This window comes from Vibrio sp. TRT 29B02 (assembly GCF_050113655.1).
Taxonomy (GTDB): Bacteria; Pseudomonadota; Gammaproteobacteria; order Enterobacterales; family Vibrionaceae; genus Vibrio.
Map to the genome: position 1 here is coordinate 1 of NZ_JBNJOJ010000039.1, position 42,222 is coordinate 42,222.

Sequence of the window (42,222 nt, forward strand, 5' to 3'; positions counted from 1 at the left end):
GATCACTAAGCGTCATGAATGTTCCCAATAAAATGAATTTATTAGCTTTTTCTCTCAGTTTTGTGGGGATACTTCAGTGACTGTCCTTATAAAAATAGTGCGCTCGGAAACTCGTTTATGCGCCGTTAATATTGTGGTTGAATCAATATAGCTAACACCCTCGCGCCAAATAGCATAAGATACACGGCCTTTAGCCAGTATTGAGCCACTCATTGTAATGATAGATAAAACACAGCAAACGACTTTTTCCGACCTTGGCCTGACTTCAACCCTAGTCGAGCGACTAGATGAATTAGAATATCACCAGCCAACTCCCATCCAATCGCATGCCATTCCTCATGTGCTTAATGGAAGAGATATCATTGGTGGTGCCAACACGGGATCTGGAAAAACTGCCGCGTTTTCGTTGCCAATTCTGCAAAAGATTCTTGAGCAAGATTCCTCAAATACTCGTCGTGGTAATTTTGTTTCTCACCTGATTCTAGTTCCAACTCGTGAGTTGGCGTCTCAGGTGGCCTATAGTGTAAAATCATACTCATATCATCTTAGAGATAAGATCAAAACAGTCGCTGTATTTGGTGGTGTATCAGTAAACCCACAAATGCTCGCACTTCGTGGCGGTAGTGACATTATCGTTGCGACTCCGGGTCGACTACTTGATCTGATCTCGAGTAACGCTATCAAGCTAGACCAAGTAAAAACGCTCGTGCTCGACGAAGCCGATCGTATGTTGAGCCTTGGATTTACCGACGAGCTAAATAAGATTCTTGATCTGCTGCCAAAGAACAAACAGACCTTGCTCTTCTCTGCGACTTTTCCTGAAAAAGTAACGACTTTGGCTCAGAACTTGCTCAGTGACCCAATTGAAATTCAACTTCAAAGCGCTGAAGCGAGTACTTTGGTCCAGCGTGTATTTAGCGTGAACAAGGGTCAAAAGACAGCAGTACTTGCACATCTCATTAAACAGCACCAGTGGCGACAGACATTGATTTTTGTTAATGCTAAAAATGCTTGTAACCATCTGGCTCAAAAACTATCGAAACGTGGCATCGCCGCCGAGGTTTTCCATGGTGACAAAGGACAAGGAGCGCGTACGCGTGTTCTTGACGGCTTTAAGTCAGGCGAGATTCAAGTCCTTATCGCTACCGATATTGCCGCGCGTGGTCTGGATATAGAAAAGCTACCAGTGGTCATCAACTTCGATCTTCCGCGTAGTCCTGCCGACTATATGCATCGAATTGGACGCAGTGGCCGTGCAGGTGAAGTCGGTTTAGGCTTATCTCTGATTGATTACGATGATTATCACCAATTTAAAGTGATCGAAAAGAAGAATAAGTTCCAGCTTGAACGTGAACAGGTAGAAGGTTTTGAGGTGGAAGACGACCAGAGTGAAGCGTATTTTCAACCGATGAAACCGCGTGCAAAGCCAGCCGGAACAGGAAAAAAGAGCAAAAAGCGTAAGCAGTAACTAGTAGGTAAGTGGATAATCGGACAATCAGCTCAGCTATCCACTTGCGATTTTTTAGAGCCTCATCTGAAAGGTCAAATGGGGCTCTATTGCCAATTCACGCGTTGTATTACCGGCGTGAAGGACGTCCTCTTGGGGAGCGCTGTTTAAATGCAGAGGCTGCTTTGGCCTGTGATTTAAGAATAGAATCAACCGTTAGCTGCATTGGCTCTTTAGGCTCAAGCCCATGAGGAAAAGTACGAGCTCTTGGTGGTAGGTCATATTCCTCTGCACTCGCTCTTGGCATACGCTTAAAACGATATAGGTAAAAGTTTTCTAATTTTTCTCTCGCCCATTCAGTCTTCTTTAAATACTTTACGCTACTTGCAATCGAAGGTTTGGTATTGAAGCAGTTAAAGCGCATTGCTGCATCTAGAATGTCCCATCCATAAAAATCCACCAACTCCTGCAACATAGTTTCTAGCTTTAGCCCGTGCAGTGGGTTGTTTTGTTGCAGTTCGATTCTTTCTTCGTCAGTCATCATTTAATTTTTGGGTCTCATTCTTTAAAGGGCTGAGTTTAACAAAGTATCTACCGCAGAGATATCTATAGAAAAATATTTTCAATACAAGCCATAGAAGCCCAACAATAGAAGCAATAGAACAATAGAAGGACAGGCACGAGTAAATCACTCACCGTGATTTCATTCTTTGGGGTGACTGTCCTCTTTAATCCTTTAATCAGTCCTCTTTAATCAGAGATCTCAGTCGTTTTTTGTGGATATCAGGGCATTGATTCTCGCGAGTTTGCTGTAGAATTTGAATGTCGCGCATCGTTAGGGGGCCCTATTAAATCCATTTAATCAGGTGTGTTTTTGGCTAAATTAATTAGATCAGAATGAGCAATGCGCGTCTACTCATTGTTTTATATAGAAATTATGAGGGGATTCGTAAGAATTAGGCGTTATGTGATTGGGGTTCAAATGGAAAAATTAGCGCACGAAATATGGATATTCGATGGTAGCTCAGTTCAGTTTCTAGGGTTACCTTTTTCTACTCGAATGACGATTGTTCGCCTATCTAGTGGGGAGCTTTGGGTTCACAGCCCAATCAAGTTATCAGAAGCAATTATTGAACAGATCAGCAGTTTAGGCGAAGTAAGGTATTTGATAGCACCAAATCACTTACATCATCTATTTTTATCTGATTGGCTAGCTGTTTATCCTAAGGCCGAAATTTATGGCACTAATGAAGTTATAGCAAAGCGTGGTGATCTAACTTTTAATGGTTCTTTGAACCATCAGCAAATTTGTGCTTGGGGAGCAGAAATCGATCAAGTGTTATTTTCGGGTTCGCCCTTGATGGAAGAATGTGTTTTTTTCCATAAAAGTTCAGGTGTCCTTATCGTCACAGACTTGGTTGAAAACTTTTCTGGAAACGATTTTAATTATTGGCAAAGAGCAGTAGCGAAAGGTGTAGGTATTCTAGCTCCCAACGGAAAAATGCCTTTAGATTGGCGCCTAAGTTTTATGTTCGGTAAATCGGACGCTCGCCGGCACCTTGATCGCTTGTTGTCTTGGAAACCTCAAATTTTAGTCATGTCTCATGGCGAAATTGTCAAAGAGAATGCAGGTAAGTTCTTAGAGAGTGCATTCAAATGGCTTATCTGAGCAGGTGGCAAGAAATCACATAACACGAGACTATTGGGTCATTTTGATACGTTTTTTTTGCTGTTTGATTTGGATTTATTCAACTTAAACCAGGTCTTCTTGCGACCATTATTTCTCAAAATAATTCCTCCAAAACAACACCACTTTCACCATTGGCAATTCTTTGGAGAAGACTATTAACTTGTGTTTTTTTATTGATTGAAGTTTCTGTATTTTGAATGGATTTATTTCTATTCTCATTATGAATGATTTGATTAGACATATTATGCCCCTTATAACGTTTAAAATTAATTTGCACTGAACATAGGTATTATTTTTAGGATAGCGAATTAAGGGATATTACAGAGAGAAACTTGCTAGGGATGACGCTGGAAAACTTTCTTTATATTTTATCTTGATAACAACTCTTTGTCAGAGCAATAACCACTATACAGACTTATTTGATTAAAGATACCTTTATTTTCAACTTAGTGAATCCTTGTAAGTTTAAAGTTGTTATTGTCAACCGCAGCCAGAAAAATAGAAGGACATGCACGAGTAAACCACTACATACCGTGATTTCATTCTTTGGGGGTGACTGTCCTCTTTAATTACTTTCTCGATGCGATCAGAAATGGTGAGGTTTACACAGGGCATAAGCGCAACGGAGAGAATGGCCCATGTGAATGCAGATACAACGAAGATTTACACAAGAGAGAATGATATTCGCTGGAATCAGGTTCCAGCGATTGAGGTGAAGCCAAAAGTGAGTTAGCGCAATAGTGCTCTTCATCTAAGTATATCAGAAAGGCTATATTGAAGAACAGACTAGGAAAAATGGCGGTGTAATTTTGCTAATTGTTGTCGCACTTCAAACTTGATACTAAGTTTTTTTGTCGGCTAAGCCAATAATATGGAAATCTGCTCCTGAGGACCTAATTGCATTTTCGGCACTAACCAATAACACATCTAGCTGAGTTTTTATCTTGCTACCTGAACTATTTTGGTAAACGCTTTTCTGGGTGTGGGGCTGGACGACTACAACACGAGTCTTAACATGTTTGTTGTCTTTTAACCCCAATAGAACAGTAAAGAAATCTTCAGCTTTAGCTTCTTTTCCATTGTGCCAACATCCTTTATGAGCCGCATTATCATGCCTTACTTTCAGATCTTCGACGAGGGTTTTCCTAGCAGTAAATCTTAGGTTCTTAACAGCTTGATTAAGTACAACATCATGTGCACCTACAGATATTCTTCGAGACGCATCACTAGATTTTGACGCTTTGACGTGGATTAAAGATATTAGATGCAGTGAACCATGCTGAACATAATGAATGAAATCGGCTTTTTCTCCAGCGCCATCATCACAGTATAACCAACCCTGTGGTTTTTCTGTTGTATTAAATTCATCTGATGTTAGCCAATTTCCACTCCAACATTTTTGTACCCAACAGAATAATGATTTTTCTTTACCTATATCTTTTAATGATGGTTTTTGAGCATTCGTCCCAGGCTTTTCTTTTTTAATGTCGTATTTTTCAAAGTCAGCCCACAAGAACTTGTCATACTCTACATCTCGATAGCCAGTTCTGAATACCATGCCATTTACTACAGCGTGCCCAGACTCAAACCAACACTTAACAAGTTCAGGATACAAAAACACTCGCTTGAATAAATCGAAGTGTTTTTTACTTTTGGTTACAGGTGTTTCACTTTTTACTTTAAAGGTAACTTTATAGTCGTCAACTTCAACTTCTACACATATATTTCCCACCTTCTTACCTGTGTGGAAGATATCGAGTGAAATATCACTTTCAATAAAACTGTTTACCAATTCAACATGAAAGTCATACTGTAGTTTTTTCAACAACTCTTTACGATGCTGTCCGTCCTCCTCTGGCAGAAAGTCGTAATCTACAAGAGAAAAATCATATGGTTTTTTTAAGTCATCAGGTTTAGATATTGGATAAGACAATATCCCGATAGGGCTCTCTGACTCAATACTGTTAACTGACAGTCTATCTAATATTTCTAGTACTCTGTTCTCAAAAGTACTCCAATCTTTACAAGGTCCGCGCCAAATTGACGACTTAAATGGATTAATGCCAACGGAGCTTTTTGATTTTGTCCCCCAAACTTCAGTTCGTACTGCCGACATCATATACGACTGATCAATCAGAGGGTCGAGGGTATCAGCAACACTATTACCGCCTAAAACTTTTGAGTCTGCTTTAAAGTTATCTCTACCATGTATTCCCGATAGCCACAGCATTTTGATTTCGTCTTCATTAATGAAATTACCATTCAGCTTGCTTATTGGAATTGGAAATAGATTTGGTAAGCGCTTTTTCCCAAAAAACTCTCGGATAGTGTCTTTTTTACCTTTCTCAGAGAAATAAAAAGCGAGGTGATCTCTGACGTTAAAGCTAACGAAGACGTGGTGCTCTAAGTCTTTAAGATCCAAACCTTTAGCCCAGCTAGGTTCCTTTGAAATTGTATACGATGTGATTTTTACTGTTCCTAGTTCTCCGACCTCATCATTGACCGTCGAGCCTACTGTCATTTCATCAGAGGACTCTTCTTTCAATAATTGGAGTATTACTTCATGCACTGAGCATGATTCTTCTTTTGTTGATTTAGCACCCAATAGAACAGATAAGTATGGTGCGACATTTTGTTTCTCAACAGTGATAGTATTGCTTTCCACCTAGCCTCCTTATCACAACGGCATACAGCGCGGTGCAATAGAGAATTATTATGTATTTGGCTAATACATTTACCACAAAGACCACTTTATAGTTAGGGTAATTATGCGATGCGCTCAAAGATATGAATCAAGTCACACTTAACCCACCGAGTCTGAGAACAATAGAAGGACAGGCACGAGTAAACCACTACACACCGTGATTTCATTCTTTGGGGGTGACTGTCCTCTTTAATTACTTTCTCGATGCGATCAGAAATGGTGAGAGTGTGTAAACCTCCCCTAAGTTAGTGGCTAAGTTTCAATAAGTTGAAGAGAATAGAGAGCGTTTTTGAGGGCTCAAAAACGGTGAAACCCCGATGTTGGTAGTAAGCACAATTGTAGGGTATTGATTTTTAATGTTTTCATTACTTTATAGAGCATTTCGTATCTTAAAGTGACGTCTTAAATGCGAAAATGCTCTAATTGGTAAAAGCTTATAAATCAATTGGTTGTCATTTTTCTATTACTGAATAAGTCCACCCTATAGCGACTGATATCGGCCACTTTACTTATCTCTTCTTCATTTGCTTTTGTGGCCAATTGCCGCTCAAAACAAATCTTACCGAAAATTTCATGCATAGTTTTTCTTAAGCAATTTTCATTATTTGAAATGTGAGGAGAAGAACATGGCAATCCGATACTTAAGACCGAGTCAGTACATTGAAGAATTTTATCCTGGTTCTGGTATGTGCAGCGCCACGATCATTAATTGGATAAAAATTGGGAAGTTGGGCGGTACTCGAACCCCCACAGGCCGATACTTAGTCTGCATAGATGAGGATGTTGGTAACCCAGCCGATCGAATTTCAGAATTGGTCAGATTTCTGGAGTCGTAATGGTAGGCCGAGCAAGAAGTAGAGAAACGGCTCACTACCCAGCATTTCTTGTACGAATGAGCCACAGGGGAGAGCTGCGCTTTCGCTTTACGACAGTTGAAGGCGTTAAACGACTTTTCCCTAGTGGCACAACTGAGCAAGAGGCAATTCAAGCGGCGTATGTTTATAACATGCAGAATAGGCCGGAGCTTACGCAAGACTTCGATCTCAATGAGCCAACCCAATTTCAAAGAGCTATCTCTAAAGGGCGTAGAGATAAGTTTAATAAGCCATTAAAAGATTGGCTTCCTGTCGTGTTGGCCCGTGTCAAAGCCGAAGAGAAACTCTCAAAAGACGTATTTAGAAACTTAGAACGTGACTGTGAAAGGTTAGAAGAGCACATGGGTAAGTGCTTAACAAAATCGCTGAAGTTACAGCATATCAATGAGCACATTGGTAAATACTATGCTGAGCTTAATAATCGACAGCTAAATGGAAAAATCAGCAATCTGAAAAAGATATTTTCCTATTTGGCTGATGAGAGTGCGATAGAGAGTAACTTTGTTCTTAACAAGAAACAGAGACGTTTATCAAAAGAGGATTACACCAAAGCACGCCACAACTTAGACTACGAAAGCTATCTTAAGATCTACGAAGCGGCGCCACTGTTCTTGAAAGTCGCAATGTCTTTAACCTTAGAGACAACTCACGCTGTACGTGAAATCTACCGATTGCGTTATCGAATCAAGAAGCCAAGAGAAGGCGTATGCGGCATTCTGTGGAACCTAGAGGGTAGGGTGGATTACATTGACGGCCAACCCATTTACGGGACGCTTTATATCCATCGCCAGAAAGTCCAAAAGTCTGAAACTTCCGCGGTAGCAATTCCTGTCACTCAGGCGATAAAAGACATTGTTGATCTGTCGAAAACCTCAAGGTTGCACTGCCCGTACGTGGCGCATAGAAAACCTCGCCAATTACAAAGAGGTATCTCTAAGGAAACGGATCATCTATATCAGGTTCACCACCACAATATAAGCAAAGAGTTCAGCAAAGTAAGAGACTCTTTGGGCCTATACGATCACCTCAAAAAATCTCTTCGACCAACCTACCATGAGATTCGAGGTTTATCGGCCAGAATGATTGAAGAGCAGGGCATAAGCGCAACTGAGCGAATGGCCCATGCCAATGCGGATACAACGAAGATATACACGAGAGAGAATGATATTCGCTGGAATCAGGTTCCAGCGATTGAGGTTCAGCCAAAAGTGAGTTAGTGTAATAGCGCTCTTCATCTAAGTAGATGAGAAAGACTATATTGAAGAGCAAAGTAGGAAAAATGGCGGTGTAATTTTGCCAATTTTTGTCGCACTTCAAACTTGATACTAAGCTGCGTTTTTCAGGTCTTTACAAGATTTTCAGCAACAATTCAATATGATGTTTTATCGCTAGCTTTTTCATGTAACCGAGATTAGTTGAACGTCCCTCGTTATCAATATCAATAATTTCTTTGATTGCTTCAGAGAAGCTAAAGTAATCTTTGAACTCATTAATAAATGCCACCATTTCAGGTAAGGCCTCATGGATCAAAGCTGCTTGATCTGATGTTGGGTACTCGTACACCTCAGATAAGAAGTGACGAACCCAGATATCACCAGTGTTAGTAACTTCATGTGTAAGGTGTAAAGCTGCCGTATATGGCTGAAAACCACCTGATTTGAAACGCTCAGATAACGTCGTATAGTCTCCAAAGCCCGAAAAACCATCCGTTATATAGTTTAGATGCGCATCTGTGTAAAATTCGTGGTTAGGGTCGGCATATTCAGAATTTTTGCTAACCGAACGGAAGCAATCTGAAATGTTAACTCTTGAAAAGTCGTTAAATTGCTGCTTATAAGAGCGACTTACGTTGGAGTCGATGAAAATATGATGACAAAAGTTTAGGTTCGAAGAAATACTAAACAAGAACTTAGGATCTGAAAATGAAGCATTATGAATGAAAGAAAACTTTCGCTCACCGATACTAACTAAGAAGTCATTGATTTCGCTAGCTTTTGTTGAACTATTTAATATAAACGCAAAATGTTGAGCCTGTGTTTTAGATTTTATCTCATCTACCAATGCTGTCATTTGCTTGGGAGATTTCCCTAAATCACCATTTTGAGAATTAAAAACAATAATGTGCTCAACATTCTTATCACACAATGTATTGATACATTTCAATACAGGAGAAAAACCTTTAGTTACAGGTTCAATTATCGGTACAACCTTTCCACTTTCTGAAAGTTTACCTACACACTCCCTGAGAGCAAGGAGCTCATTTTGCTTCCCTCGTAATAACGGAAAGTACATACCGACACCTCTTCATTTATTATGAAAATTGTTGCTTTAGACTATGCAACATGATGCCATAGTTTTCCTCAGAAAAATTAGATGTACATATCAAAGATAACAGAGAGTTAGGAAACTTTGATAAGGTCTCCTTATGCTTTCCATAATGCTCTCGTTGTTTTAGAGCTTTTTTGAATTCAGAATTAACAACTTCTTTAGGTAAAGCTTCGAACATTTTCTTACACTCACTTCTGACAAACGCAGGTTTTACCTGCGGCAATTCACCAAAGTGAGTTAATACAATGTCGAATATTTCATTTTTATTTAAACAATCAAAAACTAGATCATGTTTCAATAAGTCAGTATGAATACTCGATGGTTGAACTTCCTCGAATGTGTAGCGGTCTGTGAGCACGAGAATACCGATGCTATCGTCTACCTCACTCTTCAGCTTTGAAAGCTTGGATTCAGGAACAACAATATTAACTTTTTCAAAAACTTGCCTATAACTTTCCAACTGATGCTTCAATCGACAGAAAGTATCAAACTCAGTTTTGATTTCATATGCTGTAGAGCAGCCATTAACAACGACACAATCAGCAATAGTCTTCCGAACTCGAAACTCAGTGAAGTACGCTACATTTACCATTTTGTGGCGACCTTTAACTATTTTTTCAGCGATGGCATTTTTGTACACATACTCATTTCGATATTCTTTCACCAACCTTTTGTACAGATGCTCAAAAGCTTCCCACAAAGTCAAACCATCTTCGTGTAAGTGTCTAGCCATCAAGAGTTTAAGTTTATCATTACTCTCTTCGTCCATAAGTGCCATCATAGACTTTTTAGAAAAGAGATTTGTGATCGTATGCCTTTCTGAATTGTTCATTTTGACATCTGTACCATCATTAGAATAAACCTATAACTAATTAACTCGCTCACATAAGATCTTAGCATTCCATCTATGAAAAATCACTCAGATTAAGCTACAGTAGAACCCCCTCAGCAGCTTAACGTCTTGCTAAGGTGTGAGTAACGCAATACAAAAGCTACCGCACAGCGCCTTAATCACCATAAGCCACCGCAAAGTAAAAATGCCACGCGTTACGAATCACTCTTAAGCAATTTGTTAGTACATGCGCTACTTCTATTTGTGCGCTCCAAGATATTGAAAACTGGCATGATATGAAAGGCTTTGAACACTGAAGTGAGACGGGCAGCTACAAAACTTAAAATCGATAGAGAGACGAAAGTTGGCTAGAAGAAAAACGTACTGAACTCACCTACTTTTACTGACTTCAAATTAGGAAAGGATTCGATCCTCGCACTTTGATGGCAACACCAAACGAACGACAAGATTAACTCAGGAAGTACAACGAAAACGAAGAAGCGCCAAAGAAATAGGCTAAGAGTCAGAGACCGTAAATGGTGAAATCAAAGCGAACACTCCGCATATAGTGCCACCGGAAAGAACGTGAAAGGTATAAACTGAAAGTTGTAAAGACAAGCGCCAAAACAGATAAACACCAAAACCTATGACCTTTGATGTCAAACCCGTACTAACTATTATTAGTTGTCGCTTCGTAGGTTTAATCTATACATTTAGTAAGTTATGCGCCACAACGCGCGCTAACAATCAATGTGTATATAATGTCGCATAATGAAAGTTGGGAATGAAGTTCTATATAAGGTTTTGCTATCAGATTAAGTACGGAGTTTGTTCTCTAGTCCTGTCACTCCAAACATGGAGTGACAGGACGGATAGCGACCACCATTACTACCTTCCGAGCCGATTCTCAGAATTACCATCGAATGACACCGAAACAAAACTGACGCTGAGAGCGTCACCAAATTTGAATACTTAACGCTCATCGCACACAATGAAATGGAATTAAATACGCAGCCATTGCTGCATAGCCTACTTGTAAAAGAAACCAATTAATTACCAGCGCATTCTTATCTCACTAGCCCAACGGGCTTCTGGGGATTAAGCAATTGCACATGGCTTACAGTCATTCAATTGTTCGGAATTTCTGACCGCACAGTAGTCTCACTCCATTACCTAATCACTTCAAAGAAGTGATAGGCGTTCTGTCGAAATGAACGGGAGTAATAACACTAATCTGAAATCGCATTGATACCTAACTACTGCACCCGTGAAATAAGAACCTTCGAATGACAAGAGAAAGAGCCGACAACATACGGCTCTTTATTTTTCATTTAACAAGAAGAGGGTTAGCGCATGGCTACTAATTTCTATTACCAAATTACCCGTTTACTACATCGAAACCCAGACGGCTCGAAAGCCACTCAAGCAGAGAGAAAGAAAGTGCTCAAGCTGGTGGACAGTCAACTGAAAGAGCTAAATGTACGAAACTTAGAGTTAAAGAACTTTGGCCGTAGACACGCCGTAAAGCTATTAACTCATTGGCAATCGCAAGGCTTATCGGCAGGAACTATCAAAAACCGAATGTCTCACCTAAGATGGCTATCAGAAAAAATTGGTAAGCCTGGGCTTATACCAGCTAACAATGCATCTCTCGGTATTGAAAAACGCCACTACGTCACAAACATCAATCGATCCCGTCACGTATCAAATGAGCAGTTATCTAGGCTCAATAACCGCTATTTAGAAGCGAGTTTCAGATTACAGGCCGCCTTTGGTCTTCGCCGAGAGGAGTGCATGAAGATAATACTGCGCTTTTCGGATAAAGGTGATCACTTAGTCCTGACTAAAACGAAAGGCGCTAGACCCCGAACCGTACCAATCAGAACCCAAGCGCAGCGTGAACTCATCGATTCGATAAAAAAGTGGGTGGGGGATGGCTCACTAATACCAAAAGAGGACACGTATAAAACTCATTTAGGTAGATACGAACGAGCTTGTATCAAGATGGGGCTCGATCGTGCACATGGCTTGAGACATGCGTATGCGCACCAGCGATACCTTGAGTTGACGGGTAATAGCGCTCCTGCTGCGGGAGGGCCGTCAACGAAAAGGTTGAGTGGTGCAGACAAGCAGCGTGACTATGAAGCCAGAATGATCATTAGTGAAGAGCTAGGGCATGGCCGAGAGGAAGTGACTGCGGTTTATCTAGGGCGCTAATTTAATGCTAGTCAAAGTGTGCTTTGGTGGAGTACAGAGACTCCACCACAATTAGAGTACTTTAAGTGAACCATTTTACATGAACGCACAAAGAAGGCTCTACTAGATATCTTCAATTACTTCAATATATGTCGGTTCACAGCACTTGAGCTTGCTTTTTTTTGCTGAAGTACATCTTTTTACCAATGACCTATAGAAAGCGGAATGACCAACAATGAGGATTTTCTTTCCCCTATATTTGTCTATAAAATTTGCAACTCTTAATTCAAAGTCGACCAGTGATTCAACAGAAGCATCTGATTCCATTGCTTTCCTATTATCAGCAGTTTTCTCTTTACCTTCGTAATCCCCAAAATCTCTTTCCAATAACAATGGTTCATTTACCACGTCATCGAACGAAAATTTGTCTAAAAAACATTGCGAAGTTTGAACTGCTCTGAGTAATGGACTATGCACTAAGATTTTTGGCTTTAACATATCAACTAGATTGATAGCTTCGTTTATTAGTTGCTCGTCAATATCTACTACGGAAATATTCTTTCGACCCGCAAACAAGTTTTTACGACTATAAGAGGTCAAACCATGCCTTACATAAATACACTTCATATTTTAGAAGATCATAGCTGCATGGATAGGGTGACTAGGTGGGAACTTCTGATAAAAACACTTTTCCATTTCCCAATTAAAGTGTTCTGATAAGTTCTTTAAATACCTATAATCATCATTTTCATTTCTATTCTCACGTTCCACTGAATCCAATGAGTTACGGATGGATTCTTCCGATATCTTATCCAAAAACTCATAATAGAATTCCATCATTTTTGATGTCTCTGATTCGCCTAAAATTTTGATAATTCTATCGATTGGTGATAAGTCCAGTAATGAAGCTGTCTTTTCAATCTTAAGGTTGCGACTCAAGCTAGCAGTATCAGCTACCGTCAGAAGGCCAGAAAAGTAAAGAAGCTTTCTTGAAAAGCGAAGTTTTATTTTTCTAACACCCCATTTTTTACCATCTTCATAAACTTTATACTCGTAATCGGTACATATAGTTCGATAGTAACGAATGACATCATTTAAAATAAAACGATTAAGTCCGCTATCCGGAACCCCTTCCTTTATATATTTAGACAAAACCTCATTTTTAATGTATGAATAAAGTTCTTCGTTAAACAGCCACTTACTTTCAAGTAATAATAGCATTCTTCGTGTAAATTTTTGGTTGGTATCAACGTCACCACCGAAGTTTTCCAATAGTTCATCTTCAGTTACTACTCCACCAAAAGTACCTGTGTTCCCGCAGTTTTTAGGTACAAATGATGTTACAATATTATGAACTGTTTCGCGTAGTTGCTCTGTTGTTGAGCTGTCCAATTTGCTTTTTGCTACTATGAACCAGTCCATGTCAGAGACTTCAGACGCTTCATTTCTACCGAAAGAGCCGTTAACGATTACAGATATATCTAAAGAAGAAAAAGGGTCATCTTTTAGGCAGGAGTTTAATTTAGTTCGGATATTTGTAACAACTTGTTCTGAATATACTTTTCTTTTTTCCATGAATCTAACCAAATAACTTATATTGTACTTTCTTACAACTCAATGTATTTTCTAATTTTTTATCTCTTGATACTGAGTAGTAAATATGCTTTTGAGTTTTAGTCTTTTTTACTGTGTATCGTTCATTGATAAAGTCATTTAGGTTAGTCTGACTATCAATGTTAACATTGTTTTGAGTAGTGTAGTCTCGCTCAAATAACGTTATATCGAAAACGTTTGTATTTTCGATAGAAGGGTATTCTAAACATTTAATCTTTCTTATTTTTTTTGAGAAGTCCTTAAATATAGGTTTTCTGCCACCAATTAAAGATGACTCTTTCTTTAAGAAATAGCTAGCGTCTATTCGAGACAGGTTTTCTGAAAAATATTCTTTCGAAATATGGTCGGCAACAGCACCTATTCCGCTAGTAATTATTTTTTTATAGACAAAATTCTTAGCACTCCAGAAGTGATCTAACTTGGCTACTCGTTTTTCATCATGTTCACTCTCAATAAAAGCAGCCTTGGCAAGTGCATACTTATTATAAGGAGACTTTATATTTACGAATGCTAGACTCTTGTGAATGCCATCAATTGTATCTATGTTTACTTTTGAATTGAAAATATCAGAGAATTCTTCAGTAGACTTTTGCTCAATTAATTTTAAAACTAAGTCTAGACTTACATGTTTTTTTAAGATGTTAGTAATAGATGTTCTTTCAATTCCTTTCGATATCAAATTAGAACTTACTATATGATGATCAATGCCGTAGGCTTCAAAGAACGATGACTCCATACTATGTGAAAGTGGTGCGTGACCAATATCATGTAGAAGAGCAGCTGATACAACGTGATCAGTTACTTCCTGAGAATAATTTCTTTTTTCACTAATATAAAGTGCCAGCTTTGCGACATCTAAAGAATGCTGGAATCTATTGGTCTTGTTGTCTGGGTTTATATAATCAATTGCTCCCAAAAAAGAAACTTGTTTTAGGCGCTGAAAATCAACAGATTCTATAATACTGGAATAAAAGTCGTTAGAAAGTAATTTGCTATTAAGCAGGCTATCTAACGAGCTGTTACTATAGAACTCGAAAGCACATGTCTGATTTTTTTGCTGTGACATACATTCCTTCTTAATTGATTACCCAGAAACCGATGAATTTTACATACATCATGATCCACAGTCTAGCAACTATTCACATGATGTGTATAACAAGCAACACTTCTTGTGACCAGTGAAGAAGAAAATCGATGTTAGCTTTATCTCGACTTGAGGATGTGCTACGGGTTGATTATTTCAAAACTTTTTAAACTCTATACCTAATTGTAACTATCCTCTGTCTTATCAACAACGATCTTCTCTTCAACAACTAACTCATCTGCATGTGCTGTATAAGCATCTAATCCTTCGAGTAGCTCTTGCTCGGTAAAAGTCTTCTTATCCATTTCTGTAGCCTCACTAGTAAGCGATTTGATAGAAAGTATATCACTGTGTGGGATTTACTCGGAAGCTTGAGAGGGGCTCTTTGAGGCACTTTCGGATATGTTCTAGAGTTAAAGAATAAAGTAGGGGGAGTGGGGCTGTGATTTGAGTCGTGGTAAAAATGGGTCTAAGATAGTTGAGAGAGAAACTACTGTATAAGTCCACCTTTCGTCCACACTTAATCCACCCAGTAACTATGTGGTTATAGTGGGTTCAGGTAAAGTGGCTAAGTTTCAGTAAGTTGAAGAGAATTGAGAGCGTTTTTGAGGGCTCAAAAACGGTGAAACCCCGATGTTGGTAGCATCGGGGTTTCGAATTTTTAGATTTCTCGGATGGTAAGGCCGATTATCTTATATGCAAAAGGCTGGATTTAATCCAACTAATTCCTTGGTCGGGAATTAGATACGGATGAAGTCCATGTGCTCAACTTTTGGCTTGAAAGCGTGACGTTGAACGTCTTGTGGCTTAACTTTAACTTCAGCACCGTCGATTACTAGAACGATACCTTCGTAGAACTCAGGCTTGTCCATTTGGTTAACGATGTCATCGTGGTTAAGAACGATAGATACAGCTGCTTCTTCACCGCCGTATACAACTGCAGGGAATTTACCAGCGTGACGTAGGCGGCGGCTCGCACCTTTACCTAGTTCAGTACGTACTACTGCTTCAAATTTCATAGTATAACTCTCAAAAATTTAAGATATTCATAATCACACTAACAATGCGACCTTGTTATGTGTGCTAACCGCTCAAGAGGAATTGGTAGTAACTCTGTAAGCGAGCGCGGATACTATCACTCTATCTGATTTCTAGCAACTGATAATCACTGAATTGGGCCATTTCAAACGTCAATGATAATCAACTGGTTAAGTTTGATTCATTAGGTACGTTCTCTTCACTTAAACATCGTCTTGTGTGAAGACTGTGACTATGTAACAGCGAGCGAGTAAAACATGGCGCCCCTTTACTTTTTTCTCAGCCATCGGGCTACTGCTTGGTGTGGGGCAGCTTACTTAAACGTAGTCATATTCGCTGGTGGAAGTGAAATCACATTAACGTCATCTACCCGGGATATCGGGCAAATTGAATCACAATTGATACTAAAGGGGAGGATCATTTTGTTAGCTTCGATGGCTGTGGCGTATCCTCGCTTGCTGGTCTATTGCTCAATAGTAGACAAATGACATTGGGCAGTTAAATGCATTTTCTTTTGGGTTGAAGCCACCATGTACTCAAGCACCTCGTTTTACCATTCAGTCAGGTGCGAATTCTGTAACGTGAAGGTGAATTATGCTCAAGGCTTGGCTCAAAGAACAACAACCTAACAGCTTTTGGCTGGTTTGTGCACGAACTCATAATCAAGCACTAACGTCGAATGGATTTGGGTTTGATAATGCAGCTCCGCTGTTTTGGGGGAATACATTTAAAGATGTCATGGCCTTGTCACCATGGCTTATCCCAGTATCTGATGAGGTACTGGCGTTGGATGAAGGCCTGCTTAATCAGGGTTTAGGCATTGCCACAACTTGCTCAGTAACCACGATTCGACATTTACGCAGCATGCTAATGTCTGCGCTTGATGGCGAAGAAGTACTATTCCGTTTCTATGACAAGGTTGTGATAGCGCCGATGCTAAAGGCGATGATGCCATCAGAAATACAACAATTTCTCGGCAATATTGATAGCTTGGCGTTAGTTGATGACAAGTTAATTAGCTTCACACGCCACTCTCAGAGTCACTTTGAGCTAAAGAAGGAGACGTGGTGGAAACTCCAACCTCACCACCTTGCACCGATCTACAACACTAAGCATCACGCCATTGCAATAGAAAAACGTTGTTGGGAGCTGATCCCTGACATTCTCGAACAACTTGATGAACCACTACAAGTGATATCAAGCGCACTAGAGCGAGGAATTGAGTTGGGATATCCCGTTTCGGAGCTCGAGGCATGCGCGATTGTTGAGTTAGCGCAACGAAGCAATTCTCATCTATTACAGTTGTCAGAGCCATTGCGACTCACCGAGCAGGAACTAAGTCTACTTAAAGTGATTCAGGAGGGTTGGGTATGAGTATTACTGGCGCAAGCCCATATTGCTTACCCTGTGACAGGATGACTCACTGGATAGAAATCTATATTCGCGATGAGTTTAACCGTCCCTTCTCTGGAGTGCGAGGAACTCTCCTTGACTACGGAGGGAATGCATTTCCAATTTATCTTGATGATGGTCCAATTTTTGTTGATCGGATGGCGCCTGGCCCCGCAACGATTCTGTTAGAGTGCGATGCTTGGATATCCGCGGCACAAGGTGACGAGCGTATTCCTAACCGCGCAACAGACAGTGATCCAACGAAAGAGTTTGCCGACAATCATCTAGGCCATAAAGGCAGTGCAACACGCTATTTTGAAGTAACCGCCGGTGACCTTACCGAATTGAGCGAAGGGCTATCTCTACCATCTAGGCACCAAAAAGGGCAGGCAGATAAGCTTAAACTCATCACCGATAAAAGCTATGTACTGAAGGTAAGAGGCTTCAACTTTATTACTTTACGCGTAGGGATGTTCTTTGACGGAACGGCGAACAACACCTATAGCGCCCAATGGGGCAAGAACAAGCTCGATAGTTATTACTCCAAATGGTATCCGTTGTATCACCTTTACCAAGATAGGCCTCCCATAGAGTGGCCAGAGGAACTGTTTAAGTTTCCGGAACAGGATAAGTTTCGCTTTTTCTGGCAAGAAGATCATGCGGTTAAGAGCAGTGCAGCGAATGAACCAACCAATATCCAAAAGCTATATGATTTGTACTTGCGTGATGTTTACTTAGATAAAGAACGTGTTTTTGTCCATTCTGAATACATAACAGGAATTGGCACCGGCAATGAAACGGACAGCACTAAACCTGCCGATGAGTCGGTATTGATTGGGCAAGCTACTGGGCTAGGGAAGTATGGTGTTGAATCCAAAGTTGAAACATCTATCCACCAGTTTTCAAGACTTATAGAAAAAATTCGTGATAGTGACGAATATAAAAAGACGCGAGCAGATGGAGTCTCTAACATTGAATTAGATGTTTTCGGTTTTAGCCGTGGCGCAGCGGCCGCTAGACATTTTGTAAACCTAATTATTGACGGTACAGCCAGCGTGTTTGCTGCAAAAATGGCTCAAGCCTTTATGGCGAATAGCGTTGAGCTAAAAACAGGTTTTAATTGGAATAGTGATGCCTCAGTTTCAATCAAATTTGTTGGTCTATTTGATACTGTTGCAGCGATTGCTGACCTTACAAAGCAAGACTTTTCACCGCACAACAATAACAATGGTGGTGTAAGACTGTGGCTCGACCCAGACAGAGTCAAACGAGTTGTCCATCTCACTGCCCACAAAAAAACTGAATACCGACGCAACTTCAGTTTAAACCGCATCAATTCTGCCGAGCACTTTCATGAGTATGTGGTACCTGGTGCCCATTCTGATATCGGTGGTGGCTACCACTCACTTAACGCCTACACAACATTATCGCGTCAACGCAGGTTAACCATACCTTATTTATTGCCTTTATTAGAGAACAAGCCAATCAAGCGAGTCATCAAGCCGGTTGGATATTGGAACGGTGATGAAGTTAAACGGAGAATTGCGGACAAACTTCAGCCAATTATTGAGCAAGAGGTGGCGCTAGGTTGGAATAGGGACGACTACCATATTGACTATCAGATACTTAGAACCGGCAATAAAGAGCGAACACGCTTACAAGGCACGCTCTACCAAAAAAGAGTGGTAAGTGGTGATTTGTCTAGGCTTTACCTGCGAGTTATGTTTGGCCTAGCACAACATTACGGTGTGCCATTGAATGATACTGACGGTCAAGTTTGGTATGAAGCAGGAGACAGCTATTACTCCGTGCCAACGAATATTGGAAAATATCGCTTTGCTGATTTTTGCGACAAGGCACTGGCGACGGCGAAGAACGGTGAGTTATTGGAAGAATTAAATGTAAGTAATGTCGCAGAGATTGAAGATAGCCCAATTATAAACAAGCTATTTGATGCGAATTTAATCCATCATTCTTCCGATAACACCATTGCCAATAAACCTAACAAAGTGGGCAAGGGCTATCAGCGTGAAACCTATCCGTGCCTAAAGGAGTCTTGATATGAAGTGGTTTATTGCACTGCTGGGGCTTATCGTTTTCACAAATGCTCATGCATTTAGTCGGGCGCCTAGCATTCCGGAAAATATGCCAGCATGGCGTATAGGCTATGCTATGTCAACGTTATACCCAGTTAAAGTAACCAAAGCTTATGGAGAAAATAAGCAGAGAGGTTGGATTTCCTTTGTACATAATTATCTACAGTATTTTTATAGAACTGAATATGACTATATACAGAAATCGTATCCATCGTATGATGGGTATGGCATCGCTCTTGGAGCACCAATTGGTTACTCAAGCCAAGTCTCAGGTACAAATAACTTACCCGATAGCGTTACCATTTACTGGACGTCAATAAGCAACGCAAAGTCGTATGTCACTCAATTTGAGTTACCTGACCGACTAAAAGATCAAATGGTCATTAAAGATAAATACATAACATGGGACGGGGTAGAACTTGAATGTTACCGAAATGATATTGTATTTGGGTTCATACCCAACGGAAAAACCAAAATATGGATACGTGGCTGTGCCGAGTACAAGTTTGTCACAGAGATTGCGCCTGCTGAAGAGCTAGACGCTGACACCTTTGGCAACGATGCAGAAATCTATCGAATTAATTATGGCGAGCGGATGGCAGAACGAGCCAAACAACTTGGTGCGACGCTCGATCCAATTCCGTGGGATAAGGTTAACAAGGTCTATTCCACTGAAAAAATTACTAAGCTCGAACTATGATGTGTTTTGACCTTTTCCAAGATAAGTGGAGGGCAAGATGCTGCGAGTTGTCTTGATATTACTGGCAGGAGTGTTAACGACATACTGTTCATTTAACCGTGGTTCCAGCGTACCCGAAGATATGCCGGCATGGCGTGTCGGTTATGCTATGTCGACCTTGTACCCTGCCGAAGTGACTCAGGCATATGGTGTTAATGACAGCCGAGATTGGACCTCTTTTATTCATAATGATGTGCTTTTTTTTGGCAGAACTGAGCCACAGAAGGTTATTAAGTACTACCCGAATTACGATGGCTACAGTATCGCATTAGGTATACCAGTTGAGGTAAAAAGCCAAGTAGCGGCGACGAATGTTCTTCCCGATAGTGTTTATCTTTACTGGGCTTCAATCACTAATCAAAGGTTCTTTGCGACCAAATTTGATCTCACTCCTGAGATGAAGAAGGTGATGAGCACTAAAGAGCCATTCACTCGCTTTGATGGTTTTAAAACTTACTGTTACCGAAGTGATATTGTTTTTGGCTTTCTACCCAACGGAAATACAAAAGTGTGGCTAGATGGCTGCGGCGAGTACAAGTTTGTTACAGAGCTTGAACCTGTTAAGGAGTTCGAGATGGATACCTTTGGCAATGACGCGGAAGCTTATCGAACGGATTATAGTGAGGATATGGCAGAAAGAGCCAAGCAACTTGGCGCAACGCTTGACCCGATTCCGTGGGATAAGGTTAACAAGGTCTATTTCAAAAAAGAAATTACTAAGCTCGAACTATGACGTATTTTGATCTTTCTGAGACAAGTGAAGGGGAAGATGTTGTTAATTATCTTGATATTGCGGGTAAGCCTGCTCACCACATATTGAGCCTAACCAAGTGGGTGAGAGCTATCAGCGTGAAATCTATCCGTGCCTGAAGGAGTCTTGATATGAAGTGGTTTATGGCAGTAATGGGGCTTATAGCTTTTACCAATGCCAGTGCATTTAGTCGAGTGCCGAGCGTACCGGAAGATATGCCTAAATGGCGTATAGGTTATGCTATGTCGACCTTGTACCCTGCTAAAGTAACCAAAGCTTACGGTGTCAATGAGGATTATAATTGGACCTCCTTTATTCATAATGATGTGCTGTTTTTTGGCAGAACTGAGCTTAAAGAGATGAGAAAGTATGCCCCGAATTACAATGGCTACAGCATCGCATTAGGTATACCAGTTGAGGTAAAAAGCCAGGTAGCGGCGACGAATGTTCTTCCTGATAGTGTTTATCTTTACTGGGCTTCAATCACTAATCAAAGGTTCTTTGCGACCAAATTTGATCTAACGCCTAAGATGAAAACGGTGATGAGCACTAAAGAGCCATTCACTCGTTTTGATGGTTTTAAAACTCACTGTTACCGAAGTGATATTGTTTTTGGCTTTCTACCCAACGGAAATACAAAAGTGTGGCTAGATGGCTGTGGCGAGTACAAGTTTGTTACCGAGCTTGAACCCGTAGAGGAGTTCGAGATGGATACCTTTGGCAATGATGCGGAAATTATTCGAGACAATTATAGCGAGGATATGGCAGAAAGAGCCAAACAACTTGGTGCGACGCTCGATCCAATTCCGTGGGAAAAGGTTAACAAGGTCTATTCCAAAGAAGAAATTACTAAGCTCGAACTATGACGTGTTTTGACCTTTTCCAAGATAAGTAGAGGGCATGATGCTGTGAGTTGTCTTGATATAAAGTGGTTTATTGCCCTGCTAGGGCTTATCGTTTTTACAAATGCTAATGCATTTAGTCGGGTGCCTAGTGTACCGAAAGATATGCCTAAATGGCGTATTGGTTATGCAATGTCAACGTTATACCCAGCTAAAGTAACCAAAGCTTATGGAGTAAATGAGGAGCATGATTGGACATCATTTATACATAATGATCAACAGTATCTATATAGAACTAAATATGAATATGCTAAGCGGTCACATAAAGATTACAGTGGATATGGTATAGCTTTGGGAGTTCCGGTTGGATTCAGTAGTCAAATTGGCGGAACTCAGACACTTCCTGATAGTGTTTATATTTACTGGTCTTCAATCACCAATCAAAGGTTTTTTGCGACCAAATTTGATCTAACGCCTAAGATGAAAACGGTGATGAGCACCAAAGAGCCATTCACCCGCTTTGACGGCTTTAAAACTCACTGTTACCGAAGTGATATTGTTTTTGGCTTTCTACCCAACGGAAATACAAAAGTGTGGCTAGATGGCTGTGGCGAGTACAAGTTTGTTACCGAGCTTGAACCCGTAGAGGAGTTCGAGATGGATACCTTTGGCAATGATGCGGAAATTATTCGAGACAATTATAGCGAGGATATGGCAGAAAGAGCCAAACAACTTGGTGCGACGCTCGATCCAATTCCGTGGGAAAAGGTTAACAAGGTCTATTCCAAAGAAGAAATTACTAAGCTCGAACTATGACGTGTTTGACCTTTTCCAAGATAAGTAGAGGGCACGATGCTGTGAGTTGTCTTGATATAAAGTGGTTTATTGCCCTGTTAGTGCTTATCACTTTTACAAATGCTAATGCATTTAGTCGGGTGCCTAATGTACCAGAAGATATGCCTAAATGGCGTGTTGGCTATGCTATGTCGACTTTATATCCTGCAAAAGTGCTTCGAGCATATGGAAATAATGAGCAACTTGGCTGGACGTCATTTTTACATAATGATCAGCAGTATTTATATAGAAGCAAATTCGAATATATAAAAAAGTCTTACCCAAATTATGATGGGTACGGCATGGTACTGGGAGCTCCTATCGGCTATTCAAGGCAAGTCAGTGGAACTAATAACTTACCCGATAGTATTACTATTTATTGGGCATCAATAAGTAATGCCAAATCATATGTAACTCTACTGGAGTTGCCAAATAATCTAAAAAAACAAATGTCTACGAAGCGCAAATATATTACTTGGGATAATGTCGAACTGGATTGCTACAAGGTAACTATTGTTTTTGGTTTTCTACCCAACGGGAATACAAAAGTGTGGCTCTATGGTTGTGGTGAGTACAATTTCATTACTGAACTTGCGCCTGCTGAAGAGCTAGACGCTGACACCTTTGGCAACGATGCTGAAATCTATCGAATCAATTATGGCAAGCGGATGGCAGAAAGAGCCAAACAGCTTGGTGCGACGCTCGATCCAATTCCGTGGGATAAGGTGAACAAGGTCTATTGCAACGATGAGATTACTCAACTGGAATGATGACTGATTATGAAAGCTTTAATGTTAACACCGCTCTCAATCCCCCCATGGAACTGCGTGACAGGGTTAGTTTCCCTCGGTAGCTGTGTGCCATTTCACTGACGATATTTAAGCCTAAACCGGTACCTGGCGTTGTCTCATCAAGGCGTACTCCACGTTCAATTGCCTGTTTGAGTTTTTCATCGGGTATCCCAGGGCCATCGTCTTCAATGATAATGGCGATGTCATCAGCTGCTAAGGTCTCGGAATGCACACGGATGATGCTTTCTGACCATTTGTACGCATTTTCGAGCAAGTTACCGACCATTTCATCTAAGTCTGTTTTATCAACCGCCACTTGAATATCGGAATCAAGTTCGTTGATAAGCGTCACGCCACGCTCTGCATAGACTTTATCGAACGCCATCGAAATCGCATCAACTCTTTGGGAAGGATTCGCTCGAACCGAAAGAATATTCTTTGAGCCAGCCATACGAGCACGGCCAAGGTGGTAGTCAATTTGGCTTTGAATCTGCTCGACGGGGGGTTGTAGGTAGCGCTGGGTTTCTTGATCAAGCGCCGCGATTTCGTTTTTTAACACCGACAAAGGCGTTTTTAACGCATGAGATAGATTTCCAGCATGGTGTCGAGCGCGTTCAAGTAGCTCTTGGTAGTGGAACACCAGCGCATTGAGATCAGCCACAACCGGAGCGACTTCTTTGGGGTAGTCTTGATCTAGCTGAGTCTTTTCACCAGAACGTAACTGAGAGAGTTCTTTGTGCATTTTCGTCAACGGACTGAGTGACCATTGAACCTGCAAGAAAATGACCGCCAGAACGCCAAAATAGAGCAGGGCAAGAATAATCCACAATTGGCTCATAAGGCTGCCGACGGTATCTTCGATAGGTTGTTCATCGATGCCGATAATCACTTCGATTGGGCCGTCATAGTCTGGGTAGTAAAGGGTGGTTTTTATGTAAATCAGCTTCTCGTTTCGTGCGCCAAAATACTCTTTTTCTTTCTTCTCCGATGTGATTTTTTTATCCCACAGAGAGCGTGAACGAAGCAGTTCCTTGTCTGTTTTAGCTGACCAGTAAAGTCCACTATAGGGACGATTGAAACGTGGATCTGAGAGTGCGCTCGTGAGGGTAAGGTTGCCGGTTTTATCGGCTTCAAGCGATGCTGAGATCTCATCCATATAGATGGTGAGCTGTGATTTGGTGTCATCAACCATGTAGTTGAATACTTGATTGGGTACGCTGACACCAACTGCAATAATCATCGCTGTTAGCCAGACTACGGCCGCAAGGACGAGGCGGCTTTTAAGGCTCAGTCGTTTAAGCAGCGTTCGTTTGTTACTCGGCATTCAGTTGATACCCTAGGCCACGAACGGTTTTAATCACTTTTGGTGCGATTTTTTTGCGGATACGGCCAATGAAAACTTCAATGGTGTTTGAATCACGGTCAAAGTCTTGTTTGTAGATATGTTCAACCAGTTCGGTGCGCGAAATAACCTTTTCGGGATTATGCATAAAGTAGGCGACGACTTTATATTCCAGCGCAGTGAGGCTAATCGCTTGACCTTGCCACATGACTTTGGATGTACGCGTATCGAGGCTGAGGTTACCGATTTGCATCACAGGAGATGCGTTGCCTGAAGCGCGGCGCAACTGCGCACGTATGCGAGCGGTCAGTTCGACCATTTCAAAGGGTTTAGTCAGGTAGTCGTCGGCTCCGGCATTGAGTCCTTCTACGCGTTGCGTCAGGGTGTCACGCGCACTAAGAATCACCACTGGCGTGTTGATGTTCTCGTCTCGAATGCCTTTCAAAACGGTTAGACCATCTAATTTAGGTAAACCAAGGTCAAGCACGATGACATCCCACTCTTCAGAGGTCGCGCGATAGAGGGCATCAATACCATCTTGTGAAAGTTCTGGCACCCAGCCGGTTTTCTCTAATGACTCTACAATTTGTTCACCAAGGCGTGGTTCATCTTCAACAACAAGAATTTTCATATTCAGTTCTTCTTAGTTTTTTAGTGCTTGTTTAATGTTTCTGCCTTTGATTTGCAGCATTTCCAAAGTTTTGGCGTTGTACTCGACTTTAATTATATTGTTGTCGTGGTTTAATTTGAGTTCGTAGACCCAGATATCGTCGTCTTCTTCGAGTTCAACGTGAATGATTCGTCCGTTTAAGTCACGTTCAACGGCCGCGTAGAGTTCTGAAAAAGGGCGAATGTTGCCATTTTTGACCGCTTCATAGACTTCATCCTGATCCTCATCGAACTCAATTCGAGTTCCCGGCTTGTGTACGTCCTGAACCAAAGCATGGCCATCTTGCTGGTCATGTTTTTTAGCCATTGTTGGTAATGAGAATAGCACACAGGCAACGATGGCAGACGTCGTAACTATCGGACTTTTAAACATAATCATACCTTCTCGCATTTTCTATCGCTCAGTATACGGACTTGTTTATGAACACCAAGTGAATGGCATTTAGTTAGTTAACTCGTCAGCAAAAATCTTATCGCGCATCTTCCAGAAGCGTCCGGATTTTCTGGCAATAACAAACTGAGGAGGGCGGAATCGATGTTGATTGTTGACCACTTTGGTCGGTGATGACTCGTCAAAGGGGCGATGTTTGTCTGCCAGATGCGGGCGAACAAATTGATCAAGAAAACGCTGCTTTTGCGGTTTGGTAGAGAGTGACCAGAACTCACTAACTTGCGCTTGGTTGTCCCCGATATAAGCGACCTTGAGACTGCTTTTACCTTTATCGTCTTTGTGGACAGAGAGGGTCATTTCACGGCATTCGAAGACTAAGGCATCTTTTAGGTTTAACGCTTCTTTTAGTTTCTTATCTGGATCAACCAGAGTGGCGTCACATTCATGGCAAATTCGGGCGGCGATATCATTGTCTGCCCCGCATTCACCGCAGTATTTGGCGCGAAAACGATAGTTGCAGTGTTCACGCTCACCCGTTTCATCATCTTCAAAATAGCCTTGGCATTTACGGCCAAAGTGTTCGATTAAAAATCCGTTGTTGTCGAGTTTGCCCCAAAAGTTATTATTAAAACCACAGGCAGGGCAAGGGATGGTAATGATTTCACTGTCTGAGTCGGGCTTTGGATCGCCAACTTCTGGCTGATAAAGGTCGTAACTATTGCCTGCGTAATCCAGTACCAGACATTCATCTTTCCCCGGAGATAAGCGTAGTCCGCGACCAACGATTTGCTGATAGAGACTGATCGATTCTGTGGGGCGTAAAATAGCAATAAGGTCGACGTGCGGCGCGTCAAACCCCGTCGTCAATACAGACACGTTGACCAAGTACTTGATTTTTCGCTGCTTGAAGGCGCTGATAATGGCGTCACGTTCAGGTGTCGGGGTATCGCCAATGACGATGGCGGCTTCCCCTTGAGGAAGTAAGCTAAATATTTCTTGAGCATGGCGAACCGTAGCAGCAAATATCATGATGCCCTGTTTCTGGCGAGACATATGAATGATTTGGTCGACAATTTGCGGGGTGGCTCGCTTGGCTTTGTCGATGACCATATCCATTTCCGACTCTTTATAACGACCTGTACTGGCTGGTTTAAGCTGCGAGAAATCGTAACTCAGCACTGGTGCGTCCATCATTCTTGCCGGAGTGAGGAACTTTTCATCAAGTAAGTAACGAATGGGCAGTTCGAAAATGCAGTCGCGGAAGAAACGCGGTTCTTCACTTCGCACCAAACCACGAGAGTGATATTGATAAATCCAGCCCATTCCAAGTCGATAGGGTGTTGCGGTGAGCCCGAGAACCTTAATACCAGGGTTTAGGTTTCGTAAATGGGTAATGACTTTTTGATAGCTGGTGTTCTTATCGTCGGGTACTCGGTGGCACTCGTCGATGACTAAGAGTGAAAATTGATTTTCAAACTGATCGAGATTACGTACCACAGATTGAACCGATGCGAAGACCACTTGTTGGTCTGTCTCTTTACGCCCTAAACCTGCTGAATAGATTGAGCCTTTGAGTCCGTATCCTTCGTACTTCTCGTGGTTTTGTTCGACCAACTCTTTGACGTGGGCAAGTACCAAAACTCTGCCTTTTGCCAGCCTCGCTAATTCAGCGATAACTAAGCTTTTTCCGGCACCAGTAGGCAGTACCAAAACAGCCGGTGTTGAGTGTTGACGAAAGTGATGGATTACGGCTTTTACCGAATCAGACTGGTAAGGGCGGAGTGTATACATAAAATGTGTGAAATAGCTCAACTATTTAGTTTAGTCGCACTATAATACCCCACCTGACTGAGATGAGGTATTCATGCGTTTAGATAAATATCTATGTGATGCATTAGGTGCAACACGTAAAGAAGCAACAAAAATCATTAAAAGTGGCGATGTAACAGTTAACGACGTCGTGCAGAAAAGTGGTGCAGTTAAGATCACTGAAGATTGTACGGTTGAGTGGCAGGGTAGAGAAATACATAAACCCGGCCCACGTTATATCATGCTGTTCAAACCTGATGGTTTTGTTTGCTCGCATGAAGATGGATTCAATCAAACAGCATTTGTGTTGCTGGACGAAGTGAAAATTGAAGATCTTCACTTTGCAGGTCGCCTCGACGTGGATACCACAGGTCTAGTGTTGATTACTGATGATGGTCAGTGGTCGCACCGAATTACGTCTCCAAAGCATAAGTGTGCGAAAACCTATCGTGTATGGTTGGCGGATCCTGTGCAAGAGGACTACGCAGACAAGTTTGCGGCCGGTATTCAGTTGCGCAATGAGAAAGAGCTGACGCTTCCTGCCAGCCTAGAAGTGGTGAATGCGGAAGAAAATGAAGTATTACTGACGATCACGGAAGGCAAGTATCACCAAGTTAAGCGTATGTTTGCCGCTCTGGGAAATAAAGTAGAACATCTGCACCGCGAACGCATTGGTGAAATCGAGTTGTGTGACACCTTGGAACCGGGCGAATATCGTTATCTGACTGAAGAAGAAATTGATTCTGTCTGGAATTAATAGATAGTTTGGGAAATGCTTTGTTTCCGAATTGGAACTAGTCTTTTATCCGGATTTGATTGAGGATAGATCGGATCACGACATCGTAGATGTTTATACATACTGTTTGGTTGCAGCACGGAGGCTGCATCTTATACGCCGCCGAGTAGGAGACTTATGTCTGAAAAATCCTTAGCGCAATCCAATACTCCACATATCAGTTTTCTACTATTTTTAGTGCTGGGTGCGATTGGTGCTCTGACCCCTTTAGCTATTGATATGTACTTGCCTGCCATGCCAACCATCGCCCGCGATCTTGGTGTTAGTGAGGGTTCAGTACAAGTTACCTTGACTGCCTATACCGCAGGCTTCGCCATTGGTCAGTTAATTCATGGTCCATTAGCAGACAGCTATGGACGCAGACCAGTCTTGCTACTGGGTGTGCTGTTTTTCGGTTTAGCATCGGTAGTCAGTGCAACAACCCATGGCATTGATGCCTTGACTTGGGTTCGCGCCGCTCAAGGTTTTGCTGGTGCAGCGGCCGCCGTGATTATCCAAGCGGTTGTTCGAGATATGTTTGACCGAGAAGATTTCACTCGAGCGATGTCATTTGTCACATTGGTTATGACGGTTGCTCCGCTGATTGCGCCTATGATTGGCGGATATGTTGCGGTTTGGTTCGGTTGGAGAGCGATTTTCTGGATTCTTGCGGCATTTTCCTTGGTTGTTATCGCCCTTGTATTGTGGAAGATTCCTGAAACTTTAAGTGCAGAAAACAAGCAACCGCTGCGGATCAGAAATACACTTCGCAACTATTTACGTTTGTTTCAAAATCCTGTGGCGATGGGTCTCATCTTCTCGGGCGCGTTTTCTTTTGCAGGCATGTTTGCATTTTTGACCGCGGGTTCGTTTGTCTATATTGATATTTATGGAGTGAGACCGGATCAGTTTGGTTATCTGTTTGCGCTTAATATCGTTGCAATGATCATTATGACCAGCATTAACGGCAGATTAGTTAAAAAGGTCGGCTCGCACAATATGTTGCGCTTTGGCTTACTGGTTCAACTTATCGCGGGTATTGGTCTATTTGTTACATGGTTGCTCGACGCAGGTCTATGGGGCACGGTGGTGTTTGTGGTGATGTTCATCGGCACATTGTCGACCATCGGCAGTAACACCATGGGACTATTATTGAGTGGTTATCCAACGATGGCAGGCACTGCTTCTTCGTTGGCAGGGACTCTACGTTTTGGAACTGGGTCTATTATTGGTGCTGTTGTGGCATTTTTGCCCGGCGGCGTAACCTGGCCGATGATAACGGTGATGAGCTTGTGCTCGGTGATCTCGGCTACCTGTTATTGGGTATTTGGAAGAAAGGCGTAATGTCTGAATATACGGTAGAAATACAAAAATTAGTGAACGCGGCATTGGATGACATTGCTCGAGAGCACAAAGCGGGTAAGCTGGTGAATGGACCAGTCGCAAACAATCTTTATTTGGTTCGTTGGGTGACCAAAGCGCTAAAATCGCAGCAGTACCCACGTATTGTGGTCGATGACCTGACTCATTGGCAAAAAAGCGGTCGTTCGAAAGGTAATCAAGCGAGTTTGATGCAGACTTTCCAGCGAATCTCAAAGTTTTATGCGCAGTTTTTCCCACAAGGTGAAGATGAACGCGTGATTAAAGACAAAGAGATTGATGCGTTTCTTGATGCAATGGAGCAGCAAGGATGGGAGATCTCGACCTCAGAACCACTAGTTAATTGCGGTAAAGTTCAAATCTTCACTGAAGGTCCAAACTCATTGGCGCTTTGTTCCGATCAGTGTGATAACTGTTTTGATGGCGAAGAGCTAGTGAAACCAATGAGTTGGTTTGTACGTGGTCATCATGCGGATTTTGTTGAGAAAGCATCCGCAGCAGGCTTTATGGTACACAAAGTTACCGACTATAAATCAAACGTGAAATACCACGGTGAATATTTGATTTTCCCGGCCAATAGAGGCAATCAGCTTGCAGAAATACCTCTGAGTTTGACGGTATAGTTATCGAGCAGTAATCGAAAAGAGCTTCTACGAGAGTGGAAGCTCTTTTGCTTTTCGAACAATGGCTTTGACCATTCCTTTAAAAATAAACATGTGCGCTGGCATCATCGCGAACCAGTAAAGAAGCCCTCTAAAGCCTTGGGGGTGCCACCATGCCGTTACGGTTAAACGCCTGAACTGGCCTACATCCTCAATCGCAAATTCTAATCGACCAAGCCCAGGCCCTTTCATACCAAACAGTAAAGAGATGAACTGCTGTTCTTCACAGCGGATGACCTTCCATGAATCAATAAAGTCGCCTACTTGCAATTGCGGCCCCGGCGGGGAGCGTCTGATAGGGCGGCCACCACCGAAAAAAATATCAAGCCATTCTCGCGTGCGCCACAAACTGTTGGCGAAAAAGTACCCTTGTTGCCTGCTACCAATCTGTTTGACCAGTTGCCAAAGTTGCTCGGAACTTAGCTCGGTCTCAATACTGGCTCCGGTCTGTTTAGGGTAATAACCAAATCCGGGTTGCCAACGTGAGAGAACCGCAGGGTCAAATCCCCAAACATTACTACGAACGAAAGTCCCTTCACGCTCTATGCTGTTTTTGACCATGTCAGAAAAGCTCACGAGTTGCTGAGGGTAGCGCTGCCTAATAGCTGTTGAGTCAGCAATAAAATCATGTTCTAACCCAGATAGCAGTGCTGCACCGATACTTGAAGGGACAGACGTGATTATGCCAAGCCAATGTGATGCCATCTTTGGGGTCAACAAAGAGGTCGACCATATCGATATTGGTTTGTGGATTGCCTGCGCAATGACTTTAAACTGTTCGCGATAACTGAGAGTGTCGGGCCCGCCTACTTCGAACAACTGGTGTTCTGTTGGTGGCTCTAACGCGACGGCTAACAGATAGTGATTGAGATTTTCTAGTGCAATTGGGTTCGCGCGTGAATCGACCCACTTAGGGGTGATCAACAATGGCATGTTGTAGACAAAATCGCGCATGATTTCAAAAGCAGCAGAACCTGGGCCAATAATCACTCCAGCGCGTAACTCAGTGATAGGAACGCCAGAGGAACGGATAATATCCCCCGTCATTCGCCGCGCTTGCAGATGTTTTGAATTGCCAGTCTGAGGTTGAATCGCACTCAGATAGATGACGTGTTGAACCTTACTGTGGGCTAGGGCGGCTTTAAAGTTCTCCGCCAGCGAGATTTCGTAATCAAGGAAATCATGGCCGTGAGCCATACCGTGGACTAGAAAATAGACAAGATCAAAGTGAGGCACAAGCTCCATGGTTGCCGCTTGGTCGGCAAGATCAAGATAGCGCAGGGTTAGATTGGGATGAGGTGCCACGCGCGCACGAAGATACTCGATTTGTCGAGCCGCAGCTGTAACGAGATAACCACGTTGGCAGAGCTGTTCTAGGAGTTGAGAACCCACGTATCCTGACGCCCCCAATACCAGCACTTTCTTCATTTATTTTCCCTGATATTTTTATGGTTTCATATTTAAGCCGATCATATAATAACCAAGTATTTTTTTCTCTATTTTCATGCTGTTGCAGCTCAAGGTGGGCGTTTGTCTATGCTTTCTCAAATCATGCACCATACCCGTGGTGACTTTATCCGCCGTCTGATTGCTATCGCTCTACCTATCACGCTGCAAAGTATCATGTTCTCAAGCCGTAGTTTGGTCGATGTTCTGATGTTAGGCCAATTAGGCGAAGCAGAAATTGCGGCGGTCGGTGTCGCTGCTAGGGCAACGTTTGTTACCACCATTATGTTAGTCGGTGTGACCACAGGTGGGGCCTTGCTGACAGCACAATATTGGGGGGCAGGTGATCGACAAGGGGTGCGTGAAAGTACCGCTTTAACTTGGTTGGTTTGTACGCTATTTGCTGCGCTGACTGCTCTGCTATTTGTTCTTTTCCCAAGCCAGATCATGGGGCTAGCAACCAATGATCCAGAGGTCAATCAACTCGGTAGCGACTATCTGGTCATCACGTCAGTCACCATGTTCGCAGTCGCTTGTGTTGCCAGTATGTCGGTGGGCTTGCGAGCGATGCATAAGCCAGGCATCAGCACCTTTTTTAGTGGCATTGGTATTGTGTCCAACATCTTTCTCAACTGGGTACTGATTTTTGGTAAATTTGGTATGCCTGCTATGGGGATCAAAGGGGCGGCGATAGCAACGGTGATGAGCGGCGCGATAGAGGTGCTCACGCTATTTTGCTACCTGCATGTTAAGCAGCATTTGCTGGCGTTTGGAGTTGATGATATTCGGCGAGTCATTGAGTGGAATAGAGTCATCAAGTTCTTGAAACTGTCTCTGCCAACCACTTTTAACTTCTTGGCATGGGCTGGTGGTTTGTTTGCTTATCACGCCATTATGGGACAATCCGGTGTTCAAGGTTTGGCTGCGTTATCAGTGATGACGCCTGTTGAATCTATCGCCTTAGCATTGCTAATAGGAATGTCGAATGCCGCAGCGGTGTTGGTGGGTAATCAGATTGGCGCTAAGAATTATGATGCGGTTTATTATCAAGCTCTTGGTGTTACGCTACTCAGCTTGCTTGTTGGTGTTGTGGTTGCGATTTTGCTGTTCTTTGTCCAAAGCTCTGTGCTTGATGGTTTTAGTGCGTTGTCTGCCGAAACCCGCGCTTTGGCGGAAAAGTTTATGCTTGTATTGAGTGTTGGTATCGTACTTCGCTCTGTGCCGATGATGACCATCGTAGGTGTGTTGCGTGCAGGGGGTGACGTTAAGTTCTGCCTCTACCAAGATCTGGTTGCTCAATGGCTTATTGGTATTCCTCTTGCTGCGTTTGCGGCGATTGTCTTAGGCTGGCCGCCAGAGTGGATCTATTTGCTGTTTTTGACCGAAGAACTGATTAAATGGTTTGGTTCGCTGTTTAGGATGAGTACACGCAAGTGGATACGAAATTTGATCGAAAATTAGATATTGAGCGTCTATTTGATGTGTATAGATGCATATCTTGTGATCTAGTATCCAAATTACTTCCTAGATGGGTCGATTTAGTGTAGATTCACATTCCTATTTGTAAGGTTAACGAGAGAATCGATGTTACAACTGACAGACCTATGTAAGGGCTACTTAGACGGTGGTGAATTTCACCCTGTTTTACAAGGTGCTGAGTTGTCATTGAAACAAGGGGAGCAGGTTGCTCTGATGGGCGAAAGTGGTTCTGGAAAGAGCACTTTACTCAACCTGATAGCAGGCCTTGATACCGTTGATTCTGGTGAAGTTCTTTTCCCCAATTTTGCGATGAACTCTGTCGCAGAGACCAAGCGCACCGCTTATCGTCGTAATAACATTGGCCTTATCTTTCAGCAGTTTAACCTTCTTCCGACTCTGAATGTCGCGGATAACATCCGTTTCTGTCGCCAGCTAAAAGGCTTGCCTGAAGATCAGGGACTATGGCGTCAAATTCTCTCTGCTTTGGATTTAATGCCGCTATTAGGTCGCTATCCTGAAGAGGTATCAGGTGGTCAGCAACAGCGTGCTGCGATTGCTCGTGCGTTATATATGGAACCCAAGATTCTTCTTGCTGATGAACCTACGGGAAGTCTTGATGAGCGAAATGCAGAAGCGGTGATGCGTCTGTTAACGAGCTTAACCAGGCAGCTTGACTGTACTTTATTGTTAGTTACGCACAGTGAACGCGTTGCGGAACATATGGAAGGCAGGATAAGGCTCCAAGGAGGGCAGTTGCATGTTATGGCCCGTAGTTAAAGCACTACTGGGCCACTACAGGCGTTATCCTTTTCAAATCCTTCTCGTCTGGCTCGGTCTTACTCTTGGTGTATCACTCTTAGTTGGTGTGACGGCGATTAATAGCCATGCTCGTCAAAGTTATGAGCATGGTGAAAAGCTATTTTCCAACCCTCTTCCATATCGTGTTCGTCCTAAGCATGCCACAAGCAAGATCCCTCAAGGATTTTACATCCAGCTGCGTCGTGATGGATTCCATCAATGTGCACCGTTTGAAAGTTTAAGAGTTGATACCGCGAGCGGTGTTGATTTGATGCTGATTGGTATCGACCCTGTGGCAATGCTGCGTTTTCAACCTGGCGTATTGCTCGAAGATCAATCAACACTCGCTTTGATGCATCCCCCTTATCCAATCCTTGTCAGTTCGGATCTGGCTGCTCGAATGAAGTGGCAAGACAACGATGTCATTCAGTTAGATAACGGTAGTACGCTTGGTCCGATTATGGTCGACCAAGAAGGGAAGCTAAATGCGACTCGTATTCTAGCCGATATCTCGCTACTGAGAACATTAGCGCGCAGCTCTGGTATCTCCGTGATTGCTTGTGGTGATATGCCACCTGAAAAACTGGCGAAGCTAAAATCTATTCTACCTAATGGCATGGAGTTGAACCGCAGCTCGCGTGCAGAACTAGAATCGCTGACGCAAGCGTTCCACATGAATTTGAGTGCGATGGGGATGTTGGCTTTTTTAGTCGGTCTGTTTATCTTCTATCAGGCAATGTCGCTGTCTCTCACTCAGCGCCAACGACTAGTGGGTATCTTGCGCCAGACTGGCGTATCAGGCTGGCAACTTGCGCAGGCCTTGTTGCTGGAGCTGCTTGCATTGGTCTTGGTGAGTTGGTTGTGCGGCAACTTGCTGGGCATGCTGTTAGCAAACCAACTGATTCCAACAGTGTCAGCAAGTTTAAGCGATCTTTACGATGCTAACGTTGGTTTGGCGATTAGCTGGAACTGGCAAGCGAGTCTTTACAGTTTGTATCTTTCGGCCGCAGGTGCCATTGTCGCCTGTGCGTGGCCTTTGGTGCGTTTGCTGCGTTCTCAGCCTGTTCGTCTTACCACGCGATTGTCACTGGTTCGCTTTACTGGTGCAGAGTTCACTATTCAAGCATTGCTGGCATGTGCATTCTGTGTGGCCGCGATTGCGATTTATCAGGCTCCGCAGACACAAGAGTCGGGTTTTGCCATTATTGCTTTGATGCTGTTAAGTGTCGCACTGTTCACGCCTTATATTATTTGGCGAGTGTTCGAAAGCCTTTCATATTCACTTCGCTGGGTAAAAGTGCGCTGGTTCTTCGCCGATGCGGCTGCAAGTATGAGCTATCGAGGTGTCGCTACAATGGCCTTTATGCTTGCGATGGCGGCCAATATCGGTATTGAAACGATGGTCGGCAGTTTTAGGGATACCACGGATAAATGGCTAAGTCAGCGTTTAGCGGCAGATCTCTACATCTATCCGAATACCAGTACCGCGGCTCGAATGAGTGGTTGGTTAGCTAAACAGCCAGAGGTTGAGTCGGTTTGGTGGCGATGGGAAAAAGAGGTCTCTACCTCTTATGGTGCACTGCAAGTGGTGAGTTCCGGACCGTCTGAAGGTGAGTTAGGCGCTCTGACGGTCAAGCTTGGTATTCCTGACTATTGGTATCATCTCCACCACTCTAAGGGTGTCATGGTGAGTGAATCGATGGCACTTAAGCTCGGGATTCGTCCCGGAGATTACATCGATCTTGATGGAAAACTAGGGCAAGGTTGGCAAGTTGTTGGGGTCTATTATGACTATGGCAACCCGTATAACCAAGTGCTCTTGTCCCATCGAAATTGGCTTTACGCTTTTGCTGGAAGTGGTATGGTCGCTTTGGGCACTGTGCTCAAGGAGGATGTCAATCCGATTGGTTTGAAACGCCGTCTCGAGGCGGTGTTTAGGCTTGATTCTGAGCGAGTGTTTGATAATAGTGATATTCACAAACATGCACTGCGCGTGTTTGACCGTACTTTCTCCATTGCGGATACGTTGGGCAATATTACGTTGGTCATAGCGGTGTTTGGTATTTTCTTCGCGACAGTCGCGGGGGAGGTTTCTCGTCAGAAACACATAGCGTTGCTTCGCTGTGTCGGTATGTCGGGACGAGAGCTGATCTTAATGGGCAGTTTGCAGCTGTTTGTTTTCGGTGCTATCTCGATGTTGATTGCCATGCCGTTGGGGCTTGCTTTGGCACGCCTTGTGGTGGATATCATCATTAAACAGTCATTTGGTTGGACTCTGGAACTACAATTCATACCAACCGAATATCTTCAGACTGCGTCGCTTGCTATGCTCTCTTTGATGTTGGCTGGTGCGTTGCCTGTTCTACGGATGGTGAGAAATACGCCGATGAAGTCATTAAGGGATGCGTTGTAAATGAAGAGTTCGAAATTCACTCTCGTGATCATAGCAATTATCGCTATTGCGGCAGGTATAATTTCAGCACTTTATTTTCATCACTCGAACCAACTCGACAGCGTCGACAACCACAATGGAATGAACGCGATGTTCCGCTCTCAAGCGGATAAAGTGTTTGAACCAGTGCTGCCTGACAATCCTGTGGTGTTGCCTGAAGACTTCGCGTTTCACAACCAATATCAGCATGGATGGTGGCACTTCTTTGCCAATGTCGTTGATAAAAGAGGCAACCAATACGGTGTCCAATGGAGTTACTTCCGTATCGCGAACAGCGACAGTAACTTATCAGGTTGGCAAAGCCCTCAACTCTATATTTCTCATGTTGTTATTTCTGATAAGCACCGTGTCTGGCGTGAGCAGCGAGTCGCACGGGGTGGGATCGGACAAGCCGGCATGACGGTCAAACCATTCAAACTATGGATTGATAACTGGTTCTGGCGCTCTTTGGGACAGACACCTTTCCCTGGGCTATTGGACGCTCAGACGGATACTTTTGGTCTTCGCCTCACCACGTCGACGCGCGGGCCGTTTGTCATTCCCGGAGAACGTGGTTACGTTGTTAAACACGATTTGTTGCCCATCGCCTCTCACAATATAACAGCCCCTTTTTTGAACGTTAAAGGCCTGTTGGATCTTGGCGGAAACAAGGTTGTGCCAGTCGAAGGCAAAGGCTGGATGAGCAAAGAGTGGGGAAGTGGTTTGCTAGCCGAAGGGCAACAAGGCTGGGATTGGTTTGTGTTCCAGCTTGATGATGAGACTACCTTGTCGGTTAGTCGCTATCGTCATGATCAGCAGCTGCCTTATTTGTTCGGCACGCTATCAACCAATGATGGCAAAGTCGTTACGCTCACCAATGATCAAATCGATATCACGCCCGTGCTGTCCGCCGATTTCAACAATGGAAGATCGATTCCTATGCAATGGGCAATCAATGTCCCTGATTATGGAATCCGATTAAATACCCAAGTATTGAACTCCAACTTGTGGCTTCCTTTTGTTTTGCCATATTGGGAAGGGCCAATTACCACAACGGGAAGTCACAAAGCCAAGGGGTTTATGCAACTTACCGGCTACTAACCTCGACTTTGATGGGTGTACAAACTGTTGTGTTTCAATCGTACCAGAGCCACTTCTCTTATAATATGAAGTGGCTTTTGCGTTTTTATATGGAAAAGCGTTGATTTTGCCTATAATTAACTAAGGAAAATAAATGGCATTCGAACGGTTTTCATCGGAAAAACCGAATCATTTACTCTAAAGAAGCGATTTTTACTGTGTTGGCGAACTCTATAAACTCAACTGTATTCTTTGTTAATCGCTTATTAACATAATAAATATAAGGGCAATATAATGAATGACATGATTCGCGATTTCTTCAAAATGGAGTCTGCCGGGGGCATTCTGCTGGTAATTGCGGCTGCAGTTGCTATGACAATCGCAAATACATCGTTGAATGATGCATACCAAGGTTTTCTTCATACCTACGTATTTGGTATGTCTGTGTCGCATTGGATCAACGATGGCTTGATGGCTGTCTTTTTCTTGCTAATCGGTTTGGAAGTAAAACGAGAGCTACTTGAAGGCGCTCTTAAATCAAAAGAAACAGCTATCTTCCCTGCAATCGCAGCCGTTGGCGGTATGCTGGCTCCAGCTTTGGTTTACATTCTGTTTAACTATGGTGATGCACAAGCTGTTCAAGGCTGGGCGATTCCAGCCGCGACGGATATTGCGTTTGCTTTAGGTATCATGGCGCTGCTCGGCAAGCGTGTACCAGTGAGTCTGAAAGTTTTCTTGCTTGCGCTGGCTATTATTGATGACCTCGGTGTTGTTGTGATCATCGCGCTATTTTATACGGGTGATCTCTCTACTTCAGCGCTGGCGGTTGGCTTCGCAATGACAGCGGCACTGTTTATCTTGAACTCTAAGAAAGTGACTAAGCTAACACCTTATATGATTGTGGGTGCTATCTTGTGGTTTGCGGTGTTGAAGTCAGGTGTCCACGCTACGCTTGCAGGTGTTGTGCTCGGTTTTGCGATTCCTCTACAAGGTAAGAAAGGAGAGCACTCGCCACTGATACATATGGAACATGCGCTTCACCCTTACGTTGCGTTTGGTATCCTACCACTGTTTGCTTTTGCAAACGCAGGCATCTCGTTGGAAGGTGTGTCGTTAGACGGTCTGACATCCATGCTTCCTCTGGGTATCGCGCTTGGTCTATTGATTGGTAAACCTCTAGGTATCTTCTCGTTCAGCTGGTTAGCAGTGAAATCAGGTATTGCGAAACTGCCTGAAGGTATTAACTTTGTGCATATCTTCGCTGTGTCTGTGTTGTGTGGTATCGGTTTCACCATGTCGATCTTCATCTCTTCACTGGCATTTGGCTCTGTTAACGCTGAGTTTGATACCTACGCTCGCTTGGGTATCCTAATGGGCTCAACGACAGCAGCTGTATTGGGTTACTTCCTACTACACGTGTCGTTGCCAAAGAAGGCCGCTAGTGTTGAGGGTAGTGAGCAAGTGAACTCTCAGCACTAATTCAAAACAGACAGCATTAGTATTAGAAACGCCCCGTAGAGACGGGGCGTTTTTTTACCTATGGATTTTTGTTTGGGCTACTTTTCAATGATGGTGAAAATAGTCCACTCTTCAACAACTTCTTCTTTCAGGCCTACCACCGTTGCGGTTACGCGACGATTTAAAGCATGAGAGGTTTCGTCATCGCCTTCTGCTTCTAGACGCGACTCACCGTAACCGACGATGGTGACGCGCTTTGGATCCACTTCATACGAAAGTAGTTCGTCTTCAACGGCGTGAGCCCGTTTTTTTGATAGCTCAAGGTTATAGTTGGGATCACCCACTTTACTGGCATAGCCTTGAATCTGAATTGACGCAGATTGGTAGCTATCAAGAAATTCCGCCATAGTCTGGATCTGATCGGAGAAGATAGGGTTGATTTCATAAGAGTCGTTGGCGAACAAAATTCTGAGTTGTCGCTGTTCTTGTTCTACAATCGCTGCGCCACAGCCATCATTATCTACCATGGCGCCAACGGGTGTGCCAGGGCATATATCACGTGCATTCACCACACCATCTTTATCATCGTCAGTCAGGTCTGATATTTGATTGGCGATAGGCGTTTCGATGTAGTCGTATTCGTCCTCTGCATTGGCTGCACTGAATGGAACGATAAACAGTAAAGTGAGAGGGATTAGGTGTTTGTTCATCATACTTAGTACTCCACTCGCTTAGTCCAAGCCTCAGGGGTATCGACCAATAACGCATCTAACAGATTGCCAGTTGCATTCATAACGCGGTACTTGGCGTATTGTTCTGCATAGTGTGCATCAAGGTAGTCCTTACGCGCTTCAAACAGTTCATTTTCTGTGTTGAGTAGGTCAAGTAAGGTTCGTTGGCCAATCTGATACTGCTTTTTATAGGCAATAACAGTCTCTGATGCAGAATCAACGTGGTCGGCTAAGAAGTTTTTCTGTTGCAGTGTTAAATCTAGTGCACTCCAAGATAGGCGAAGGCTTTCCTCAACTTGGCGATATGCATTATCGCGCAAATCTTTAGCTTGGTTGAGTTGGAATGCTGCTCGTTCCGACAAATCACGGTCAGATCCGCCGTTATAAAGGTTGTAACGCATGCGGAGCATCGCAAGTGTTTCATCACTGCTGCCTCGATCACCGCCGGCATCGTCTCGCCATGTTTGGCTTGCTTCAATCGAAAGTGTGGGGAAGTAGTTACCTTTAGACTGCTTGTATTGGAAACGAGCAGAATCGACGTCAACTTGAGACACTTTGATAACTGGGTGTTTATCAAAGGCTTCGACAAGAGCGTCCGTTAACGACAATGGCAGCTTGGATTCGTCAGCTCGCGGGTAAATCAGACCTAATGGCTCTTGTCCAACTATGCGACGGAATTGAGTGTGTGTGTCGATGAGGTTGTTTTGTGCTGCCAATAGATTGCCGTGTGCTTTGGCGAGCCGAGCTTCTACTTGTGAAACATCGGCTGTAGAGCCGATCCCTGAACTCGCGCGGCGTGATATGTCACGATAGATCTCTTTATGAACCGCAAGGTTACTTTCGGATAGGGCAAGCACCTCTGTTGCCTTTACTGCATCCAGATAAACTTGTGTCACCCGAAGTGCTATATCGGAAGCATCAGCAATAAGTTGATAGCGGATAGATTCAGCGTCTGCTGCAGTTCTATCCATATCATTTAAAGTTGCATTACCGTCCCATAGCAATTGGGTCAGACTAATACTTGCTTCTTTTCTTGTCAGATCGGTGTCCGATCGTCCGGTCGACTCAGCGGGATTAATGCCTTCATAACCAATGCCAGCGTCCAAATCTAAGCTTGGCAGATAGGCACCTGTTGATGCATCTGCTTGCTTGACTGCACTTTGGAACTCGTTGAAGGTGCTTTTTATTTCAGGGTTGGTTGCAAGAGTAATTGCGACCGCTTGCTCAAGTGTCTGTGCTTGTACCGATAGGCAAGCTAGCAGTACACCACTTGCAATGAGTGACTTTTTCCAGTTCAAGGTAGCCTCCTTAATCAGTGCTATGTTTGCGGCACTTTTTAAGCGTGTGTTTAGCCTGTGGCGAGTATCAAAAGCTTAGTTGATATATCTCTTATTTGAGAATTTTTGCGTCATAAAAATGAGACCTAATATTAATGACTTAGTAACTTTCGTTAGTACTTTGTTGCTATTAACTAGAATGTCAGTAGCTTCGGAGCTAGTTTTTAAGGTGTAGAGGTATGCGTAATTTGTATCTTCACAATGGTGGAGAGGTGGGGATCGCATACCGTTTGTATGGGGAACCTGCTTATGAATGCGAAGAGCTTAGCGCCGTTTATACTTGCCAGCACAACTGTTGTGATTGACGTAAATGGTGATATCCGAGAGTTGTTACCAGGCGAAGTTCCGGCACCCGGTGAAGTGATAGTAGTCTTGGGACAAGACGCTACAGCCAATGCTGATTCACCGACTGGGATTGAGGCACAGTTAATCGGAGAAGGGGGAAACCTCGAACTCAACCTAGATAATGAAATCGCTTCGATTATTGAGCAGATTGAGCAAGGTGTCGATCCAACTCAGAACGACGATTTCGCGACCGCCGCCGGAGGACAGGATGGCTCAAGCCTCACTGGTTCGGGAGATATCGACCGTACTGGTACCGAAACATTAGCAGAAACTCAATTTGATACTTCAGGATTGGAGTCTCAAGGTTTGTCTGAAACGCAAAGTCTTGCCTTGTTGGATATTGTTGCGGCACAGCTTGTTATTGAACTTGAAGCGCCAGTGTTTGACGCAGAGAGTTACGATTTCTCTTATGATGAAAACTCAGAACCAGGTACGGTAATCGGAACCGTTTCTGCGACGGATCTTGAGGGTGACAGTGTCACATATTCTTTGGTGTTTGAAGATGGTGACCCACTAGCCGATTACTTTGCCATTGATTCGGATACAGGGGAAATATCACTGACGGAAGCAGGGGCTGCCGCCTTCACCAATGATTTTGAAGATGAAGGTAGCTTAAATAGCCACGACATTGTCGTACAGGCCAGCGATGGTACTAACATCTCCCAAGTTTTAGTTACTTTAAATGAGTTGGATCTCAACGAAGCCCCTGAGTTTGATCAACCTGAAGGTGGTTATTCGTTCACCTACAACGAAAATTCTTCTGACGCCTATGTGATAGGTACCGTGACCGCCACCGATGAAGATGCGGGTGATGTGGTGAGCTACAGCATCAGTTC

At 43.2% G+C, this 42,222-nt stretch carries 36 protein-coding genes and 1 pseudogene; 20 read left to right on the forward strand and 17 right to left on the reverse strand.

The features are described 5' to 3' along the window. The first annotated feature begins 217 nt into the window (after positions 1-217). Positions 218-1,468 carry a DEAD/DEAH box helicase gene (locus ACQEXT_RS18955; protein WP_426953197.1) on the forward strand — a complete coding sequence of 417 codons (1,251 nt, stop codon included), beginning with the start codon at positions 218-220 and terminating at the stop codon, positions 1,466-1,468. 109 nt (positions 1,469-1,577) lie between these two features. Here the strand turns inward: ACQEXT_RS18955 and ACQEXT_RS18960 are convergent, their stop codons facing one another. Continuing rightward, on the reverse strand, positions 1,578-1,991 hold the full coding sequence (locus ACQEXT_RS18960) for a VF530 family DNA-binding protein (RefSeq protein WP_171052154.1): 414 nt from the start codon (positions 1,989-1,991) through the stop codon (positions 1,578-1,580). Positions 1,992-2,429: 438 nt separating this feature from the next. Here ACQEXT_RS18960 and ACQEXT_RS18965 point away from each other — a divergent pair, with 438 nt between their 5' ends. Then, positions 2,430-3,116 carry a DUF4336 domain-containing protein gene (locus tag ACQEXT_RS18965; protein ID WP_426953198.1) on the forward strand — a complete coding sequence of 229 codons (687 nt, stop codon included), beginning with the start codon at positions 2,430-2,432 and terminating at the stop codon, positions 3,114-3,116. A 115-nt stretch (positions 3,117-3,231) separates the two neighbouring features. Here ACQEXT_RS18965 and ACQEXT_RS18970 read toward each other — a convergent pair whose 3' ends face one another. Together ACQEXT_RS18970 and ACQEXT_RS18975 are read right to left on the reverse strand one after the other, a co-directional pair. Next, positions 3,232-3,378, reverse strand: coding sequence for a hypothetical protein (locus ACQEXT_RS18970; RefSeq protein ID WP_426953199.1), 147 nt, complete (start codon positions 3,376-3,378; stop codon positions 3,232-3,234). Positions 3,379-3,978: 600 nt separating this feature from the next. Then, positions 3,979-5,802, reverse strand: a complete 1,824-nt coding sequence (locus tag ACQEXT_RS18975) for a hypothetical protein (RefSeq protein ID WP_426953200.1) — start codon at positions 5,800-5,802, stop codon at positions 3,979-3,981. An 874-nt stretch (positions 5,803-6,676) separates the two neighbouring features. Here ACQEXT_RS18975 and ACQEXT_RS18980 point away from each other — a divergent pair. Beyond that, entirely contained in the window at positions 6,677-7,933 is a 1,257-nt protein-coding gene (locus ACQEXT_RS18980; protein ID WP_426953201.1) for an integrase, read from the forward strand. 130 nt (positions 7,934-8,063) lie between these two features. On the opposite strand, the gene ACQEXT_RS18985 is transcribed toward ACQEXT_RS18980, so the two are convergent. Together ACQEXT_RS18985 and ACQEXT_RS18990 are read right to left on the reverse strand one after the other, a co-directional pair. After that, positions 8,064-9,008: a sce7725 family protein gene (locus ACQEXT_RS18985; RefSeq protein WP_426953202.1), complete on the reverse strand. Its 945-nt coding sequence runs from the start codon at positions 9,006-9,008 to the stop codon at positions 8,064-8,066. 19 nt (positions 9,009-9,027) lie between these two features. Beyond that, on the reverse strand, positions 9,028-9,876 hold the full coding sequence (locus ACQEXT_RS18990; protein ID WP_426953203.1) for a sce7726 family protein: 849 nt from the start codon (positions 9,874-9,876) through the stop codon (positions 9,028-9,030). A gap of 1,353 nt (positions 9,877-11,229) precedes the next feature. Here ACQEXT_RS18990 and ACQEXT_RS18995 point away from each other — a divergent pair. Then, positions 11,230-12,093, forward strand: coding sequence for a phage integrase N-terminal domain-containing protein (locus ACQEXT_RS18995; RefSeq protein WP_426953204.1), 864 nt, complete (start codon positions 11,230-11,232; stop codon positions 12,091-12,093). Between the two features lie 102 nt (positions 12,094-12,195). Here ACQEXT_RS18995 and ACQEXT_RS19000 read toward each other — a convergent pair whose 3' ends face one another. From ACQEXT_RS19000 to rplY, 5 genes are all read right to left on the reverse strand, one after another. After that, positions 12,196-12,699, reverse strand: a complete 504-nt coding sequence (locus ACQEXT_RS19000; protein ID WP_426953205.1) for a histidine phosphatase family protein — start codon at positions 12,697-12,699, stop codon at positions 12,196-12,198. Positions 12,700-12,702: 3 nt separating this feature from the next. Then, entirely contained in the window at positions 12,703-13,647 is a 945-nt protein-coding gene (locus ACQEXT_RS19005) for a hypothetical protein (RefSeq protein ID WP_426953206.1), read from the reverse strand. A 4-nt stretch (positions 13,648-13,651) separates the two neighbouring features. Beyond that, positions 13,652-14,752 carry an HD domain-containing protein gene (locus ACQEXT_RS19010; protein WP_426953207.1) on the reverse strand — a complete coding sequence of 367 codons (1,101 nt, stop codon included), beginning with the start codon at positions 14,750-14,752 and terminating at the stop codon, positions 13,652-13,654. Positions 14,753-14,949: 197 nt separating this feature from the next. Continuing rightward, positions 14,950-15,075, reverse strand: a complete 126-nt coding sequence (locus ACQEXT_RS19015) for a hypothetical protein (protein ID WP_426953208.1) — start codon at positions 15,073-15,075, stop codon at positions 14,950-14,952. A gap of 435 nt (positions 15,076-15,510) precedes the next feature. Continuing rightward, positions 15,511-15,789: a 50S ribosomal protein L25 gene (rplY, locus tag ACQEXT_RS19020; protein WP_138973354.1), complete on the reverse strand. Its 279-nt coding sequence runs from the start codon at positions 15,787-15,789 to the stop codon at positions 15,511-15,513. 613 nt (positions 15,790-16,402) lie between these two features. Here rplY and ACQEXT_RS19025 point away from each other — a divergent pair. From ACQEXT_RS19025 to ACQEXT_RS19055, 7 genes are all read left to right on the forward strand, one after another. Further along, positions 16,403-17,182 carry a DUF4123 domain-containing protein gene (locus ACQEXT_RS19025; RefSeq protein ID WP_426953209.1) on the forward strand — a complete coding sequence of 260 codons (780 nt, stop codon included), beginning with the start codon at positions 16,403-16,405 and terminating at the stop codon, positions 17,180-17,182. Further along, complete coding sequence (locus tag ACQEXT_RS19030) at positions 17,179-19,260, forward strand: T6SS phospholipase effector Tle1-like catalytic domain-containing protein (RefSeq protein WP_426953210.1); 2,082 nt, start codon at positions 17,179-17,181, stop codon at positions 19,258-19,260. Before ACQEXT_RS19025 ends, ACQEXT_RS19030 begins: the two co-directional genes overlap by 4 nt. Position 19,261: 1 nt before the next feature. After that, a complete protein-coding gene (locus ACQEXT_RS19035) occupies positions 19,262-19,996 on the forward strand; it encodes a DUF2931 family protein (RefSeq protein ID WP_426953211.1) in 735 nt (244 codons plus the stop codon). 37 nt (positions 19,997-20,033) lie between these two features. Then, entirely contained in the window at positions 20,034-20,768 is a 735-nt protein-coding gene (locus ACQEXT_RS19040; RefSeq protein ID WP_426953212.1) for a DUF2931 family protein, read from the forward strand. 149 nt (positions 20,769-20,917) lie between these two features. After that, positions 20,918-21,652 (forward strand): DUF2931 family protein, encoded by a 735-nt coding sequence (locus ACQEXT_RS19045; protein ID WP_426953213.1) that lies wholly within the window; start codon positions 20,918-20,920, stop codon positions 21,650-21,652. A 42-nt stretch (positions 21,653-21,694) separates the two neighbouring features. Further along, positions 21,695-22,444, forward strand: coding sequence for a DUF2931 family protein (locus ACQEXT_RS19050; RefSeq protein ID WP_426953214.1), 750 nt, complete (start codon positions 21,695-21,697; stop codon positions 22,442-22,444). Positions 22,445-22,485: 41 nt separating this feature from the next. Further along, on the forward strand, positions 22,486-23,232 hold the full coding sequence (locus ACQEXT_RS19055; protein WP_426953215.1) for a DUF2931 family protein: 747 nt from the start codon (positions 22,486-22,488) through the stop codon (positions 23,230-23,232). 7 nt (positions 23,233-23,239) lie between these two features. Here the strand turns inward: ACQEXT_RS19055 and ACQEXT_RS19060 are convergent, their stop codons facing one another. The 4 genes from ACQEXT_RS19060 to ACQEXT_RS19075 form a co-directional block, all read right to left on the reverse strand. Next, complete coding sequence (locus ACQEXT_RS19060) at positions 23,240-24,577, reverse strand: ATP-binding protein (protein WP_426953216.1); 1,338 nt, start codon at positions 24,575-24,577, stop codon at positions 23,240-23,242. Then, positions 24,567-25,226 (reverse strand): response regulator transcription factor, encoded by a 660-nt coding sequence (locus tag ACQEXT_RS19065; RefSeq protein ID WP_138972005.1) that lies wholly within the window; start codon positions 25,224-25,226, stop codon positions 24,567-24,569. Before ACQEXT_RS19065 ends, ACQEXT_RS19060 begins: the two co-directional genes overlap by 11 nt. A 12-nt stretch (positions 25,227-25,238) precedes the next feature. Continuing rightward, entirely contained in the window at positions 25,239-25,637 is a 399-nt protein-coding gene (locus ACQEXT_RS19070; protein ID WP_426953217.1) for a PepSY domain-containing protein, read from the reverse strand. Positions 25,638-25,706: 69 nt separating this feature from the next. Then, positions 25,707-27,446: a DEAD/DEAH box helicase gene (locus tag ACQEXT_RS19075; RefSeq protein ID WP_331417164.1), complete on the reverse strand. Its 1,740-nt coding sequence runs from the start codon at positions 27,444-27,446 to the stop codon at positions 25,707-25,709. A 73-nt stretch (positions 27,447-27,519) separates the two neighbouring features. Here ACQEXT_RS19075 and rsuA point away from each other — a divergent pair, with 73 nt between their 5' ends. The 3 genes from rsuA to ACQEXT_RS19090 all read left to right on the forward strand — a co-directional run bounded on the left by rsuA (position 27,520) and on the right by ACQEXT_RS19090 (position 30,242). Then, positions 27,520-28,221, forward strand: a complete 702-nt coding sequence (rsuA, locus tag ACQEXT_RS19080; RefSeq protein WP_426953218.1) for a 16S rRNA pseudouridine(516) synthase RsuA — start codon at positions 27,520-27,522, stop codon at positions 28,219-28,221. Between the two features lie 156 nt (positions 28,222-28,377). Beyond that, positions 28,378-29,583: a Bcr/CflA family multidrug efflux MFS transporter gene (locus tag ACQEXT_RS19085; RefSeq protein WP_426953219.1), complete on the forward strand. Its 1,206-nt coding sequence runs from the start codon at positions 28,378-28,380 to the stop codon at positions 29,581-29,583. Further along, positions 29,583-30,242: a DUF2913 family protein gene (locus ACQEXT_RS19090; protein WP_426953220.1), complete on the forward strand. Its 660-nt coding sequence runs from the start codon at positions 29,583-29,585 to the stop codon at positions 30,240-30,242. Before ACQEXT_RS19085 ends, ACQEXT_RS19090 begins: the two co-directional genes overlap by 1 nt. Before the next feature lie 27 nt (positions 30,243-30,269). Here ACQEXT_RS19090 and ACQEXT_RS19095 read toward each other — a convergent pair whose 3' ends face one another. Continuing rightward, positions 30,270-31,709, reverse strand: coding sequence for a DUF2867 domain-containing protein (locus ACQEXT_RS19095; RefSeq protein WP_426953221.1), 1,440 nt, complete (start codon positions 31,707-31,709; stop codon positions 30,270-30,272). 102 nt (positions 31,710-31,811) lie between these two features. On the opposite strand from ACQEXT_RS19095, the gene ACQEXT_RS19100 reads away from it, so the two are divergent. From ACQEXT_RS19100 to nhaA, 5 genes are all read left to right on the forward strand, one after another. After that, positions 31,812-33,188: an MATE family efflux transporter gene (locus tag ACQEXT_RS19100; protein WP_426953222.1), complete on the forward strand. Its 1,377-nt coding sequence runs from the start codon at positions 31,812-31,814 to the stop codon at positions 33,186-33,188. 123 nt (positions 33,189-33,311) lie between these two features. Continuing rightward, positions 33,312-33,983, forward strand: coding sequence for an ABC transporter ATP-binding protein (locus ACQEXT_RS19105; protein WP_269376340.1), 672 nt, complete (start codon positions 33,312-33,314; stop codon positions 33,981-33,983). Further along, a complete protein-coding gene (locus ACQEXT_RS19110) occupies positions 33,964-36,417 on the forward strand; it encodes an ABC transporter permease (RefSeq protein WP_426953223.1) in 2,454 nt (817 codons plus the stop codon). Before ACQEXT_RS19105 ends, ACQEXT_RS19110 begins: the two co-directional genes overlap by 20 nt. Further along, the gene (locus ACQEXT_RS19115) at positions 36,418-37,536 is read left to right on the forward strand and encodes a lipocalin-like domain-containing protein (RefSeq protein WP_426953224.1); all 1,119 of its coding nucleotides are present in this window, start codon (positions 36,418-36,420) and stop codon (positions 37,534-37,536) included. A gap of 273 nt (positions 37,537-37,809) precedes the next feature. Then, a complete protein-coding gene (nhaA, locus tag ACQEXT_RS19120) occupies positions 37,810-38,994 on the forward strand; it encodes a Na+/H+ antiporter NhaA (RefSeq protein WP_426953225.1) in 1,185 nt (394 codons plus the stop codon). Positions 38,995-39,071: 77 nt separating this feature from the next. Here nhaA and ACQEXT_RS19125 read toward each other — a convergent pair whose 3' ends face one another. Next, a complete protein-coding gene (locus ACQEXT_RS19125) occupies positions 39,072-39,686 on the reverse strand; it encodes an OmpA family protein (RefSeq protein ID WP_138971993.1) in 615 nt (204 codons plus the stop codon). A gap of 2 nt (positions 39,687-39,688) precedes the next feature. Then, complete coding sequence (locus ACQEXT_RS19130) at positions 39,689-41,002, reverse strand: TolC family outer membrane protein (protein WP_426953226.1); 1,314 nt, start codon at positions 41,000-41,002, stop codon at positions 39,689-39,691. 288 nt (positions 41,003-41,290) lie between these two features. Between ACQEXT_RS19130 and ACQEXT_RS19135 the strand changes: the two are divergent. Continuing rightward, positions 41,291-42,222, forward strand: a pseudogene (locus tag ACQEXT_RS19135) (cadherin repeat domain-containing protein); the annotation flags it as partial.

Coding starts and splice junctions, on each gene's coding strand:
- ACQEXT_RS19125 (WP_138971993.1), bottom strand. CDS start 39,686: ATGATGAACAAACACCTAATCCCTCTCACTTTACTGTTTATCGTTCCA.
- ACQEXT_RS19060 (WP_426953216.1), bottom strand. CDS start 24,577: ATGCCGAGTAACAAACGAACGCTGCTTAAACGACTGAGCCTTAAAAGC.
- ACQEXT_RS19095 (WP_426953221.1), bottom strand. CDS start 31,709: ATGAAGAAAGTGCTGGTATTGGGGGCGTCAGGATACGTGGGTTCTCAA.
- ACQEXT_RS19045 (WP_426953213.1), top strand. CDS start 20,918: ATGAAGTGGTTTATGGCAGTAATGGGGCTTATAGCTTTTACCAATGCC.
- ACQEXT_RS19030 (WP_426953210.1), top strand. CDS start 17,179: ATGAGTATTACTGGCGCAAGCCCATATTGCTTACCCTGTGACAGGATG.
- ACQEXT_RS19085 (WP_426953219.1), top strand. CDS start 28,378: ATGTCTGAAAAATCCTTAGCGCAATCCAATACTCCACATATCAGTTTT.
- ACQEXT_RS19110 (WP_426953223.1), top strand. CDS start 33,964: ATGTTATGGCCCGTAGTTAAAGCACTACTGGGCCACTACAGGCGTTAT.
- ACQEXT_RS19065 (WP_138972005.1), bottom strand. CDS start 25,226: ATGAAAATTCTTGTTGTTGAAGATGAACCACGCCTTGGTGAACAAATT.
- ACQEXT_RS19075 (WP_331417164.1), bottom strand. CDS start 27,446: ATGTATACACTCCGCCCTTACCAGTCTGATTCGGTAAAAGCCGTAATC.
- ACQEXT_RS18990 (WP_426953203.1), bottom strand. CDS start 9,876: ATGAACAATTCAGAAAGGCATACGATCACAAATCTCTTTTCTAAAAAG.
- ACQEXT_RS19115 (WP_426953224.1), top strand. CDS start 36,418: ATGAAGAGTTCGAAATTCACTCTCGTGATCATAGCAATTATCGCTATT.
- ACQEXT_RS19035 (WP_426953211.1), top strand. CDS start 19,262: ATGAAGTGGTTTATTGCACTGCTGGGGCTTATCGTTTTCACAAATGCT.
- ACQEXT_RS19015 (WP_426953208.1), bottom strand. CDS start 15,075: ATGGATAAGAAGACTTTTACCGAGCAAGAGCTACTCGAAGGATTAGAT.
- nhaA (WP_426953225.1), top strand. CDS start 37,810: ATGAATGACATGATTCGCGATTTCTTCAAAATGGAGTCTGCCGGGGGC.
- ACQEXT_RS18965 (WP_426953198.1), top strand. CDS start 2,430: ATGGAAAAATTAGCGCACGAAATATGGATATTCGATGGTAGCTCAGTT.
- ACQEXT_RS19090 (WP_426953220.1), top strand. CDS start 29,583: ATGTCTGAATATACGGTAGAAATACAAAAATTAGTGAACGCGGCATTG.
- ACQEXT_RS19000 (WP_426953205.1), bottom strand. CDS start 12,699: ATGAAGTGTATTTATGTAAGGCATGGTTTGACCTCTTATAGTCGTAAA.
- ACQEXT_RS18955 (WP_426953197.1), top strand. CDS start 218: ATGATAGATAAAACACAGCAAACGACTTTTTCCGACCTTGGCCTGACT.
- ACQEXT_RS19105 (WP_269376340.1), top strand. CDS start 33,312: ATGTTACAACTGACAGACCTATGTAAGGGCTACTTAGACGGTGGTGAA.
- ACQEXT_RS19025 (WP_426953209.1), top strand. CDS start 16,403: ATGCTCAAGGCTTGGCTCAAAGAACAACAACCTAACAGCTTTTGGCTG.
- ACQEXT_RS19005 (WP_426953206.1), bottom strand. CDS start 13,647: ATGGAAAAAAGAAAAGTATATTCAGAACAAGTTGTTACAAATATCCGA.
- ACQEXT_RS18995 (WP_426953204.1), top strand. CDS start 11,230: ATGGCTACTAATTTCTATTACCAAATTACCCGTTTACTACATCGAAAC.
- ACQEXT_RS18985 (WP_426953202.1), bottom strand. CDS start 9,008: ATGTACTTTCCGTTATTACGAGGGAAGCAAAATGAGCTCCTTGCTCTC.
- ACQEXT_RS18980 (WP_426953201.1), top strand. CDS start 6,677: ATGGTAGGCCGAGCAAGAAGTAGAGAAACGGCTCACTACCCAGCATTT.
- rsuA (WP_426953218.1), top strand. CDS start 27,520: ATGCGTTTAGATAAATATCTATGTGATGCATTAGGTGCAACACGTAAA.
- ACQEXT_RS18960 (WP_171052154.1), bottom strand. CDS start 1,991: ATGATGACTGACGAAGAAAGAATCGAACTGCAACAAAACAACCCACTG.
- rplY (WP_138973354.1), bottom strand. CDS start 15,789: ATGAAATTTGAAGCAGTAGTACGTACTGAACTAGGTAAAGGTGCGAGC.
- ACQEXT_RS18970 (WP_426953199.1), bottom strand. CDS start 3,378: ATGTCTAATCAAATCATTCATAATGAGAATAGAAATAAATCCATTCAA.
- ACQEXT_RS19040 (WP_426953212.1), top strand. CDS start 20,034: ATGCTGCGAGTTGTCTTGATATTACTGGCAGGAGTGTTAACGACATAC.
- ACQEXT_RS19070 (WP_426953217.1), bottom strand. CDS start 25,637: ATGTTTAAAAGTCCGATAGTTACGACGTCTGCCATCGTTGCCTGTGTG.
- ACQEXT_RS19010 (WP_426953207.1), bottom strand. CDS start 14,752: ATGTCACAGCAAAAAAATCAGACATGTGCTTTCGAGTTCTATAGTAAC.